Here is a 57,671-nt window from a genome sequence, read left to right as displayed (position 1 = left end):
AATCGTACGACCTGGGATGACATCTAAAAACGTGCCACCACGTAAATCGTGTAAGCCGGTGTTATAGCGATGTCCTTTACGAATCGCAAAGTCATCGATACCCAGTACAAGACCCGTACTCACTTTAGCCTGTTGTGCGCATCGTCTTTGAACGCGAACCGACTCCACTGCCATCCATTGACGTACAACACGGTGAACCGTTGTTGGTGGTGTTTCAGAGAGGCGCGCCGCATGGGCAATCGTCGCTCCTATCGCTTGTTTCGGTAACGTGGCTTCAAATGCCTTTGTATAGCGCTTTTTTGGCGCAACACAGTCGTAATGCCACACAAAATGGGCATGACAATCTTTGCATGTTAAACGGATAGCGGGCAGCAGTAAATACACCCGTTTCCCAAACGCAGGGAGGTGACGTACTTTTCGTTGATAAGCCGTGCCACGACGAATCGTTTGCGTTGATGTACAAACTGGACAAGGCTGTGTGGCATCAATCGGTGTCACTTCAATGAGCACTTGATCTTTTTCTTTTTGAATAGCACATACATTTAACTCTGGTAAATCGAGTAAAACCTTGATAGAATGGGAATGCATCTGTATACCTCGCTCTGTTGTTTGGTCGTACTTTCAACATTAACGGATACAGATGTTTTTTTGTACTCTTTTTTAAGCAAGAACAGATTTTGGCGTAGAGCCAATTTTTTAAAACCTCTTAAAATATTAAGATTTTAAATGTACTATGTCTTTCAGCTAAATAGATAGCCGGCATTTATTTGGTTATATATTTTTGATTAAAGAGGTTATAACATGAATAACAAAAATCCATTAGATTATAATGCGTACTATGAAAAAATCTTAACTATTCATAATGATTTAGGTGCAAAAAAGGCTTTACAATTTTTACAGTTATTTTCTGACCTGATTATTAAATACAACTCTAATATCGATGAGTATCTAGAAAAGGGAGGTAAAAAATAAAATGCAAATTAAAATAAAAAAGGCAATAGTTTATGTTCGTATTAGTACCGAAAAGCAATTATCTAATACATCGATTGAACAACAAATTCTAGCGATAAAAGAGTTCTGCCAAGAAAATGGAATAACAATAGTGACTATTTATATAGAGGAAGGATCAGCAAAAAGCATTGAAGGTCGCCCTGAGTTCATCAAAATGTATAACCAGTTTATTGGAAACGAGGATGTTAATTGCCTAATTGTATATAAGTTGGATCGCGCATTTAGAAACTTTTTGGATTCAATATTTTTTTGGAACAAGCTTGGAGATGTAAACAAACATTTTATATCCATTGCAGATAACATAAATACACAAAATCCAGATTCTAAAACATCGTATTATATTAATGCCTACCTTGCTGAAAAAGAAAGAGATAATATCCTTCTAAGGACTTCAAATGGAATGAAAGCAAAAGCTGAAAAAGGTTATTTTAATGGTGGAGTAGTATTCGGCTATGAGTCTGTTAGTAAAAAGTTAAGAATCGTCCCCTCAGAAGCAGCGGTGGTAGAATATATCTTCAAAAGATATTCATACGATGCTTGGGGATATAAAAAGATAGCTTCAGAATTAAATCTTCAAGGTATTAAAACTAAGCATAATAAAGAATGGACAATTACTGCTGTAAAAACAATTTTGGAAAACAGAATTTACATTGGGGAAATAAAATGGAGTAATGAATACAGAAAGGGCAAACATAAAAGTATTATATCTCAGGAGTTATGGGATAAAGCTCAAGAATTAAGAAAAGAAAAGAGTTATACACCTGAGAAAATTCATCCCGGATCTTACCCTTTGTCTGGATTAATAAAATGCCCTCAGTGCGGCTCTCCTATGGTACAAGGAAACAGTAGTCAAAAATATAAATACTATCAGTGTAACCGGAATAAAAGCAGTGGCAAAAGTGCTTGTTCGTCTAATCTTGTTTCTAAAGAATATGCTGAAGAATATGTATTTAATCAAATTCTATCTGTATTTAATGGAATGGAGCTTTCATCGATACTCTTTCAATTAACTATTACTAATTTAGATAGTGTTTTAGTTTCTTTAGATGATGAAATAAGGGCTTTAAATAAATCACTTAAACTTGCTGATAAAAGAATAACTGACTTATATAACCTTACACACTCAAAAGATCCCAATAAGAAAATTAGCGAAGAAACTTTCATTCTTCTAACTAATGAAATCGAGCTAGAAAAAGTGAATACAAACCAAAAATTGTTGGATTTAGAAGAAAGGGTCGCTGTAAAAAACAGTTTAAACCTTGAAAGAAATATAGATTTTACAATAAATAATTTCACATTATTCTATGACATCATTTCTAATAATGATAAAAAAGCCCTTTTTCATAGTATTATAAAAGAGGTGCATGTAACGCTTGGTACTAGTCCTAAAGGGCGGAAAATAAAGGAAATAATATATAAATTTAACGAAGAAGATATTAAAAATAGTGTAGCTGCTAGTTAGGAGAAAGGCCAACTGTCCTTTCTCCTTTTTTATTTTACGTTGTATGATTAATTCAAAGGAGGTAATCAGATGGAGATAAAGAAAGTAGCTATTTACGCACGCGTTAGTACTGAAGAGCAAGCATCAGAGGGCTATAGTATCAACGCTCAATTACAAACGCTTCGACAATACGCAAATCTTTATAATTGGGAAATCGTCGACGAGTATGTGGATGAAGGGATTTCTGGAAAGAATATCACCGGCCGCCCTGCTATGCAAAGACTTGTAGCAGACGTTGAACAGGAAAAATTTCAGGCGGTACTTGTATGGAAAATCTCACGTTTATCGCGGAATATGTTAGATACTCTTACTTTGTTAGACAAATTTGAAGATTACGGAGTAAAGTTTATCTCTTATTCCGAGAACTTTGATACCAGTAGTCCAATAGGCCGTCTAGTCGTTCAGCTGATGGCTTCTATTGCCGAAATGGAACGAAATACATTGTCTGAGAACGTTAAGCTTGGTATGAAACAACGAGCCTTAGAAGGTTCATGGAATGGCGGTGTTATATTTGGTTATGATTCTATTGAAAAGGAACTCGTAATAAACAAAGAGGAAGCTGAAGTAGTTAAACAGATATTCACTCTTTATACCCAAGGAAAGGGCTTAAAAGCCATTGCAAATCAGCTTAATAAAAATGGGTATCGAACCAAACGTGATCGTCATTTTTCTATAAATGGAGTGGCAACTATTTTAGACAACCCAGTCTATAACGGAAAAATTAGTTGGTTAAAGGTTGAAAACTGGGATAAGAAAAGAAGAAGAGGCAGAAATGATAATCCCATTTTAGTAGAAGGTCAACATGAAGCGATTATCAATGATGAACTTTGGAGCCTTGTTCAATCTCGTAGGAAAAGTAAATCGTTCAAGCAAAGACAATCCAACGAACCGTTTCTATTGAGCAGTATCATACGCTGTCCTGATTGCGGACAAGGGATGGTACCTTCAATTACTACTTACACTTTAAGCGACGGGACCAAAAGAAAGCACAGATATTACTTACGTTTGCAGTGATTTTCACAACAAGGGATCAGCTGCATGTAAAGCCAATTCAGTTAAAGCTTATGATGCTGAAAACGCTCTGTTTCAACGTATAGAGAGCTTTTTATCCAATAAACAAAAGTTTGATGAAACTATTAACTCACTAACTAAAACCTCAATTGAAACCATAAAAATACTAAAAAAAGAACTGGAAGAAACTGATTTGAAGTTAGAGGAAACACTAGCACTTCAGAATAGATATTTAGAAGCTTTTGAACAAAATCTTTTTCCTGTTACGGTTTTGCAAGAACGATTACAGAAAGTGGCTATTGAAAAGAGTGAAATTGAACAAAAGAGGAATAAGTTAATAACGAAAATAAGTAAATCTGATACAAAAGTTATCCCTCCTGAGTTGGTACATCTTCTATTAGAAAAATTTGTAGAAGTTTATAAGTCCTCTACTAGAGATAAACAAAAGCAATTGCTACAGCTGTTGGTTAAACAGATCACTGTTGGACGAACAAATGATCATCTACGTCAAATTGATAAAGTTGAACTTGAATTTGATTTTACGGAAGTTAACCTTTCAAATACGTTTACAGTTATCCACATGCTCTATTTAGAAACAGAAAAAGAAGGCTTATCAACACCTCCTATCCCTGCTTCTAATGGCAAATATTCGCCCTATCTTCAACTTTTTTTGCCTCTATTTGTGGTACGGTTCACCGTAACGTAAATACCTGCAAACCTAAATTTTCGACAAAATTTATAGAACCATTAATCATACCTGATCCTAATTAAAAAGTGAAATATTTACAATGTGGATGGAAAAATATTATACTATAAACTTTTACTTTCCATAGATCCATTGATTTGAATCTTTAATTATCCTTGTTTCAATAACTGGTGCCTGATCAAGAAAAGTCCGTTGATCATAATATATGCTATATCGACTACCATTTAAGGAATTGCTAATATATTGCTGACTATTCAGATAGTTACCGACCATTTTACCATATACATCAATATAGCTTCCCTCAATTAATTTGGTTCCAGTAGGAAAAAGAATTATTGCCTCGTCTCCGATATACTCACCATCATTTTGAGCCGTTGATAATGAAAGTATTGTTTTTCCGCTAATCTCTTGGATGTTATATACTCTTCCAAAAAAGTGGATATTCCCCCCTTTGTAATCATCTGGTGATTTTTTTAAATCTCTGTAGGCTATATCCTTGCATTGGTTAACATACTGATTCCTCTTTATTATCCCAATATTCTTTTGGGCTTCTTTATACAACTCAGAATCTTTACTGACCTTCTTTAATTGATTCATTGCTTTTTGAGCTTGACCATTTTTCATTAATGCAACGCCAGTATTAAAGTGTTCTTCATTTTTATGTCTTTTTTCTTCCTCAGTTTTCTTTTTATTCTCCTCATTAATTTTTTCTTTGACCTGATTCAATAACTTAATTGCATCTTGAGAAGAACTATCAATTTTTAAAGCACTATCTATATCCTGTTTAGCTAATGTAAATTCAGATTTCCCTATATGAGCCTCTGCACTTGTGATCAAATCATTTACTTTTTTTATATCCACTTTTGAATTGTCTGTTACTGCCTCTTTTTGAAGCTTTGTGTCAACCAACTCTACACCCTTAGATTCTGAAGATTTCCCTAAAAAGTAAAATAGAGCTATGAAGCATAAACCAATTACACTAATAGATTTTAGATATACACCTATTCTTCCATTCCATCCTTTCAATACATTAATTATCTCTTGATCAATAATCTTATCAAGCTTTCGTCCATCAACTGTTAGCTCTTTACCACTTAATTCCGCATATACCTTATCCCTTAGACTTTTTAAAAGCTCATGTTTTTGGAAGGTTCCATTCTTTAGGTATCTTATTGTGTTTGGTTGTTTCTTAATAATATTTCTAATCCTTTTTCTAAGTGTACCCTTACTTCTTAATAAAATATAAATAATAATGATAAATGCTATTAAAAATAAAAAACTACTCAATATTTTTTCCTCCTATCTATATTTATGGATTTTTAAATCCATAAAAAACCCAAAAATAAATTTAATACACTATCCAATTTGGACTAAATAGCCATTAAATGAATTTATAAATAAGATATATTACTATTGCTGCTATAACTATTAATCCTACACACCCTGAAGCTGCTTCAGATGAACCTTGTTGGCTTGAGCCTGAAGAAGCAGCTACTTGCCTACTTGAATTTTGATCATAATGGTATGATCTTGGGACAATACTTGCCGTAGACGGGTTCCGTCTAAAATAATCATCACTCAATCCTCTTACACTTGGTGACAATTGATTACGAATAACCAATTCTATTTCACTTTCATCCTTTTTTCGGTATTCTGCTTCTTCCCAATATTCCCTCACTATACAATAATCAATTGCATATTCTCGTGCATCACGTTCAATGTGGCAATTAAAATATTCTCGTGCAGAACTAATCGTTATATTAAAGTATATGTCGGGAATATAGATATACTGAAAAGCATGTCTCATTTCATGTGCCAGCATTGAAATCAAATAAAAATGGTCAATTATCTCAATATGATTTTTGTCAGGATGATAAAACCCTCCAAAACCACCTTTTAGTTCATATTCCCTTGGATATATTGTTATAGTTGGGTAGGCTTTAAGGTTTTGAGCAATAATATCGTAATTTTCATAAAGTGTTTTTTTAGTGAAATGATCTAAATGACCTACAATTTTTATCTTTGATTGACCACTTCCCTTTTTATTTAATCCATTTAAACTGTTATATCTAAAATATTTGTTATCCCTTGATTGTTGGCAATCAATAAAAAGGTTAGTCACATCTATTCCCCTTTCTACACCACACCGATCATTTCTAAATACCTAGTAAACTCATAAATTACAGTAATTCATATAAATAAAAAGTACCAAGATAACTAAATTATACCATTATTCGACATATTATTGATAAAAAAATAACGCATATAGAGAATGTAAATAACGCTAACAGTTCGTTAATTAACCCTCTTTCTTTTACTAAAGTTTAAATAGGAGGGTGGTTGCATGGACTATAAGAAACTTGGTAGTAGAATTCGTGAAGAAAGACTAAAACTTAACTTAACTCAAGAAATACTAGCCGAGGATATAAATGTTTCAGTTTCATATATGGGACAAATAGAGAGGGGAGAACGTAGCCTTTCATTAGACACCTTAGTTAAATTAGCCCATAGGCTAGGCGTAACAATTGACTACCTTCTCCAGGATTCATTAAAAACTAACAAAGAAAATTCAATTAATCAATTTGCAAGCTTGATTGATAATCGTTCTGAAAAACAAATACATATGGCTTTGGACATGATAAAAGTACTATTCTCTCACTTGGACAATATTGACTAGTATCTTTTCTACCAACATACCTTCCAGAATCCACAGTATTACCTACAGGTATCCTTTTTCTTTTAATGAAATAAATCTATCCGAGCACACAACAAGATGGTCTAACACCTCTATTCCTATTATTTTCCCTGCCTCAGCCAGCCTTTTTGTCACCTCTATGTCTTCACGACTTGGCGTGGGATCATTACTAGGATGATTATGTGCAACAATAATTGATGCTGAATTTGATAGTATAGCGGGCTTCAGTACCTCCCGAGGATGGACTATACTAGCATTTAAACTCCCTACATGACAGACATTTATTGCTGTTGGTTGATTTTTGGTATCCAAGCATACGACAAGGAAATATTCTCGATCTGCGTCTATCAGGAATTGAGTTAAAAGCTTATATGCATCATCTGGTGACTTGATATTCCTTTCAGGGTAAAGAAAGCTGTTTTCCTTTATAAGTTTGAGACTCACGATATTTACCCTTTTTGCGGGTTGTTTTAATGCCTTTCCTTCTTTCAATAACTCCAATTGCTCATTTTTTTGCAATGTGTAATTTGCCATTTTAAACGCCCCTTTTTAGATTTATTTGATTAAAGTTTATTTCTAAAGAAATATTAAAAGAGGATGAGTCAATTGCTGACTCATCCTCTTCATTAACTAAATATCGTTTTGTCTTTTGATCAAAATTAAGAATTATAGACTTTACGGTTCGATCTGGGTTCACTTTTATTTTTTCAACTATCAGATTTAACACTAGCTTCCTTTTTTCCACACTGGCTTCCTTTAGAATATTATTAAATTTAGACATTAATTTTTCTATAACCGTATAATCAATCGGATCAGATGTGCTTTTGTTAAGCTGCCTTTGTATATTTTCCTTTTTAAGCAACTCTGTATCAATTTTTTGAGCGGTTTCTTTTAATCTTTCCGCTAAGTCTTGTTTGCTAATAATCCCCTCCTCGTATAATTCAAACAACTTGGATTTCTTTATTTCTAGTGTTCTCAGCTCTTTCTCGATATGGGCTAAATGATCTTCTAATGGCTTTATTATTTCCTTACTCTTCTTATTTATATTAATTACCAGATCCTCCAAAATTGAGTTATCATACAGAACCTCATTAATCTTATTGAAGACAACTTCCTCAATATAATCTTTCCGTATGCTATTAGAGTGGCAGGCTGCAATGCCTTTATTTCGCCAGTCCCCACAAAAGTAATATTTATGGACATTGTATGTTCCATCCTTACGTTTTTTCTTTGTTACGCCCGCAACCATAGATGCCCCACATTCAGGGCATTTTAAAAGACCTGTTAAAGGATAAGAGCCGCTAAAATTCCTTATTGGCTTTTGTGATCTTTCCTTATAAATCTTTTGAACTTTATTCCACAGATTTATATCTATGATTGATTCGTGTTCACCATCTACTATTATTGGATTTGAATTTTTACCTTTCCTTCTTTTTTCATTCCAATTCTGCATGCGGTTGTATCTTATTTTCCCAATATATATGGGGTTTTGTAGGATTTCCTTTATTGTTGCAATCGCAAACATGTTCCCTTTCTTAGTTTTATACCCTAACTGATTAATATGGTTTACCAAGCTTCTTAAGCCTCTTCCACTTGCATAGAGTTCAAATATCATACGCACAATTTCTGCCTCTTCCTCGATAATCTCAAGCTTTGTTTTCTCCTTATCTTGTCCAAATTTTACGGAGCGGTAGCCTAGCACTATACCGCCATTCCATTTGCCCATCTTTGCTCTTTGTTTCATTCCCATTTTAACGTTTTCAACGATTGTTTCCCTTTCAAACTCTCCAACAGAAGCTAATAAATTCATCATCAGTTTCCCAGTAGGAGTTGAGGTATCAAATGCCTCAGAACAGCTTTTGAAATCAACATTAAATTTATCTAGTTTGTCAACAATCTTTAACAAGTCTAGGTGATTCCTAGCAAGACGATTCGTCTTCCAAACCCAGACCTCTTCAAATTCTCCTGTTTCAGCATCTTTTAGTAATCTTTTTAGAGCCTCCCGCTTCTCAATAGATTTTCCGCTAATTCCTCTATCAATATACTTATTTACAACTTGCCTATTTTCTAGCTCACATTTCCTTTGAACCGTATCAATTTGTGCATCTATTGAATAACCTTCTTCAGCCTGTTCTGCTGTTGACACCCTAGCATAAATTACAACCTTTTTCATTTTTATTTTCTCTCCTCATTATCTGATTTAATATAATCCAATAATAGTTCCGATATTATATTAATAAGGTTTTCATACTCATATATCTCCATGCTGTCCATTATTGCTTCAACCTCTCATATATAATATATAAACGATCTTCCCGATTTTACTTTCCCCCGTAGCTACTTGTAGCTTGCTAGTAGTAAGAAATTTAATTACTTGCTACAGCCAAAGCATTAGAATATCAGCACTTTAAAGTGCTTTGTAGCAAATGTAGCAGCTTTTTGCATTTTTCCTTTATCTATCTTCTTTTAAAGCAATTCCTATATATCCTTCTAGCGGAATAGAGCCTTTAAATCTGAATTTCTTTTTTTCAAATGACATGGAATTCAACTGATTAAAAAATTCAGTTTTATTTAAAGCGATTAAGCAGTTACTCACGCAATACTTACTGTAAGCACCATATAAATCCTTTTTATGAACACGAAAATCTTTATTGTGCCGATTAATATCACAACAGGATTCTATAAATGAGAAAGCTGTATTTACATCCTGTATATATTGATTTTTAAATTCCAAAGATTCATCACAGCTTGTAAAAATAAAGTTATTACTGATTAACCTTCTTAGTCCTTTTATAGCCCAAGAAACAATATAGTCTTTTTCTTCAAGCATTTTTTCCTTTAGATTAAGATCCCTTTGGTCCTCTGGGATTGAGTTATTGAACATAACAAAAATTATTCGATCAAAAAAAGCAGATGTACTATCCAGCCGTTTTAACAACGGCATATGATTTCCTGCAAAAATCAGCTTACTTCGGTTCTTAAATACAAAAGGATCTTTTCCTTTTCTTTCAGCAATTAAGTCATCGTTACCAGTTAATGATTTAATGGTATTTAGACCTTTCAATTCCCCTTCATTTAATTCACCAGAGATGTTTAGCTTTGCTTCAAATAAATTTGCCGTCATAAAGCGATCGCCAAGTTTATGAAGAGGTATTGCCGATGTATATTCACTACCAATTATCTCTTTCAGAATATCCAATAAGGTGGATTTCCCAGTATGTGGTTTACCTATAAAAACAAAAAACTTTTTAGCATTAGAATAGTTGCTAAATGCGTAACCACATATTTCTTGAAGTAATTTAATTTTGTTGGTATCTCCCTCTGTGCACTGGTCAATGAATTTTCTAAATACCTTGCCTTTCTTTTCTTTAATATTTGGGTCGTAATTGGCGTTAATAAAACTTTTAAAATTAAATTTCGCTGAGTGATCATATAATTCTTCACTGATTACGCATAAAACCTGATTTTTAAAATTTACGAAATCATCATGTTGGTCAAAGCTGTTACTGTCAATTTGTAATGATCTAGTCCCTTTAATTCGATCAATTACGTCATCTACCTTGTATTTATTGAGCTGCATTTCAATCCGTTCATTCCAACCATCCCTTATTAGGACTTTTAATTCATTGCTTGTAAGCTTTTTAAAATAGCCCATTTTCGACTTATAGATGTAAACATCATCATTGTGTACCCTAAACTGGTGCCTTTCTAAAAGACTTTTATACACTTGATATTCAATATTATTCTTATAAACTTCATCATAGTTACCATGGTTCCCCTTCGGATGATCTTGATCTTTACTTGATCTATTAGTATCCCTATTTTGAATCGCCTGTAATTGTTTTACCTTTTTTGACTCTTTATCTTCCCGAAATATCTCCTTATCCAAGAACGACATATTTTCCTTAAATAAGTCATTAATATTTGGTTTCTTTTTTACCTCTTTAGCGGGAAAGTGTCTAATCTTTATGTCACTTTCTTCCTCGTCCGATGCCATTTCTTTGAAACTAATTAGTGCAGAACCATCTATCCCATCAACATCCAGCAATGAAAAATGACTATCCATCAAATCTGTTATTGATTCATGCCCATAATCCTTCTGATTTTGTTTATTCTTTTTCTTTGCCATCCTCGTCTCCCTCCTTGCTACCAGAATAAACCCGATAAATACACTGGAGTGCGGGTCAATTTTCAAATATGCTAGTGAAACCCTTGATAACATTAAAAAACCGTTACTCCCAGAAATGGAAGTAACGGTTTAATTTTTTATTTATTTTTTCTTATGCTTCTCCACTTTGAGGTGATTTTATTTTGCATTTCAACCAGATTCCCCTCTAGGATAGCCAACATATCATGGTTTGAGAGTGATTCATATTGATTAAAGGTATCTATCGTCTCATATAGATCTGTTTTAAATTGATCCATTGCTTCACTTTTTATCCCTTGAATACTGGCAACTCGGGTATACAGGTTTCCAAACAATTTTGTATTTTTAACTTGTATAGGCTCAAATGCTTCGACTAGCTTATTAAGGTTATAACCCTTGTGATTTTTTAATAATTCGATGACAAATACATTCCTTTTGAGTTTTTTTATTTTATCATCGGCTGGAAATTTTCTAATCTCGTTAATAGCCGCAATGCCTAGGTTATTATCGTTTATAATCAAATGTTGTCTTATGAACTCTTTTATTAGGATTGGATATAGAACAGAAAGTATATTAATTCTGTGCAACAATAGATTGAATTCAAATTTTTTATATGTGAACAAGACTTCTTTTTCGATTAAATTCTTTAATATGTATAGCTTTAGATCAATATTTCCAATAATAGACAGGGAAGAAAGTGTATTAAAATAATAATCCTTCTTCTCTTCATTATCAAAAGCGATTAGATTTTCCTCTATGCATGTGTATAGACTGAAAATAAATAATAAATTTGCTGATTCCTCAAAACGCCCAAGATCGTATGTATAATTTATGTTATTTGCTTTGCCCAACTGGTGTAAAAAAAACAGTGTATTATTTTTAAATTTATCAATGTCTTTTACTACGTTCAATTTATCCGCAGACTTATTAAACGGCTGCTGATGTCGCTTCAATATATCCTTGTAAACATCAAAGTAAGTTCCTTCCTTTGGTATATATTCAAAGTGCTTACTTTTAATTATGCTTATAGTTTGAATGAATTGAATTATTTTTTCCTTTTCTTTAGCTTCGGCTATTGGGTCACTTTTATCATTTAACAAATATCCAAAGCTCTCATAAAAAGACTCAGAAGAAATACAGTACTTTTCGTCTAATATGTCCCCTAGAGTTAAACCATTCACCTTCTCTTCATCGAAACTTTCCAATATATCAAGATCTTCACTTGTAAAGGTGCAACACTCCTTATACACTTCATACAGCGCATAATCCAATATATGTTCTCGAATCACCTTTTCCTCTAATTCCAGTTCCTCACAAAATGAACTGAAATCCTGTCCAAATTCGATTGCTTCGTAATTTTTTTCCTTTACAACCTGATTAATATCTCCTTTAAAGCCTAGTTGGTCAAAAAGATTTTGAAATGCTTCCATTAATAGTTTAGCTCCTTTTTCATTCCGTTAAGACTGATTATATAAAAAAATAATAAGGTTTTGAGTATTTTTTTATTTAACTTAAAATGCACTAATAATGAAAGATAACCACTGATAACGCTACTTAAACAACAATATTATAAAATAACCATTAGGAGGTCACTGTTGTGATAAATTCAGAAAATGACATATTAGATGTGGAAGAAGTCATGGAGATCTTATATATTGGCAGAAATTATGCATATAAACTACTTAATAGCGGAGAGTTAAAAGCTTTTAGAGTGGGGCGGAAATGGAGGATACCAAGAAAATCGTTAGAAGAATTTATAATTAATAGATGCAGCGGATCTCACTTAGAATGAACTAAGTGAGATTTTTTTTGTGTTCCTCTATGTTCCTACCTCTCATGAGGATTGCCTATCGGCATAGGCATCAATATTATAATATATATTTATCATCATGAATTATTCGTAAGAATTATTGATTTATCTACCACTATTCCATTAATTTGTGGAGCTTTTTAATTTAGCTCATTCAAAACCATAAGAAAACTAATTTCCAATTGGATCATTAAGGAGCGTGGGGACCTTTCTCGCGCTTCTGGTGTAGAATGTCGCCAAGATTGTCGCCAAAATACTCTCACCGAATGTTTGTCGGCGGGAGTTTTTTCTTTCTGTGGTTTCCCTATATGGGAGATTGGTTTCAATGATATAATTAGGAAAGAAAAATTATAAAGAGGATGAATAAAATGGCAAAGATAGAACCAAAGATTTTTGATGAGTTAAAAAAGGCGTTATCTTCTTTTGCTGAAAAATACTTTGTTGGGGAAGAATTGAACCGCTCAAAACTCACGGATGATTTAAGGAATTATGATGAAGCACTTCTTAGCAAGTTATTTGAAGTGGAATTTATCAAGCAACATTTTATCAAGGAAGTTGCAGGACAGAAGTTATTTCAAATAGAACAACTTGAGGAAGCAATTCTCTACAATGATTACTGGGATACAAGTTACACCAAGTATGAAAATCGTGTCGGCTTAGCTTCGAAAGGGAAGTTCTTACAGGACAGTCAAGACGTGGTGTTAGATTTTCCATTCAAAGATGGTGTGCTTACTGCTTCCATGACAAAGGAAGATAGAGAAGAAAGCTATGATGATGCCTTCTTAAATGAGACAATTGAAAAAGATGAAATCGACAGATTATGTGATAAGAAAATTTTGACGAATGTAAAACGATTCGGGAAAACTCAAGCAGAACAGCACAGCACAAAGGAAGATTATAGGTTTGTTACTTTTGATAAGAAGAAAGACAATTTGATTATTAAAGGAAATAACCTGTTAGCACTACATACTTTGAAAAATGTTTATTTTGAAAAAGTGAAATTAATCTACCTTGATCCACCATACAATACTGGAAATGATGGGTTTGGTTATAACGATAAATTTAACCATTCTACGTGGCTTACTTTCATGAAAAATAGGCTTGAAATAGCATGGCAACTACTTTCTCCAGAAGGTAGTATCTGGGTTACGTTGGACGATAAAGAGGCACCTTATGCGAGAGTGTTAATGGATGATATTTTCGGCGCAAAAAATTATCGTACTGCTATTACGTGGAGGCACTCAGATAACAGCAATAATAACGCACTAGTTTTTTCTGAAGATTACAATACAATTCTAGTTTATTCAAAGGAAGTTTCATGGAAGCCGAATTTCCTAAACGATATGGAAAAGCGGAAACACTTCAAAAATCCAGATAATGACCCACGAGGACCTTGGTTTGATGGAAATCCTGTAAATAATCCGGGACTAAGGGTTAACTTGCAATTTGATATTACAACTCCAAATGGTAATATCATTAAACACCCTCAAAACGGGTGGCGATGGTCAAAAGAGACAATGGACGAAAAATTCAGTACAGGAGAATTGCGTTTTTCAAATGACCAAACAAGGGTTATCCGGCGAACGTATTTGAATGAGATGAAGGGACTACCACCTTCAAACCTATGGATAAATCTTAATCAAACAGGGCATACTCGTGCAGCCAAATATGAGCAGAAAAAGCTATTCCCAGAACTGCCGACAACCTCACTGTTCTCTACACCGAAGCCTGAACTATTACTGAAATACATTTTGGAATTAACAACCGAAGAAAACGATTTAGTATTGGATTTCTATATGGGTTCCGCTACAACTCAAGCAGTTGCTTTGAAAATGAATCGTCGTTTCATTGGTATTGAGCAGATGGACTACATCAATACTGTATCTGTTCCAAGGTTGCAAAAAGTGATTGATGGGGAACAAGGCGGGATCTCAAAAGACCTTGATTGGCAAGGTGGCGGTTCATTTGTCTATGCTGAACTGTTCCCTAAAAATATGGGCTACCTTCAAGATATTATCCACTCAAACACTACTGAGGAGCTTAAATCAGTTTATGGTCGAATGCTACAAGGAACTGATACCGATGAACCTGCGGATATTTCTTTCCGTGCAGATTTATCTAAAATTGATTGGGCTGAAGGATTTGATGCGAATAAACGTCTATTAGTTAAGTTACTTGATAAGAATGGACTTTATTATAACTACTCGGAAATTGAAGATACGAATGTCCGTGATTTAGTTTCTGATGAAGATTACGCCTTCAATAAAGCGTTCTATGAAGGCGGTGAGTAAAATGGCAAGAGCAAAGAAAACTCCTGTTAATGTTCGCCGATTCCCATTAGTTGAACAGGCAATGAAAGCAGAACAAAACTTATTTAGTCAACATCAAGGGTATGTTATTCCAGAGTATATCAATAAAAACTTACTCCATACGTTACGTTATTATCAAGATGAAGCAATACGTAACTATCACTATACGCAAACCCAAATTAATCCAAGTCCTCAACACGTTCTGTTTAACATGGCGACTGGTTCAGGGAAAACTGATTTGATGGCGGGTCTAATTCTCTACCTTTATCAGGAACATAAGTATCAGAATTTCTTGTTTACGGTAAATACAAATTCCGTCCTGATGAAAACGAAGGATAATTTGGTAAAAGAAAATAGTGAGAAGTATCTTTTTCAAGAAAAAATTGAGATTGACGGACGACGTATCCAGATTCGACAAGTTGAGCGTTTTCCGCGTGTTCGCCAAGATAATATCATTTATATCAAACTTGCATCCGTTCAAAAGGTTTCAGATGATTTGTTTGTCTTGAAAGAAAACACAATGGGGATATCCGATTATGAAAATCATCCTGTCGTTATATTAGCTGATGAAGCCCATCACTATTCCGCAAGTACAAAGTCTGAAAAAGAAGCTGAGAATACTTGGGAATCTTCTATCAATAAGATTCTTAGGGCTAGAAATGATAAGGAACAAAAGAATCTCTTGTTAGAGTTCACGGCAACGGTGGATTTCGATAATGAGGCAATTTACAATAAATATCGTGATAAAGTAGTTTATCGTTATCCATTAAACAAATTTATGTTTGATGGTTATTCAAAGCAGGTTAAGCGTATTGAAACATCCGCAAGTGATGAAGATAAAATGCTGAACGTGGTTTTACTCTCACAATTTCGAAAATATCGTGCCTATGCTGAGGGAGTCACGGGATCGTTCAAGCCAGTGATTATGTTCAAATCACCAAAAGTTGCAATCTCACTTGAAGCAACAAAAGTCTTTAATGACCTCATTGCCAATCTAAACGTAAGTGATTTATTGTCATTCATCCAACGTCAGAAACTATTGGACAGTAATGAAAGCTCTGCGCTGGAATTAGCTTATAACTACTACTTACAAAATGAAGCGGATTTAGCAAAGATTGTTCGTGAGATTAAACAAGACTTTGATCCACGAAATATTTTGAATGCTAATGATACTAGTGGAAATATGCTTGAAAAAGGACAATATGAAGCTTTGAACACGCTTGAAAGCCCAAATAACCTCTATCGAGTGGTCTTTGCTGTGGCGAAACTGACAGAGGGATGGGATGTACTCAATCTGTATGATATTGTTCGTATCGAAAAAGAAGCAGGTACTAACAAGAACGCTACAATGGTTGAAGCTCAACTTATTGGACGTGGTGCAAGGTATTATCCATTTGAAATTGATGGTGAGAAAAGCTATCAGCGGAGATATGACAATGATTCCTCAAATAAGAAATTATTTTTAGAAACTCTCCACTACCATACAATGAATGAACCTCAATACTTGAAACAACTTGTAGGCTCTTTGAAACAAATGGATTTACCAACGGGACAAGATAAGAAAAATCCGCCTATCGAAATTAAAGTTAAACCTTCCTTCAAGAAAACAGATATCTACAAATCAGGGAAAATCTATTATAACGAAGCGGAGGATGTATCGGATGAATGGTTCGATTCTATCGAAAAATATGGCATTAACCATAAGGCAGATATTTCTCGAAGCTTGAACTATGGTAGTCGGGAAGTCTCTTATAAGGCAACTGTCGAAAGTATCGAAACAAAGACAATCGGAGTTGAAAAATTTGATGTTCGTTACATTAAGAAAGCCATTCAACGCCTGGAGTTCTATCAGTTTGATAATTTAAAAAAGTATCTACCGCTTCTAACTTCTATGAAAGAATTTATCTATGGAGAAAAATGGTTAAATGCAGGGAATCTGAAGCTTTTCTTGACTGTCCCGAAAGAATACAAAGCATCAGATATTTCCCCAAATGAGATTTTGAAAGTAACTATCGACTTATTGAAAGAATATGAAGTGAAATTCAAATCTGGTTATATCAAACAACGGGGAACAAACAAATTTATCGGCTATCCGATTAGAGAATATCTGACAAATTACAACAAACGTGTTCCAGAGTATGACACAGCAAATCTCTTGAATGTAGCAACACAAAAAGTTGCTGCTTATGAAATGGATGATGAATTTTACGTTTACGAAAAAGCAATCGTCAATAAGCTAGAGTATGAATTAATTGAGCGGATTAAAGCCCATGTAGACGAGTTAAAACAAAAATATAACAAGGGTGTCTACCTATTCCGAATGGATGAGAATATGCACCGTGAGTCAGCCAAAAGTGAAAAAGTTAAACTGCACCAATATGGCTCACGGATCAACCGTGCAGGTGAAACAGTAGACATGCACTTACAAGGTTTTCAACCTGACTTTATTTTATTCCTTGAGGGTAGTGAGTTTTATTTCCAAATATTCATTGAACCAAAAGGAATGAGCGGTGACAGGTTTGTCAGTGAGTTATGGAAACAAGACTTGCTATTGTATATGACCGACCATCAAGCAGAAATGGAATTTGAAGATGATTCAAAGAATGTCCGAATTAGTGGGCTTAAATTTTATACTAAGGGTGACGGTCAAAAAACTATGGCTCAACTTGCGGAAATTACTCAAGTGCAGGAAGTATCTGTTTCCTCCCCAGCTCAAGAATTATTAGAGTTATCTAGTGGTATGCTTCTAGGCGGAGAATAAGAGATATTGATTGGTCTGTTTCTGTTCGAGAAGTGGATAAGCTATTGTTTAAAAAATTTTTGCTATCTGATGAAGAAACCACTCATATTGAAAGAAGAATTAAGACAAAGTAGTTGTAGAGAAGATTAAGAAGCACGCCATATTGGCGTGCTTCTTATGTGTTTTGTCACCATCATGCACCTTTTTTATATTTTACGGTGGGATGGTTTGCAGTTACTTATGATACGGTTCACCACGATTAATCCGAAACGCACGGTAAATCTGTTCAACTAATACCAAACGCATAAGCTGATGCGGAAACGTCATCTTTGAAAAAGAGAGCGTAGCGTTTGCTCTTTTCATCACTTCATCGCTGAGTCCAAGTGATCCTCCGATAACAAAGGCTACCTTGCTTTTTCCGTATGTAGCAAGTGAGTCTAAATCTTTTGCAAGCTCTTCAGATGAGCGCTGCTTACCATTAATGGCTAAAGCAATGACGTGTACATCTTGACCAATCTTACTTAATATCCGCTCTCCCTCTTTTTGCTTCACCTGAACCATTTCCGAATCACTTAAGTTTTCAGGTGCTTTTTCGTCCGAAAGTTCAATAATCTCAATTTTGGCATACGGAGCTAATCGTTTTAAGTATTCATCAATACCTTGCTTTAAGTATTTCTCTTTTAATTTTCCGATTGATACAATTGAAATATTCAAAATAATCTCCCTTGTAAATTATCCACAGATTTTATCCACATATCCACAAGACATATACACAATCTGTGTTTTTTTAGTTTTCCACTGTGTATAACGCTAGGTTTTCGCAGTATTCACATGTATGGTTGCGTTCATTTTCATCAATTTCTTTAAAAACCGGTGCTAACTCAATCTCATCTACGGCTACATCTAACGCTAATTCTGTATGCTCTAAGCAACAATAAATTTTCAAATTGCAATCTCCTTTCTTTTTTATAAGTATCAGTAAAAAGACCACAGAGAAAGTTCCTCTGTGGATAACTTTTTTGTTTATAATGGCTCTCGTGATAGCTTAACCGTTACTGTTTGCTTTTTACCTTGCCTGTAAAAAGTCACTTCCATGCTGTCACCTATTTCTTTGTCAATATATAAGTGCTTACGTAACCCTACTAAGTCTTTAATATCTTCTCCATCCAAAGCGACGATAACGTCATATTCTTTTAAGCCTGCTTTATCAGCTGGTGAGCCAGCGGCAACATTTAATACGGCCACACCATTCACAACATCTTTTGGGAGCTTTAACGTTTCTTTTAGGTGGTAGCCCGATATTTCACTTAATGATAATGCTTCAACACCTAAATAAGGTCTTCTTACTTCTCCATAATTTTCTAAATCATCCACAACAGGTCTTGCCATATTGATTGGAATGGCCAAACCAATCCCTTCAACTTCCTGCTGAGCAATCTTCATCGAGTTAATTCCAATCAGCCTGCCGTCAATATTAATCAAGGCACCACCGCTATTTCCAGGGTTAATTGCTGCATCTGTTTGAATAACTTCTGCTTGCCAATCCGGACTTCCATCATTATTTAGGTCCTGTGGAATGACACGGTTTACACCTGAGACAACCCCTTGTGTTACAGAACCAGAGAACTGTAGTCCAAGAGGATTCCCAATAGCAATAACGGGCTCTCCGACTTTCAGCTTATCTGAATCCCCATAGCTGGCGATCTTTGTTACATGTTCAGCATCAATTTCAATAACAGCCAAATCCATTAACTCATCGCTTCCTAGTGCGCGCGCGGGTACTCTAGAGCCGTCATATAAGCTGACTTCAATTTGCTGAGCACCTTGAATTACATGATGATTGGTAATGATAAAGGCTTTATTTCCCTGCTTTTTATAGATGACACCAGAACCGGTGCCAGCGTCTTGCCCGCTTTCGTTCCAAAAGCTTTCTCCTTGCTGGATATTTACCACTCCAACAACTGCTTCATTAACTTGATTAACAGCTTTCGTAATATCTGTGTTTACATCGACAGAAACCGTCTTTTGAACGATATCTTCACCATTTTGAATAGAGCCTTGATTTTCTTCTGCTGGAGGGTTTGGAAGTAAATTTAAATTCGATAAAAATGGAAGTGCAGTGACAACCACTATTCCTCCAATAATTGCTCCTATTAATGACGACAGAAACCAGCCCCCACGTCTTCTTGGCTTTTGACGTGAAGGAGATGGTTCCCGATTCTCATCATAATGTTCCATATACATCACCGACCTTTTCATTTATTATGATTATAAGTACCAAAACAGATGAACTATTACTTTTTTAGACACTCCTGCTTCTTTCTAACCATCTAACTGAAGTTATTTTTTGTTTTGTTTATGTAGACTATACATAAATAATCGATGTTGGTCTATTAGGGTCTGTATCATAAAGTTTTATCTGTTCTTTCACATCAATATCTTTTTCAGCTAAAACTTGTGAAACAGACATTCGCGCAATTTCTTTCATATTGTTATCTAGACTTAAATGAGCTAGATAAATTCTCTCTGTTTGATCACCAATAACGTCCGCCATTGCCAGTGCTGCATCCTCATTTGAAACATGTCCTACATCACTTAAAATACGACGCTTAACGCTCCAAGGATACCTTCCCATACGAAGCATCTCAACATCATGATTGCTTTCAAAAACAAAAGCCTGACTATTTTTAATAATGCCTTTCATGCGATCACTGACATAGCCTGTATCCGTAATTAACGTAAGTTTTTTATCTCCTTGATGAAAAACATAAAACATTGGCTCAGCAGCATCATGAGATACACCAAACGATTCAACATCGATACTTCCAAATGTTTTATTTTCACCAATTTCAAAATGAAACTGTTGGTCAGTTGATACTTGTCCAATTAACCCATCCATAGCTCTCCATGTTTTTGCATTTGCATAGATAGGCAATTTATATTTACGAGCTAGTACGCCTAACCCTTTAATATGATCACTATGTTCATGGGTTACCAATATTCCTGATAGGTTGTGAATATCTCGATCGATTTCTTGAAAAAGTGACTCCATTTTCTTACCACTTAAGCCTGCATCGACTAATAGCGATTGGTCTCCATCACTTACAAAAATCGCATTTCCAGTACTACCGCTAGCTAGCACGCTAAAATGCAAACTCATTTTTCTCACTCCAATATACTATTTCAAGCTTTTTTGGATGATTTGTCCTTCAAAAGCATTTACAAAATAGTCAACATCTTCATCTACGACAACGTGCCAAGTAGGCGCAAGAACCTGGGAGCTTGGCAGAGGTAAATCGAAGGTATAATAACCTAACTCTACTTTTGTTACCGTGCTTTTTTCGGTTAATTCTTCTTTCAAATACAGATTTTCAAGGACTTTAATTGGGGCAAGAACCTCTTGTTCATCATCTAAAGGCTCGATATTTTCCATAAACGTCTGCTCGTAAGAAGTAATTTCATTCTTATCATTCAAATGAGCAATGACAATGCCATTTTCGTTATCATAAATAACTTTATTTTTATACTGTTGGTAAAATGTAATCGTATTTTTATCTTCGTTAATTTTCCACAGCGTATATGCATTTCCGGAAAGAACATAGTCTTGTAAGAACTGATTTAACTTTGATGTTTTATTCTTTGCTGGAACAGGAATTGGTTTATCTAACGTACTTTCAATTGTTTTTTCATCAATTAATTTTGCTTTTTGTTTTTTAAGCTTCTTCAAGTCATTCTCACTAAACCTTTTACTGTTTGCATTTAATGAAGATGCTTTTTTTTCACTCTTAGGTAGCTCCGTATACGTTATTCCTTCTGCTGCTAATTGATCTTCAATGCTTGATTCAACAAATAACGAATACTGGTCTTGATCATGCTTTTTCATGAATTGATAAATTAAAAACAGATCTAAAACCAGAAACGTTACGATAAAAATCGATTTCGTTTTATTCCAATCCACCGTTTACGCCTCCTTCATCAGGTAACGTAACTCGGTACCACTTATTATTATAGTAGTAAAACCAAGAAGGAACCAATGTAACCGAGTTTGAATCATACTCTGTTTTATCCGTATCTTGCTGCTGATTATCCCCAATACCTTCCTCAAGCTGATATCCAATTGATATATCATTTAACAGAGAAGGATCAAAATCCTGATGCTTCTCAATCATTTCAATTACTTCTTGAGGAGACTGTAACTGTACTTTCATTTCAGGTAAGGATACTTGAACAAATCGATACAAAGGTCGACGATAATTTAAGACCTCAGCATTGCCCCATCTTTGATAGATTTCTGTCATGCCCTGATTGCTGTATACAGGGTGATTATCATGATAATACCGGTATGTAATCTCTTTTGTTACACGATTCCAACTATCAAAACGGTAATCTGGCTCTGTCCATCCGGCATGATCATTAACAAAGCTAAAGCTACGATTTAATAAATTTGCGTCATCATTTGATTCCGTATTCGAATTCACCAAGTTTACATACTCCATGACGTTTGTCCTGGTATTTACATTAATAACTTTGGTTCCTTCTGTATATAATTCTCTATATGCTAAGCTTTCTGTACGAGCATAACTTGGATTTGTAAACAGCGCATTTTGAAACTTACGAATATCTAAAGGTGCTTCATATGCATACAGTTTATGCATGTGAGAAGTCTGAGCTGGTATGAAGATATAGCGATTCTCATTCTTTTTATAAACCAGACAACGCTCTGCTGATGTTCCTGCATCCGCTAATTTCTGCACATCGTTCTTGACTACATTACTAATTTTCACCGCATACACTTTTTGTTGGCTATAGTTCACCAAATACATATTTACAGATAAATTAGGGGTCTTTTTTATCTTTATGACTACACGATCAAAATCTACCCTTGGCAATTTATCCGTCGTAAAGCTAAACATTTGCTGAAAGGTTTCAACTGGTATTAGGTCTGGATATACAATTTCCACAGAGTTATTATCATGGACATAATTTAAAAAGCCACTAGGCTCAATAGCACTCGAAACGTCTGTAATATCCCCTAACTTCCACGTTCTCATTTCTTGTAACCATGAGTCTATTCGCTTTTCTTCATGTGATAAATAGTGACTACCACTTTGGTGATAGAGTACCTTTGTAGGACGTATATAATCCTCTAGTTCACTCTTTCCACCTACCTCAGCTTCTTGAAGGTTTTGGGTTTCAGTATTTAAATCAGAAGGGGATTGATAGGACCATAAATTCCAAGTGAGGAATAAGCTTAAAACCACCAAAATAACTAGCACAACGGTTTTTATATTTTCATATCTCATTCCCATTCTTCATCATTCTCACTTTCAATTGGAAGTGTGAAGTAAATAGATGTCCCAACCCCTTCTTTACTTTCTGCCCATATTCGACCATCGTGAGCTTCAATAATTTCTTTTGCAATAGCCAAACCTAAACCTGTCCCTCCTAGTTTGCGAGTTCTTGCTTTATCCACACGATAAAAGCGTTCAAAGATTTTGGACAGATTTGATTTTGGTATTCCCATACCTTGGTCTTTAATACTTACCACAATTTCATGCGTGTGTTGTTCAATAGAAAATGTAATTGTTCCACCTTCTGGTGAATACTTAATTGCATTTGAAATAATATTGTCTAATACTTGTGTAATTTTATCTTGATCAACTGCTACATAGATGGCTTCATCTGGAAGCTCTCTAACAAACGTAATTCCTTGTTCAATAGTCATTTCAAAGCGATCAATGATGTAATGATAAAACTTTACAAAGTTAACCGGGTCTCGACTAAAGCGATAGTCTTCGCTATCTAACTTAGATAGTTGTAACAAGTCATTGACTAATCGAATCATACGCTCCGTTTCTGTTTGGGTAACATGTAAAAAACTTGGTGCTATCTCTTTATCCTGCCATGCGCCTTCTGCTAAAGCGTCCAAATAGCTTCGCATTGTTGTCAATGGTGTTCTAAGCTCATGAGAGACGTTTGCTACAAACTCTCGGCGATCCTGATCAATTTTCTCCTGCTCTGTAATGTCGTGCAAGACGATAATGATTCCGTTGATAAAACCCGTTTCCTTTTGAATAGCTGAAACAGTTGCTCGTAAAATAAACGGCTCTGTTTTCGTACTAAAATCAAGAATAAGTGAATCTTGATTAGCCAATAGGCTTTCGAATGTATGTGTTTCATCTAAACCTAAAAGCGTCACAATTGGCTCTGACAATACTGTTTCACGTGAAACGTTTAACATTGACGCAGCTGGGTCATTAATTAAGATTACTCTACCTTTTCGGTCAGTAGCAATAACGCCATCTGTCATATGAGCAAGTACGGAGCTGAGCTTACGTCGCTCTCCTTCAGTAGTAGCTTGTGCCTCTTGAAGCTTTCTTGTCAAATTGTTAAACGTTAAAGCAAGTTGCCCTATCTCGTCATAACCATAGACCTTTGCTTTTCTTGAAAAGTTTCCTTTAGCCATTTCTAATGCCTGCTTACGCATTTCAGACATTGGTCGCGTAATCGTCTGAGCCAGAAAAACACCTAAAAGGGCAGTAATAACTAACGATATAACCGTACCAGAAGCAAAGATACTATTAATTTTCCTCATTTGCTCATAGACCGGTTCCATCGTCGCAATTAAATAAACAGCACCTAGTATCTCTTGTTCTGACTGTAAGCTTTCTCGATTATTTGGATTTGTAGAAGCATTTCCTCCCACATCATCCTGCAGACGAATAGGAACCGTCAATACTCTAATTCTGTCACCGCTTTTACGATATACTTTATTAGAAGATGTTCCTGCTAAAAGGGCATTCGTAACGGCTAAGTCATTTATTTTTTTCCCTACTATTTGTTCAGGGTTTGGGTTTGATGTCCCTATAATACGTCGATTCGGATCGATAACGCGTACCTCTAATATGTCTTTAGAGGAAATTCCCTGCATAGAAGCAAAATCTCTCAATACTACTTCTAAATCTTCTTCTAACGTAGGGGAAGTATCATTACGTGTTTTTTCTAGCTCTTGTTCAATATTATAAGCAAGTAGACCTACACGTTCCGTTAATGAGTTTGTAAAGTTATTAACAAGTTCTTTTTCTAACTGACGTACAAAGTAGACACCAATAATTTGCATTGCAATTAAAATAAGCAATACATAAATTAGCACAAACTTCAAATGAATGGACTGAAAAAAACGGACTTTCTTCATAGTATAGCGTTACTCCTGTTCTGGACTACGCAAATAATAACCTACCCCACGTCTTGTTACAATCCACATTGGATGGCTTGGGTTATCTTCAATTTTCTCACGCAATCTTCGAACCGTAACGTCAACTGTTCGAACATCACCAAAGTAGTCATATCCCCATACTGTCTGTAACAAATGCTCCCGCGTCATGACTTGTCCAATATGTTTCGCCAAGTAATGCAGCAATTCAAACTCACGATGTGTTAATTCAATTGTTTCTCCACGCTTTGAAACAATATAAGCATCTGGATGAATGACAAGTGCACCGATTGTTATCTCATTACTCTCTTCTTCTTCAACACTATTTGAAATCTGTTGATGTCTTCTTAAATTCGCTTTTACTCGCGCCAATAGCTCTCTCGTACTGAAAGGCTTTGTTACATAATCATCTGCACCTAACTCAAGACCAAGCACTTTATCGATTTCAGAGTCTTTAGCTGTCAGCATAATAATTGGCATATCATACTTTTTTCGAACTTCTCGACAGACTTCCATGCCGTCCTTTTGTGGCAGCATAATATCTAACAGAATCATTTCTGGTTGTACTTCTTCAACTTTTTCAAGTGCTTCTACACCATCATAAGCACAAAACACTTCGTAACCTTCTTTTTGCAGATTAAATTTCAAAATATCTGCAATTGGTTTTTCGTCATCTACTACTAAAATACGTTTATCCATGATCATCGTTCTCCTTTTATCATTTCGAACAAAAATAGGAAAGTAAGTATTCATAATGTTTGAATACACTAATTGTATTATACTTCATAACATAGTAATCGTCACAAATTCATCCTCTACTATACAATAACCTCATTAATTTTCAACCATATACAAACAAAAAAGCATGACTTTTAAAAGTCATGCTTTTTATGGCTCGGGACGGAATCGAACCGCCGACACAAGGATTTTCAGTCCTTTGCTCTACCAACTGAGCTACCGAGCCATTATCAAATGGCGGTCCCGACGGGAATCGAACCCGCGATCTCCTGCGTGACAGGCAGGCATGTTAACCGCTACACCACGGGACCCTCAGCTTATAATATGTAATAAAAATGACCCGTACGGGATTCGAACCCGTGTTACCGCCGTGAAAGGGCGGTGTCTTAACCGCTTGACCAACGGGCCATAGTAAGTAACAAAAGTGAGCCATGAAGGACTCGAACCTTCGACCCTCTGATTAAAAGTCAGATGCTCTACCAACTGAGCTAATGGCTCATACTATGAATATCAGCGACATGTAATATAATAACATGATTTAAACACTGAATGCAATAGTTTTTTCAGAAGAATATTTTTAAAAAATGAATTCAATATAAAAAACCAACGTTTAAAAAACTAAACGTTGGTTTTTTTTAAAGTATTAGCTATAAACTCCGCGTAATACGTTTGTTTGTTTGCGATCTGGTCCCACTGAGAAAATAGATAATGGAATACCAGTTAATTGTGAAACACGCTCTAAGTAATGACGTGCGTTCTCAGGTAATTCATCTAAAGATTTCACACCTGTAATATCTTCCGTCCAACCTGGAAGCTCTTCATAAACAGGTTCACATTTAGCTAAAACGTTTAAGCTAGCTGGGAATTCCTCAACAATTTTACCTTCATAGCGATATGCTACACAGATTTTCAATTTTTCAATTCCTGTTAAAACATCGATTGAGTTTAATGATAAATCTGTAATACCACTTACGCGACGTGCGTGACGAACAACTACGCTGTCAAACCAACCAACGCGACGTGGACGACCCGTTGTTGTTCCGTATTCACGACCTACTTCACGAATTTGATCACCAATTTCGTTTGTTAGTTCTGTTGGGAATGGACCGTCACCAACACGAGTTGTGTATGCTTTTGAAACACCTACTACGTGCTTGATTTTTGAAGGCCCTACACCTGAACCGATTGTTACACCACCAGCAACAGGGTTAGAAGATGTTACAAACGGATATGTTCCTTGATCGATATCTAACATAACACCTTGTGCACCTTCAAATAATACGCGACGACCTTCGTCTAGAGCATCATTTAATACAACGGATGTATCAACAACATATTTTGCTATCTGCTGACCATATTCGTAGTATTCATCTAAGATATCTTCTAATTTAAAGCCTTCTACTTCATACATTCTTTCAAGAAGACGATTTTTTTCAGCTAAGTTTTGTGTTAATTTTGCTTCAAACACTTCACGGTCTAATAAATCTGCAATACGGATACCTACACGTGCAGCTTTATCCATATATGCTGGACCAATTCCTTTTTTTGTTGTTCCAATTTTATTATCGCCTTTACGCTCTTCTTCTACCTCATCTAATTTTAAGTGGTAAGGTAAAATAACATGCGCACGGTTACTAATACGTAAGTTATCTGTTGTTACATTACGATCGTGTAAATATTTTAATTCTTGAACAAGTGCTTTTGGATCTACAACCATACCATTTCCAATTACACAAATTTTATCATCGTAAAAAATCCCTGAAGGAATTAAATGTAATTTGTACGTTTCACCATTAAACTTAATCGTATGACCAGCATTGTTTCCACCTTGGTAACGTGCAATTACTTCTGCATTTTCTGATAGAAAGTCTGTAATCTTCCCTTTTCCTTCATCTCCCCATTGTGTTCCTACTACAACAACTGAAGACATATCTTAAGCACCTCCGCTTAGTAAGCAACAGCCTACTACGACATAATTTAACCGTAAATAAGTGTATCAATTTATTATAGTAAAGTCAATGTAAATCCGAACTATTTAATCTAAATCAAAGATAATATACTGCTTTTTACCGAACATATACTAATATAAACAAAAAAACCTCTCGGATTGAGAGGTTTATGCACCTGGTGGTACACCCGAATCATCAAAGCGTCTTTCTAAGTTTACGAACTTATTATATTCCTTCACAAAAGCTAACTGAACCGTTCCAACTGGACCGTTACGCTGCTTAGCAATAATGATTTCAATGATGTTCTGATTTTCAGTATCTTTCTCATAGTAGTCTTCACGATATAAAAAGGCTACAATATCGGCATCTTGTTCGATACTCCCTGATTCACGAATATCGGACATCATTGGCCTTTTATCTTGACGTTGCTCAACCCCACGGGAAAGCTGAGATAATGCAATAACAGGAACCTGAAGTTCACGTGCTAATGCTTTTAACGAGCGAGAGATCTCTGATACTTCTTGTTGACGATTCTCGCCGCTTCGACCGTTCCCTTGAATTAACTGTAGATAATCAATTAAAATCATTCCTAGACCGCCTTCTTGCTTCAGACGTCTACATTTTGAACGGATTTCTCCTACGCGTACACCTGGCGTATCATCTATATAAATACCAGCATTAGATAAAGAACCCATCGCCATGGTTAGCTTTCCCCAATCCTCTGATGTTAAGGATCCTGTTCTTAGCCTTTGTGCATCAATATTACCTTCAGCACAAAGCATCCTCATGACAAGCTGCTCCGCTCCCATCTCCAAACTGAAAATCGCTACATTTTCATCTGTCTTGGTTGCTACGTTTTGTGCGATATTCAATGCAAACGCTGTTTTACCTACTGATGGACGTGCAGCAACAATAATTAGGTCATTTCGCTGGAATCCAGCAGTCATATGATCTAAATCCGTAAATCCTGTTGGAATGCCTGTAATATCACCTTTACGATTGTGAAGAACTTCGATGTTGTCATAAGTTTGCACCAAAACATCTTTAATATTTTGAAACACGCCCGTATTTTTACGCTGTGCTACTTCTAAAATATTTTTTTCCGCTTCATTTAATAAGACTTCGACTTCATCTTCTCTCGCATAACCTTCTGAAGCAATATCAGTAGCCGTTCGAATAAGCCTGCGAAGAATAGATTTTTCCTCTACAATTTTCGCATAATATTCAATGTTAGCAGCTGTTGGTACGGAATTAGCTAAATCACTTAGATACGCCACTCCACCTATTTCTTCTAAGATTTTTTGATTTGCTAAATCTGATGTAACCGTAACTAAGTCAACTGGTTCACCTTGATCTGAAAGTTTTAGCATACACGTAAAAATCTTTTGGTGAGCTGCTCGATAAAAGTCTTCTGGAATTAATAATTCAGACGCTAATGTTAAAGAAGATGGCTCTAGGAAAATTGCCCCTAATACCGCCTGCTCAGCTTCGATATTTTGAGGCGGTAGACGATCAGCAAAAAGATCATTCATAGTTTCTATGCCCCTCTATCGTTTTTTCGATTATCGCAAATGTTGGCGCGAAATTCTTCGCGCCAACGTTTGATTTATTCTTATTTTAACCCTACTATTTATAGACTAATCTCGCTTACCATTAGTTTTGTTCTGTTACATGAACTTTAACTGTAGCCGTTACTTCTGGGTGTAATTTCACAGGTACATTTGTATAGCCAAGCGCACGAATTGCATCGTCTAGCTCAATTTTACGCTTATCAATTTTGATATTATGCTTTTTCTTTAGCTCTTCTGCAATTTGCTTGCTTGTAATAGAACCAAATAAACGGCCGCCTTCACCTGATTTAGCTTTTAATTCTACTGTCAAAGATTCGAGCGTGTTCTTTAGCTCTTTACAATTTTCTAGCTCTTGAGCAGCTTCTTTTTGCTCTTTTTTCTTTTGAGCATCTAATACTTTTACATTACCACCTGTTGCTTCAACAGCATATCCATTTTTCAATAAGAAGTTATGTGCATAACCATCGGCTACGTTTTTAACCTCTCCTTTTTTACCTTTTCCTTTTACATCTTTTAAGAAAATTACTTTCATGATTTTTTCCCTCCATCCAAGTATTCATCAATTGCTTGTTTTAGTAGCTCTTCTGCTTGATCTAACGTCATGTTTTCTAACTGAGTAGCTGCATTCGTTAAATGACCGCCGCCTTGCAAGCTTTCCATAATTACCTGAACGTTGATATCACCTAGCGAGCGAGCACTGATTCCAACAAGCTGATCTCTTCTTTTTGAAATAACAAATGAAGCGACAACTCCGCTAATCGATAATAACGTATCAGCAGCTTGTGCAATCAACACTTGATCATACGTTTCAGCTTCATCTGCTCTTGAGATAGCAATCCCTGCTTTATAAATTTCCGCATGCTCGATAAAACGAGCTCTTTGCACATATTGATTAATGTCTTCTTTAAGGAATTTTTGAACAAGGACTGTGTCAGCCCCTTGAGACCTTAAAAAGGACGCAGCATCAAACGTTCGAGAACCGGTTCTAAGCGTAAAACTTTTCGTATCTACAATAATCCCTGCCAATAAAGCAGTTGCTTCTAGCATATCGATTTTAAAACGCTTAGGCTGATATTCTAACAGCTCTGTCACTAGCTCTGCAGTAGAGGAAGCATATGGTTCCATATATACGAGTAAGGGATCTTCAATAAAGTCCTCACCTCGTCTGTGGTGATCAATGACAACAACGTTTTCAACCCGATTTAATAATCGTTCTTCAATTACAAGCGAAGGCTTATGAGTATCGACGACGACAAGTAGCGTATCGTCACTCACCAGATTAAGCGCCTCATCAGGGGTAATGAATCGTTCCCAAAGATCCGGATTTTTCTTAATCTCTTCTAGAAGCCTCTTTACACCAGTGTCAATATGTTGAGGATCTAAAACGATAAATCCATCTTTTTGATTTACTTGTGCTACTTTTAAAATACCAATCGCAGCGCCTATCGCATCCATATCTGGATATTTATGACCCATAATAATAACCTGACCACTTTCCGTGATAAGCTCTTTTAAGGCATGAGAAATGACGCGTGCACGTACTCTCGTACGCTTTTCCATTGGATTTGTTTTACCACCATAAAACTTAACTTTACCATTTGGTTGCTTAATCGCTACCTGATCCCCACCACGTCCTAATGCTAAATCAAGGCTGGATTGGGCTAATGCACCTAATTCAGGTAATGGAGAGGTTCCGGTGCCGATTCCCACGCTTAGTGTAAGCGGTATATTATGTTTGGATGTTTCTTCACGCACTTGATCTAAAATTGAAAACTTACTGCGTTCAAGATGAAGTAACGTTTGCTCATTCATGATTGCAATAAACTTCTCAGAAGATGTACGCTTGATAAAGATACCATATTCTTGAGCCCAATGATTAAGCAGAGAAGTAACTTGGCTATTCAAGTTACTTTTCACTTGGTCATCCATTCCTTGTGTAAGCTCATCATAGTTATCTAAGAAAATAATACCAATGCTGGTTCTCTCATCAGCATACAATTTTTCGATTTCAATCTGCTCTGTAACATCGAAAAAGTAAAGTAGACGTTCTTCTCTTTTGATAATTACTTTAAATTTTCTTTCATGCAAAGTGACTACTTCTGTCTCAACTTCTTGTTTAATTAACGGAACAACACTTTCGGCTACATCATATAAAGAACGTCCTACTAATGAATCCTCACCGAAACAAGAAGCTAAGAAAGGGTTAGTCCATTGAATTTGATATTCATCATTAAACAACATAATCCCAATAGGCATCTCCATCAATGCCTCTTCTCCCACCTTTTTTACTCGGTGAGAAATCATTGAGATATATTTTTCAAGCTCGTCTACTAACATTCGCTCCATTTTAATAAATAGCAGCAAGGTGATAAGTAAAAGAACAAATCCCCCTACCCCAATCATCCAGTTATGATATGTCACTACTCCTACTAAAATAAGAGCAATACTGTACAGTAAATAAAATGGATAACGAATGATATTTTTCTTTGTAAAGACAGGCATCTGTTTCAGCTCCTAATCTTTAAGTTCCACATTAACTTTTATTTATCGACATTCCCGATACGCTTGCGTAAATTAAATCCTAAATCAATTATACCTAAGATACGTACAAATTGAAGGAGAATCGGCAGAATAAATGCCAAAATTGTTACAACCACTGGAATTGCTTTCGAATAACCTTTTTGATATGAAAAGTAAAAGATAAAAGAAAATCCTTGTAACATGACTAACATTTGCAAGGCCATCGCTAAATTTAAGATGGCGATAAACATAAATGACCCCTCTTCAAAATTAAATGAAGGAAATGATAAAATTAATACAATTAAATAGTACCAAATTACACTTTTAGGTAATTGCAGTTCACGAAATGGTGGAAATGATTCAATATCATGCTTCAAACGCTTTAATACAGATGCAGCGATTAACTGAGAAAAGAAGGCACAAACAACCCCCAACATGACAATAAACAGCGGAAGTAAATATTTAAAAGTTGTAATGGTTTGTTCCAACTGTTGAACCTGTTCATCTGTAACGGTTTGTCCTAAACTTTTCATCATATCAACGCTTTGATCAATTGACTGATTCAACGCATTGTTCATTTCACTAATTAAGTTAACATTCATAAGCAAACTTGATAGCACAAACATTAGCAAAAATGCAAGGCTAAAAGCAATGGTTCCACCTAACAACACGCTGTATCGCGCTTTTTTCCGTTGATACAAGTAGCCAATTACAATACCGCTTATACCAAAAACCATTGTTGCTGGTAATGTTACAACTGTCCCAAATAATAATGTTAACAATAAAGATACAACAAAAAACAGAATAGATCTTTTTACACCATGTCTAACTGTATAAACAATAAACGGTACAGCAAGAGCAAGAGTTAAAAACCCACCAATAACCGGTATGTATAGGAGAAACAGCAACAGAGCTACAAAAAGGGCTAAAAGTGCTGCTCCTTCGGTAATATAACGAATCCCTTTCACAACTTCACCTCGTATTGTATAAACTATTACTTATTGTATCGATTCAATACAAGAGAAGCAACTATTTCACCAGTTTATCTATTTAGATGTAAAAAGAGACAGCAAGGAAGTCCTCACTGTCTCTTTTTATATTCATTATTCACCTGAAACATATGGTAATAATGCCATTTGACGAGCGCGTTTGATAGCGATCGTTAATTTACGTTGGTACTTAGCGCTTGTTCCAGTTACACGACGAGGTAAAATTTTACCACGCTCTGAAACGAATTTTTTAAGCATATCTACATCTTTGTAGTCGATGTGAGTGATGCCGTTTGCTGTGAAGAAACAAACTTTACGACGTCTGTTACGTCCACCTTTACGTCCACCTGCCATTGAAATACGCCTCCTTCCCTTTTAAACTCTATCCGATTGTATACTTCGCACTTATCACTTTTTAGAATGGTAAGTCATCATCAGAGATGTCGATTGTTTCACCATTATTTGCAAATGGATCATTATCAACGCGAGTATAACCTTGATTACCTGAGTTACGGTTCTGATTATCTCCAAATGGAGAGCCTTGTCCAGATCCACCAGTGTTAGCAAAGTTATTGCGTTGCATATCCCCGCCACCACTTTTTGGTTCTAAGAATTGCACACTTTCTGCCACAACCTCTGTTACATAAACTCGACGACCGTCTTGTCCTTCATAACTACGAGATTGCAAACGTCCATCAACACCAGCTAAACTACCTTTTTTCAAAAAGTTTGCTACATTTTCAGCAGGACGACGCCATACGACACAGTTAATAAAGTCCGCCTCACGTTCACCCTGTTGATTTGTAAATGCGCGGTTTACTGCTAGCGTGAATGTTGCAACTGCAGCTCCATTGGGGGTATAACGTAATTCAGGATCTTTCGTCAAGCGTCCTACGAGAATTACGCGATTCATCATCAGAACCACTCCTTAAGGAAAAAACTATTTATTTAAACGAAAAATTAAGCTTCTTGTTTAACAACGATATGACGGATAATGTCTTCGTTGATCTTAGCAAGACGATCAAACTCAGAAACTGCTTCTGAAGTCGCTGCCACGTCAAGAATCATGTAGTAACCATCGCGGAAATCGTTGATTTCATAAGCTAAACGACGTTTACCCCATTCTTTAACGTTTGCAACTTCTGCACCATTGTCAGTTAAAACACCGTTAAAGCGTTCAACTAATGCTTTTTTTGCTTCGTCATCAATGTTTGGACGGATGATGTACATTACTTCATACTTTCTCATCACTGTCACCTCCTTTTGGTCTAACGGCCCTAAACGGGCAAGGAGCAATAATTATATTACTCACAATTTAAAATTATATCATGTGAACTTTCGAAACGCAATGATATTAAAAGAGTTTCATTCAAAAGAAAAAAAGCACGGCCTAGAGCCGTACTTTTTTATACGTTAAATCTAAAGTGCATAACATCGCCATCTTTAACGATGTATTCTTTTCCTTCAAGACGAACTTTTCCCGCTTCACGTGCAGCTCCCATTGTTCCAGCTGCTAGTAAATCCTCATAAGATACCGTTTCAGCACGGATGAACCCACGCTCAAAGTCTGTATGAATGATACCAGCACATTCAGGTGCCTTCATGCCTGTTTTGAATGTCCATGCGCGTACTTCTTGCTCACCAGCTGTGAAGTATGTTGCAAGGCCTAATAAATCATAAGTGGCACGAATTAATTGGTCTAAACCTGATTGCTCAATTCCAAGCTCTTCAAGGAACATTTCCTTTTCTTCACCTTCAAGCTCAACAATTTCAGATTCAATACGAGCACAAACTACAATTACTTCTGCGCCTTCTTCTTTCGCGTATTCACGTACTTTCGCTACATATTGATTTGATGATGCATCCGCTACCTCATCTTCTGATACGTTCGCTACATACAGAATTGGTTTAATTGTTAAAAGGTGTAGCTGCTTAGCAAGCTTTAATTGTTCATCAGTAAATGAAACAGAGCGAGCAGGTTGTCCAGCTTCAAAAGCTTCTTTTAACTTTTCTAAGATTTCATACTCATACATCGCTTCTTTATCTTTTTGCTTTGCCATCTTTTGAACGCGACCAATTCGCTTGTCCACCGTTTCTAAATCAGCTAGAATTAACTCTAAATTAATTGTCTCAATATCTGAAATAGGATCTACTTTCCCTGAAACGTGAGTAATATTCTCGTCTTCAAAACAACGTACTACGTGACAAATCGCATCTACTTCACGAATGTGAGATAAAAATTTATTTCCTAACCCTTCGCCTTTACTCGCACCTTTTACAATTCCAGCAATATCTGTAAATTCAAATGCTGTTGGAACTGTCTTTTTAGGTTTTACAAGCTCAGTAAGTTTATCTAAACGCTCGTCAGGAACTTCTACAATCCCAACGTTCGGATCAATTGTACAGAAAGGGTAGTTAGCAGATTCTGCTCCCGCTTGTGTAATTGCATTAAATAAAGTTGATTTTCCAACGTTCGGAAGACCAACAATTCCAGCTGTTAAAGCCATATGATTATTCACTCCTCTTTTATATAACCGAAAACCAGTTAACCTTTCACAATTATAGTAATTCAGATTTGAAAACACAAGCTTTATTGACTGGAAAAGCGTGTCCTAATCCTTCATTTATATGAACTACTTTTTCAGTTATTCTTCATGCTTTACTAAAATCTTTTTCATTTTTCTAGCAAAATCCTTACGAGGAATCATGACACTATGACCACAACCTTCGCATTTAATTCGAACATCCATTCCCATTCGAATTATTTTCCATCTATTTTCTCCACAAGGGTGGGGCTTTTTCATTTCTACAATGTCATTTAAACCAAATTCTTTTTGATTCAATTACTGTGACCTCCTTGATTTTCTCGATGATTTAATACACTTTTTTGATCTTCACCACGATTATACATAATCATCTTCGCAAAAGGAACTTCAATACCATATTCGTTTAATCTCATTCTTACTTCTTTACGAATCATACGTGAAATGTGAAAATGTCTCATCGGCTTCACTTCACTTGTAATACGCATAACAACTTCATTTGCTTGCATTGTTTGAACTCCTAGTAATTCTGGTGTTTTTACCATATCTTCATATTTCCCAGGTAATTCTTCTAATAACTCCAGAATAATTTTTTCTGCTTTTTGAATATCTTCCTCATATGAGATACTAACATCCACAAATGCGATACTATTATGCAGCGAAAAGTTTGTCACTTCTATAATACTTCCATTAGGCAAGATATTAATTTCTCCTGTCCAACTTTTAATTTTAGTTGTCCGCAAACCAATTTCTTCGACGGTGCCTTCAAATGTACCGATTCGTACATAATCTCCTACAGAGAACTGATCTTCAAATATAATAAAGAAGCCTGTAATAACATCCTTTACTAGATTTTGAGCACCAAATCCTACTGCTAAACCAACGATTCCAGCTCCTGCTAATAGTCCTTTTACCTCAATTGTCATCGTTTCTAAAATCATGACAAGCGCAATAAAGTACACCGCATACGTAAATACATTTTGAATTAAACGTACTAGCGTTGCTTCTCTTCGTTCTGAAATACGCAGTGGGCTCTTTGTCCGAACCTCTATCATTTTGTTTAAAAACATTTTCCCAAATCGAATTAACAGCATTGAAACAATAATAATGAGTACTACTTTAATAAAACCTATACCTATGTTAGCCCACGTTTCTTCTTTAAAGAACGTTTGAAAAGCTGTTTTAAAAAAAGCTTGAATTGATTCCATGTTGCAAGCTCCCATTCTCATGATTGTCATAATATTTTAGTTTATTTTAGCAAGTTTTATTTAATTTTTGTAGATATTTCGTATCGGATAAATTAGTAAAGCCGCTAATAAGAATAGATTAACCATACCATATAACGGGTATAAAACAGCAATTAACTTAGAAAAACCTAACTTTGTAAATGGAATCATAATGATGACAAATATAATTGCCATTTTCCATAACGCAGTATTTTCACTCCTACGAAACCTAGTTGTTAAACCTAGTATCCCCGATACCGCTGTTGTATAGATAGCAACTAATAATAATACACTCATAATGATTAGCATAAAAAACGGGAAACTTTTCATTATAGCAAATAACGGAATTTCGTAATCTGGTAACAAATCTGAAACCTGTAAAAGTGATTCATTATAAACAAAGGATAAACCACCAATTAACAAACCACTTCCAATGGAAGCGATATGAATCTCTACTTTTGTTTTAATCTCATTTCCAATGGTTGTGAGAACTGCAACGAGAGGGAGGATATTTAAAGCCGTAAAAGTAAATCCTGAAGACCAATTGTGCTGATGATGCCAGTCAATGTCCAAAACATGCTGACTTTTTAAAATAAAGAACAGAAGGATGCTAATTAAACCGATAACGAGTACAGGCATAATGTAAGAATTAATCGAAAGCATTCCTTGAATACCTTTAATAAACACAAGAATAATTAACAAGCTAAAGGTCATAATTCCCAACCAATAAGGAAGCTGAAATGTTTCTAACGTAGCACCTCCACCTGCAATCATAATAACTGTTGTTGAAAATAAGTAAAAAATGATTAAGCTATCATAAAGAAACGCCCACCTTTTTCCAAACACTTCAATAAGTAATGGATAAAATTGATTAGTTTTCAATTGAAAACTAATACTCATAATCACGTTGCAGCAAATAATGAAGATAACAGTAAACAAAAGCAGAGCCAGTCCACTTTCTTCGCCAAAAAATTGCCAAAGTTCTCTTCCAGATGCATAGCCCGCTCCAATAATTGTACCTAAAATAAGAAACATCCATTTAAAGCCCTGCTTCAACATAAATTCCTCCTTTAAGCGAAATGTATGTATAGAATGTTAAGAATCTTCGTATACTGTTACTATTATGTATAAGGAGTGGAACCTATGAATCTAAAATCCTCCTTCTTTGAGAAAACATCACGTTCAATTCGCATTTTCCATGATGAAGAATTTGCTGCTCAACAATTAAGCAAACAGCTAGGACTGTTACTTCCAACTGATCCTGCTAGACCGGTCGTGATTGTTTGTATCGGAACAGACCGCTCAACTGGAGATTCATTAGGACCATTAGTAGGTACGAAATTAAAAGAAAAAAGCCTTTCTCATTTTCATATATACGGCACATTAAAAGACCCCATTCATGCTATAAATTTAAAAGATACTTTAAAAATCATTCAGAAAGAATTTGATAATCCTTTTATCATAGGCATTGATGCTTGTTTAGGAAGGATGAAGAGCGTAGGATCTGTTTCATTAGGAATAGGGCCGGTAAAGCCTGGGGCAGGCGTCAATAAAGAGTTACCTCCTGTAGGTGATATTCATATGACTGGGATTGTAAATGTTAGCGGTTTTATGGAGTTTTTTGTACTACAAAATACAAGGCTTTATTTAGTAATGAGCATTGCGGAATTAATTGCTACTAGTATTCAATATGCTTACCAAACCAGTAGAGGACCATCTGTTTCCTTGTCATCTCATAGCTATCGATTAGAATATGAAAAATAAAAAGGTTGTCCTAATAATTAGGACAACCTTTTTATTTTTGATCAATTGAAATATGTTCTAATAACTCTAATAGACGATTTAAATCATCTTGAGTAAAGAATTCAATTTCAATCTTTCCCTTTTTTTTGTTTCTCGTAATATTTACGGGAGTACCTAGCTTTTCTCTCAACTTTGTTTCATTTTCTTTAATAAAAATATCTTTTGTTTTTTTAGCTTTTTCTTTATCTGTTTCACGTGAAACAGATTGGTTGAGCTGTGATACATAAACTTCTAATTGTCGAACATTTAAATGCTCTTTTTTTATTTTTTCAATTACTTTTGGAAGTAATGATTTGTTTTTTAATCCGGCTAATGTACGGCCGTGTCCCATTGAAATTTCGTTACTTGAAATAAGCATTTGTACTTCTTCTGGAAGCTGTAACAAGCGTAAATAATTCGCAATATGCGGTCGACTTTTTCCTAAGCGAGCTGCTAATTGCTCTTGTGTCATATCAAGTTTTTCAATAAGAAGGTGATAGGCCATTGCTTCTTCAATTGGAGTTAAGTCCTCACGCTGTAGATTCTCAAGCAGTGCTAGCTCCATCATTTGCTTTTCCGAAAAATCTTTTACAATAACAGGAACGGTTGTTAAATTCGCTTCTTTTGCTGCTCTAAATCTACGTTCTCCAGCTAGAATCTCATATCCCTTAATACTTCTTCTAGCAACAATCGGTTGTAGAATGCCATGGTGTAAAATGGACTGCCTTAACTCCTCGATTGCTTCTTGCTGGAACGTTTTACGCGGTTGATAAGGGTTTGGCCTTAGTTCGTTGATATCGATATCCTGAATCGAATCAGTAGCTTGTGTATCTAACCCTGAAAATAAGGCATTAATCCCTTTACCTAATCCTTTCGCCATTATATATCACTTCCTTCGCAAGTTCCATGTATACCGCAGCCCCTCTAGACTTTGCATCATATAAAATAACTGGTGCACCATGGCTAGGTGCTTCACTAAGACGAACATTTCTTGGAATAATCGTTTGGTAAACACGTTCTTGGAAATACTTTTTTACCTCAGCAGTAACTTGGAGTCCTAAATTTGTGCGTGCATCTAACATTGTTAATAGGACACCTTCAATTCGAAGGTGATGATTTAAATGTTTTTGTACTAATCTTACTGTGTTGAGTAGCTGACTTAGACCTTCTAACGCATAATATTCACACTGAACAGGAATCAATACTGAGTCTGCTGCTGTTAAGGCGTTTAATGTCAATAAACCTAAAGAAGGGGGGCAATCAATAATAATATAATCATATTGATCTTTCACTGTTTCTAATGCCCTTTTTAAGCGTACTTCCCTGGAAATAGTTGAAACAAGCTCAATTTCTGCACCTGCTAATTGAATTGTTGCAGGGATAATTGATAAGTTTTCAACAGCTGTTGGACAAATGACCTGCTTTGTATCCATATCTTCTACAACAACATTATAGACACAAGCATCTACATCTGCTTTTTCAATTCCTACACCGCTTGTTGCGTTTCCTTGCGGATCACCATCTACTAACAGTACTTTTTGACCATGATGCGCTAAACATGCACCTAGATTGACAGCAGTAGTCGTTTTTCCAACTCCACCTTTTTGATTAGCAACCGCCACTATTTTCCCCAAGTTGTCACCTGCTTTCATTTCCTATCCAATTATTGTTCTTACTTTCATTTAGTGCTTAGACTAATTATAAAAAAGCCTCATCGTAAACGGATGAGGATTATTTTAATCTTTATTTCTTTGGAATTTTAATCGTAAACTGATAGTACTCCTCAAATTCCTCTTCTTCTGTATTCAACTTAATTCCACTATCATTAACCATTGTTAAAGACTGACGAATTGTGTTCATAGCAATACGAGTATCTTTACTAAATGCTTTTCGTTTTGCCCGTGGCTTTTTCACCTGTGTTTCCAATAATTTAGCTACACGTTCTTCCGTTTGTTTAACATTAAGCTTACCCTCTATAATGTCATTCAAAAGCTGAAGTTGCTTTTCTTCATTTTTAAGAGGAATAAGTGCTCGTGCATGTCTTTCTGTAATTAGTTTTTGTTTAATAGCGTCTTGTACAAGAGAAGGAAGTTTTAATAATCGAAGTTTATTCGCAATCGTTGATTGGCCTTTGCCTAGTCGCTGAGCAAGCGCTTCTTGCGTAAGATTATGTAACTCTAATAATTTCGCATAGGCTAATGCCTCTTCAATCGCTGTTAACTCTTCTCTTTGTAAATTTTCAATTAATGCTACTGACGCTGTCTCAGTATCATTAAAATCTTTTATAATAGCAGGAACTCTTTCCCAACCAAGTGACTGAACTGCTCGCCAGCGACGCTCACCAGCAATTAACTCATACTCATTATCACCGACTGGTCGAACAACAATTGGTTGTATAATACCATGTGTATGAATAGTAAGTGCCAGCTCTTCTATTTTAGATTGATTAAAAACCGTACGTGGCTGATAGCGATTGGGAGTAATACTTGAAACCAAAATTTGCTTTACTTCATCTTTTAAAACTTTTTCGACATTTTCAATTTGAGGTTTTTCTGAGGCTACCGAGATAGCTTCATCTTTTTCTTTTAAATTAAAAAAACGTGAAAAAGCAGATTTCATAATCCTACACCACCTTCAGGAAAATCCCGCCTTAAAACTAATTCGATATTTGTCGTTAATATCCTTCTTTGCTCTAGGAAAATGTTAATGTAAAGAATGTTTCTTAAGAAACATTCTTTACATTAGAGTGCCTTTTATCCCACTTATTCGAGTGGTGATTTAATAGGCATTCCTGGTTTTCTTGGATATTTCTTTGGCGTTTTTGTTACTTTGTCTACTAAAACAATATAACGCTCACTTTGTTCAAATGGCAACTGGAAATGTTCAATTTTTTGCACTTTTCCACCTAACACTTTAAAAGATTTTTCACCATTTTTTAATTCATCGGGTGCAGAAGATCCCTTCATTGCAATGAATCGACCGTTTTCCTTTACAAGAGGTAGGCACAATTCATTTAAAACTGAAATACGCGCTACAGCTCTAGCTGTTACTAAGTCAAAAGATTCACGAATTCCTGCTTTTTTTCCAAACTCCTCTGCTCGATCATGATAAAGTGACACATTTTCAAGACCTAGCTCTTCCGTTAAATGTGTTAAAAATGTAATTCGTTTTTTTAACGAGTCCACAATTGTAACGTGAAGATGAGGGAAGCAGATTTTTAATGGAATACTTGGAAAACCAGCACCCGCTCCTACATCACAAACACTCTCAATAGAATGAAAATCTTGAAAGAAAGCTGCTGATACAGAATCATAGAAATGCTTTTCATACACTTCACCATGTTCTGTAATAGCTGTTAAGTTCATTTTTTCATTCCACTCAACGAGAATTTTATAGTAACGTTCAAATTGATCCAGCTGAGAGGAAGAAAGAGCAATTCCTTTCTCCTCTAGCAACTGTTGAAACTGTGAAATATTCATCGCGTTACCCTTTCTTTTACAAATAGATTAGTCGTTTGAAACTTTTGCAATTTTACCTTGTTCGATATAAACCAGAAGAATTGAAATATCTGCTGGGTTAACTCCGGAAATACGTGATGCTTGGGCTACTGTTAGAGGCCGTACTTCTTTTAATTTCTGACGCGCTTCGTTAGCTAAACCATGAATAGCATCATAATCAATTAAATCCGGAATTTTTTTGTTTTCTAATTTCTTCAAACGTTCGACTTGCTGCAATGATTTTTGGATATAACCTTCATACTTCGTTTGAATTTCAACCTGCTCAGCTACTTCTGGATGAATTTCCGTTTCTGCAGGGACAAGTTGGCTAATATGATCATATGTCATCTCTGGTCTTCTTAGCAGCTCAAGGGCACGAATACCGTCTTTTAATTCACTACCACCTGCGCTTCTAATTACGCTTTGTACGTGTTCATTCGGCTTAATGATTGCAGCATGCAGACGATTTTTTTCAGCTTCAATCTCTGCCTTTTTAGCTTGGAACGAAGCATAGCGCTCTTCGCTAATTAGACCGATTTTATATCCAACATCCGTTAAGCGTAAATCTGCATTATCATGGCGGAGAAGTAAACGATATTCTGCGCGTGATGTTAATAAACGATAAGGTTCATTTGTACCCTTTGTTACTAAATCATCGATTAAAACCCCAATGTAAGCATCTGCTCGACCTAAAATTAGCTCTTCCTTACCTAAAGCGCGACAACCAGCATTAATACCAGCAAGCAGACCCTGACCCGCCGCTTCTTCATAACCAGATGTTCCATTAATTTGACCTGCTGTATAAAGGTTTTTCACTTGTTTTGTTTCTAATGTTGGCCATAGTTGTGTTGGTACAATAGCATCGTACTCAATCGCATAACCAGCACGCATTAACTGAGCTTTTTCTAACCCAGGAATTGTTTCAAGCATCTTACGTTGAACATGTTCTGGTAAGCTTGTTGATAAACCTTGTACATAAACTTCTTGAGTGTGGCGGCCTTCAGGCTCTAAGAAAATTTGATGGCGTGGTTTATCATTAAAGCGAACAACCTTATCTTCAATTGAAGGACAATAACGTGGACCTGTCCCTTTAATCATTCCAGAATACATCGGTGATAAGTGAAGGTTATCGTCAATAATTTGATGAGTTGTTTCACTTGTATATGTTAACCAACAAGGTAGTTGATCCATAATAAATTGTGTTGTTTCATATGAAAAAGCGCGTGGCACATCATCACCAGGCTGAATCTCCGTTTTACTGTAATCAATCGTCTGGCTGTTAACACGCGGAGGAGTACCTGTTTTAAAGCGTACCATCTCTAAACCAATCTCTTCTAAGTGTTCCGATAACTTAATAGCCGGCTGTTGATTATTAGGACCACTTGAATACTTCAGTTCCCCTAAAATAATTTCTCCACGAAGGAACGTACCCGTTGTAATAACAACTGTTTTTGCTTTATATTCCGCTCCTGTTTGTGTCACTACTCCTGTACAAACACCATCTTCAACGATTAATTTTTCAACCATCCCTTGAACAAGTGTTAGATTCTTTTCATTTTCAAGTGTTTTTTTCATTTCATGTTGATAAGCGAATTTATCTGCTTGTGCTCGTAAAGCTCGTACAGCGGGACCTTTACCTGTATTCAACATTCTCATTTGAATGTGCGTTTTATCAATATTTCGTCCCATTTCTCCACCAAGTGCATCAATCTCTCTTACTACAATTCCTTTTGCCGGACCACCTACAGATGGATTACACGGCATGAATGCAACCATATCTAAATTAATTGTTAAAGCTAATGTTTTTGCGCCCATTCTTGCAGATGCTAGTGCAGCTTCACACCCGGCATGGCCAGCTCCAACAACAATCACATCATATTGTCCACCTTCATAATGCATAAGAATAACCTCCTTTTAACAATTTTTTATTTTCCAAGACAAAATTGAGAAAATAACTGATCAATTAAACTTTCATGTACAGCATCACCAATAATTTCTCCAAGGAGCTCCCACGTTCTTGTTAAATCAATTTGAACAATATCAATTGGAATTCCGCTTTCAATACCTTCAATTGCTTCATTGATTGCGTTTTGAGCTTGTGCTAATAATGCAATATGTCTTGTGTTTGATAAATACGTTAAATCTTGTGATTCAATTGTTCCCATAAAGAACAAAGAAGAAATAGCTTCTTCTAGCTCTGAAATCCCTTGTTCTTGCAACAAGGAAGTTGTGACAACTGAACGACTTCCAGCAAGATTTTTTACTTCTTCCATATCTAACTTTTGTTCTAAGTCCGTCTTATTAACAATGACAATGTAGTCCATTCCTTTAACTGCTTCAAACAGCTTACGATCTTCAGCTGTTAATTCCTCATTGTAATTGAGAACAAGTAAGATTAAATCCGCTTCTTTTAAATATTGTCTTGAACGCTCTACTCCAATTCGCTCAACAATATCTTCTGTTTCACGAATTCCAGCTGTATCTACCAGTCGTAGAGGTACACCACGAACATTGACATATTCCTCAATTACATCGCGGGTAGTTCCAGGAATGTCCGTTACAATTGCCTTAGTGTCTTGAACTAAGCTATTCAATAGCGAAGATTTTCCAACGTTTGGACGACCTACAATCACTGTTGCTAAGCCTTCACGCAAAATTTTACCTTGCTGAGATGTTTGTAGAAGATTATCAATCTCATTTCGAACTCGAGTAGCTTTTTCAATTAATACATGATGTGTCATTTCTTCCACATCATCATATTCAGGATAATCAATATTTACTTCCACATGAGCAAGCGTTTCAAGGATTTCTTGACGTAAACGGCGGATTAAATTAGAAAGTCGACCTTCCATCTGTCCAATCGCTACATTCATCGCTTTATCTGTTTTAGCACGAATTAAATCCATAACAGCTTCCGCCTGTGATAAATCAATACGACCATTTAAAAAAGCACGTTTGGTAAACTCTCCTGGTTCTGCCAGGCGTGCACCATTTGCCAAAACAAGCTGTAACACACGATTAACTGAAACAATTCCACCATGGCAGTTAATCTCAATAATGTCTTCTCTCGTAAACGTTTTAGGGCCTTTCATAATAGAAAGCATCACCTCTTCAATCGTTTGTCCATTTTTAGGATCAACGATATGACCATAATGAATGGTATGAGAAGGTACTTCATTTAAGCTTTTATTTGAAACACTCTTAAAAATACGATCTGCAATACTTACGGCTTCTTCTCCACTTAATCTTACAATCGCAATTGCTCCTTCTCCCATTGGAGTAGAAATTGCAGCAATAGTATCAAAATCTAACATTTGAGTTTCACCTCATCCCTTTGGACTAGTTATACTATTATTAAAACGATTTTTTACTATCGTTCACATTTTTATAAAAACAAAAACATGCCTTATTAAAATTAAGGCAATCAACTAACTAGGATACCACAATTCAATCAATAAAAAAATGAATAGTAGTTATGCACAATCTCAAAATAAACAGTACGTATTATTTTAACTTATCCACATGTGAATAACAATTGCTATCTTTCGTTTTTGTTTTTTAAACATAAAAAAAGTACTAATCACTTGTGATTAGTACTTTTAAAGACTGAATGTGCAGGACGCATGAGTACACATCGCTTTGGTTCTTCTCCAACAGATAAAGTCTCTACTTTTTTATTCTTAGCAAGTGCTTGATGAATAACTTTTCGCTCATGTGCAGGCATAGTTTCCAACTGCACTGATCGATTTGTACGTAGTACTTGATGGGCCATTTTTTCTGCTAACTGAACCAGCGTTTCTTCTCTTCTCTCACGGTAATTCTCTGCATTCAAAGTAATTTTAAAATAATGTTTGCTATAACGGTTTGCTACCAGTTGTGTTAAAAGCTGGAGCGCGTTAATCGTTTGTCCACGCTTACCGATTAATAGACCAATTGAAGAGCTTGAAATATGAATTTCACATTGTCTTGAGGTTTTTTTCACTTCAATTGCTGTTTCAATTCCCATTTGCGCTGTCACATCGTTAATATATGCTACAGCTTCTTCAACAGGATCTATTATTTTCTTTACATGAACAACAAAAGGCTTCCCTTTAAAAATTCCTAAAAAACCTTTCTTACCTTGTTCAATAATGGTAATCTCTGCTTTTTCTTTTGAAATATTTAATTTTGAAAGAGCTTGATTGACCGCTTCCTCAACAGTTGGAGCTGTTACCGTTATATCTTTCATTTTTTAGCTCCTTGAGAGGCAGGAGAACTTGCTTTTAAGTCTGGTCCTTTGATGAAGTACGTCTGTACAATCATAAAGATATTTCCCACAACCCAGTATAATGATAGAGCTGCCGGAAAGTTAATTGCAAAGACTACAATCATGATTGGCATTAACCATAGAAGCATTGCCATTTGAGGATTCTGATTTGCATTTCCTGCCATCATCATTTTCTGCTGAATAAATGTTGTAATACCCGCAATGATTGGTAATGCAAAATACGGATCACGTGACCCTAAATCAAACCATAAAAAGCTGTTATTTGCAATCTCTTCCGTTCTAGTAATAGCATGGAAGATACCAATTAAAATAGGCATCTGAATTAAGATTGGAAAACAACCTGCTAAAGGGTTTACATTGTACTTTTGGAAAAGCTGCATCGTCTCTTGCTGTAACTTTTGCTGAGTTTTTGCATCTTTTGAGCTATACTTTTCCTTTAACTTTTGCATTTCAGGTTGCAAAACCTGCATTGCTTTTGTATTTTTCATTTGTTTAACCATTAAAGGTAAAATTAATAATCGAATTAGAATAGTAACAATAACGATGGAAAAACCGTAGCTACCAAGTAAATTCGCAAAGTATACAATTACCATAGAAAGCGGATAAACGACATACTCATTCCAAAAACCTTTGCTATCAGCAGTAATCGGCTGATTAATTTCCGTACATCCAGCCAAAACCGTCAAAAGAAAGGCAAGTGTAATTCCTAGTAAAACTTTCTTTCTCACCTTTGCTCCTCCTTTAATAAGTTCCAACTCCCAAAACTGAGAGTTTGTCAAACACCATTATATAAGGATATAGTAGAAAAACAACATTTATTGTGAGTTCTTTTCCTCAGTTCGTGAACTATTGAGCCTATGCTGATAAAGCTTTGCTCTTTTAAATACATGCTGTAAACTTTTTTTAACTTCTTCATATTCCATCTCTGCTGCTGGCTTTCTAGCTATCACAATATAGTCTTTATCTTGTTTGAGATATGGTGCAATTTCAAACATGACCTGACGAGCTAGTCGCTTCACTCGATTTCGAGTAACAGCGTTTCCAATTTTTTTACCGACGGAAAAACCCACACGGAAATGCTGAAGTTCTGGTTGATCTAGTACATATATAACAAATTGACGGTTCGCAAATGAATGTCCTTTTTGAAAAACCTTTTGAAACTCTTCATTTTTCTTGATCCGGTATTTTTTTTTCATTTTAACACTCCTACCCTTTTTCAGGCACGTTTCCACCATGAATTCCATAAAGGATTAGAGGCAAACTTGTCCATTAAGTGAAAAAAAGACCACTGACGTCTCAGTGGTCTATTATGCTGATAATACTTTTCTTCCTTTACGACGACGACGAGCTAAAACTTTACGTCCGTTTGCTGAGCTCATACGAGAGCGGAAACCGTGTACCTTACTACGCTTACGTCTGTTTGGTTGGTAAGTTCTTTTCATCTATAAACACCTCCTCGAGGAATAACTGAAAAAGACAGTCCTAACAATTATAATGAAAATAAGTAGAAATTGCAATGTTATTTATAAAATAATAAATGCTTTTTCTAAATCCTTCTCAACATTCTTCTTAAAATCTTCTCCATTGTAATATTGTTGCCGTCTACTTGTCCATAGAAAATCGATACTTTCCTTCTTCTTTTTTATAGACAGATCTCTATCTCTACTTAAACTACCGATCAACTCAATCTCTTCCTCATTTTTAACCCCTTAAACAAAACTACGACATTTTTCTAAGATTTTATTCATAAAAAGTCGTTTTTTGTACTGTGGATAAGTTTTTTCGACAAATTTAACAATCCACTTTGCTTATCTACAAGTGGTACACATCATCTTGTGTTGTGGAAAACTTTACTCCACAAGGTGTAGTGATTGTGGATAAGTTTCGAAAATCCGTTGCAACAACCGTTATTCTTTGATATTATATTTTTGTTTTCACTCTTAATTACTTTTCCACATATCATTGTTATCCACATATTGTGGAAAAGTTGTGGACATGTTTTCCACTCTTGTTATGAACTGTTATCCACAACATGTGGAATATGTCGAATAGTTGCTTTTCTTCTATAATATATATTTACCCACATAATAGCAATTGAATAAATATAAACTTTTTATGCATAAACGTTTTTGTCACTTGTACAAAACTTGTACAAGTCGTTATTTTAATGGAAAAGGAGGCTGACTTCTTTGGAAAATATTCATGATTTATGGAACGGAGCATTAGCTGAAATTGAAAAGAAGTTGAGTAAACCAAGTTTTGAAACATGGTTAAAATCAACAAAAGCTCACGCTCTACAAGGTGATACACTTATTATCACAGCGCCGAATGACTTTGCCAGAGATTGGCTAGAGTCTAGGTATTCTAACTTAATTGCTGAAACATTGTACGATTTGACCGGGGAAGAACTAGATGTAAAATTTATTATCCCTTTAAATCAATCTGAAGAAGAGTTTGATTTAACTCCTCCTAAAAAGAATGTAAGCAAAGAAGATGGACATGAATTCCCACAAAGTATGCTTAATTCCAAATACACGTTTGATACTTTTGTTATTGGTTCTGGTAACCGCTTTGCTCATGCTGCTTCCTTAGCAGTTGCAGAAGCACCAGCCAAAGCTTACAATCCACTTTTTATTTATGGGGGAGTAGGGCTTGGAAAAACCCACCTCATGCACGCAATAGGTCACTATGTGCTTGATCATAATCCAGATGCAAAAGTTGTATACCTATCTTCTGAGAAATTCACCAATGAATTTATTAACTCAATTCGTGACAACAAAGCGGTGGAGTTTCGTAATAAGTATAGAAATGTCGACGTTTTACTTATAGATGATATTCAATTTTTAGCTGGTAAAGAACAAACTCAAGAAGAATTTTTCCATACGTTTAATACGTTACATGAAGAAAGTAAACAAATTGTTATTTCAAGCGATAGACCACCAAAAGAGATACCAACTTTAGAAGATCGTCTTCGCTCTAGGTTTGAATGGGGTTTGATTACAGACATTACGCCACCAGATCTTGAAACGAGGATTGCTATTTTACGTAAAAAAGCAAAAGCTGATGGGTTAGTAATTCCTAATGAAGTAATGCTTTATATTGCTAATCAAATCGACTCAAACATCCGTGAATTAGAGGGTGCTTTAATCCGTGTAGTAGCATACTCCTCATTAATTAATAAGGATATCAATGCAGACTTGGCTGCTGAAGCTTTAAAAGATATTATTCCGAGTTCAAAGCCAAAAATTATTACCATTCAAGATATCCAACAAATAGTCGGACAGCAGTTTAATGTAAAGCTTGAAGACTTCAAAGCCAAGAAACGAACAAAATCTGTAGCATTTCCAAGACAGATTGCAATGTATCTATCTCGTGAGCTCACAGACTTCTCATTACCAAAGATTGGCGAAGAATTTGGGGGAAGAGACCACACCACGGTTATCCATGCTCATGAAAAGATTTCAAAGTTGGTTCAAACTGATTCACAGCTCCAAAAACATATTAAAGAAATCAGTGACTCTTTAAAGATCTAATTTTTTCTCTTGTTTTTTGTGTATAAGTGAGATAGGATTGTACACAGTCTGTCCACAGGTGGATAGGCTGTGTACTGGCGTTTTAAGGGGTTATCCACATTTCCACACGCCCTATTACTACTACTACTTTTTTTATAATAAATAAATAAGCTGTTTAAACCGACTTTTAAAATAAAAAGGAGGAAGGATTTCATGAAATTTAAAATTCAAAAAGACTACCTAGTTCAAAGTGTTCAAGATGTAATGAAGGCTGTTTCATCTCGGACAACGATCCCTATTTTGACAGGAATTAAAATTGTTACAACAGAAGAAGGAGTGACTCTTACTGGAAGCGATTCTGATATCTCCATTGAATCATTTATCCCAAAAGAAGAAGATGGAAAAGAAATTGTAGAAATAGAGAAGACAGGAAGTGTTGTTTTACCTGCTCGTTTCTTCAGTGAAATCGTAAAGAAATTGCCAAAAGAAGTTGTAGAGCTAGATGTTCAAAATTTGTTTTTAACAATTATTCGTTCTGGAAAAGCAGAGTTTAATTTAAATGGTTTAGATGCTGAAGAGTATCCACATCTACCACAAATCGAAGAAAATAACGTATTTAGAATTCCTACAGATTTACTTAAAAACATGATTCGACAAACTGTCTTTGCTGTGTCCACCTCAGAAACACGCCCTATCTTGACAGGTGTAAACTGGAAAGTGGAAGGCAAAGTACTAACGTGTATTGCAACAGATAGCCACCGTTTAGCCTTGCGTAAAGCAAATATTCAATCTGAACATGATGTTTCTTACAATGTTGTTATTCCAGGAAAAAGTTTAAATGAATTTAGTAAAATTCTAGATGATTCCAATGAACTGGTTGATATTGTTATGACTGAAAATCAAGTTTTATTTAAAACGAAACATCTTCTGTTCTTCTCACGTCTACTAGATGGGAATTACCCAGATACTTCTCGTCTTATCCCAGCTGACAGTAAGACAGACGTTGTTTTAAACGTTAAAGAGTTTCTTCAGTCTATTGATCGTGCTTCGCTTTTAGCGAGAGAAGGACGTAATAACGTAGTAAAACTATCAACTTTACCAGACGGGATTATTGAAATCTCATCAAATTCTCCAGAAATCGGTAAAGTTATTGAAGAAGTTCAAAGTGAATCAATTGTGGGAGAAGATTTAAAGATTTCGTTTAGTGCAAAGTATATGCTTGATGCATTAAAAGCCCTTGAAGGTACAGATATTAAAATTAACTTTACCGGAGCAATGCGTCCATTTGTTATTCGAACATTAGAGAATGACTCAATGCTACAGCTAATTCTGCCGGTTAGAACATATTGATGTTGAAAGCTACTAGGTTGTTTCTAGTAGCTTTCTTTTCTCAAGGACAATTATTTAGTAGAATAATAATAGATAAAATAATTAGGGAAGTGAGCGGAATATGATGACAACAGAAATTCAGATTTCAACGGAACATATTACATTAGGTCAGTTTTTAAAACTAGCTGATGTTATTCAGACTGGTGGAATGGTGAAATGGTTTTTAAGTGAGCATGAAGTTTATGTGAACGGTGAGTTAGAGGAACGCCGTGGTCGAAAGCTATATCCAGGCGATGAAGTAATAATCCCAGATATGGGTGAGTTTATCATTATATCTTAAGAGTTGGTGAATGGTTTGTACATTAAAGAACTTGCGTTAACAAACTATCGTAATTATGAAAAAACAACGGTTGCTTTTGAAAACAAAGTAAATGTCATTCTAGGAGAAAATGCGCAAGGGAAAACAAACATTATGGAATCAATCTTTGTTTTATCAATGGCAAAGTCACATCGTACCTCCAACGATAAAGAATTGATCAAATGGGAAAGTGAATTTGCAAAGATTTCTGGTGTTGTAGAAAAAGAGCGCGGTCCTGTGACGTTGGATTTAATCATTTCAACAAAAGGTAAAAAAGCAAAATATAATTACATTGAGCAACAAAAGTTAAGTCAATACATTGGTGCTATGAATACGGTTATGTTTGCTCCTGAGGATTTGAACCTGGTGAAGGGTAGTCCCCAAGTGCGGAGAAGGTTTATTGATATGGAGATTGGACAAGTTTCCCCTGTATACATGCATGACTTAAGCAAATATCAAAAAGTTTTACAGCACAGGAATCAATATTTAAAACAACTTCAAACACGAAAGCAATCTGACCTATCTTTGCTTGATATCTTAACTGCTCAGCTTACAGAAGTAGCAGCTTGTATTTTAAAAAAGCGATTTGAATTTTTGCAGCTTTTGCAAAAATGGGCAGAACCCATTCATTTTGGCATTAGCAGAGGGCTTGAAAATCTGCGTATCGAGTATAAAAATTCGATTGATGTATCAGAAGATGCAGATTTGTCGAAAATGATAGAAGCATATCATGAAAAATTTGATAAAATAAAGAGTAGAGAAATTGATAGAGGCGTTACCTTAATTGGTCCTCACCGAGATGACCTGCTATTTTACGTCAATGAAAAAGATGTTCAAACCTTTGGGTCCCAAGGGCAACAGCGTACAACGGCTTTGTCTTTAAAATTGGCGGAGATTGAGCTAATTAATCAAGAGATTGGCGAGTATCCCATTTTATTACTAGACGATGTTTTATCTGAGCTTGATGATTTCCGTCAGTCTCACTTGTTAAACACGATACAGGGAAAGGTTCAAACATTTGTGACAACCACCAGTATTGAAGGAATTCATCATGAAACTTTAGACAAAGCCGCTACGTTTGAGGTAGAGGCTGGGGTCATACAAAAAATTAAATAGTTTTTTCATACTGATAGCTTTTCAACGTTAATTTTAACAAAGTATGATATCATTATAGTTTTAAGTCTAATGTTTTAAAGCTTACCCTCAAAAATACGAAAGATGAGTTTTGCTTGTCTGAAGCTCCTAAGTGGTTTCCATTCAATTATTTAAGATACGTTAAAAAGAATACAATTATAAACAGTTCGCTGTTAATGAAAAGTGTAGGTGATACATTTGGCAATGGAACAAAAAGAAAAGCAATCATATGATGCTGACCAAATACAAGTGTTAGAAGGATTAGAAGCAGTACGAAAACGTCCGGGAATGTATATCGGCTCTACGAGTGCTAAGGGTTTACACCACCTCGTATGGGAAATTGTTGATAATAGTATCGATGAAGCGTTAGCTGGTTATTGTGATGAAATCAATGTCATAATTGAGAAAGATAATAGCATCACAGTTAAAGATAATGGGCGTGGAATTCCTGTTGGTATGCATGAAAAAATGGGACGACCTGCTGTTGAAGTTATCTTAACCGTTCTTCACGCTGGCGGTAAATTTGGCGGTGGCGGATATAAAGTTTCAGGTGGTCTACACGGTGTAGGAGCATCTGTTGTAAATGCGCTTTCCACTTACCTAGAAGTAAATGTACACCGAGACGGGAAAGTACATTATCAAAAATTTGAACGAGGTGTTCCCGTAGCAGATTTAGAAGTAACTGGTGAAACTGATAAAACTGGTACAGTTATCCACTTTCAGCCAGACGGTGAAATTTTTAACGAAACGTTAGAGTATGATTTTGATACATTGGCAAACCGATTACGTGAATTGGCTTTCTTAAATCGTGGAATTAAAATTACGATTGAAGATAAACGTGAAGAAAACAAAGTGCGTGAATACCATTATGAAGGTGGTATTAAATCATATGTTGAACATTTAAATCGTTCAAAAGAAGTTGTACATGAAGAGCCAATCTATATTGAGGGAAATCGCGACAGTATTTCAGTTGAGATTGCTATTCAATACAATGATAGCTATACAAGCAATCTGTATTCTTTTGCAAATAACATTCATACCTATGAAGGTGGTACACATGAAGCCGGCTTTAAAACAGCTTTAACACGTGCTATTAATGATTATGCACGTAAGAACAATGTGTTTAAAGATAGCGATACAAACCTTACAGGTGAAGATGTACGTGAGGGAATTACTGCAATCATTTCAATTAAACATCCAGACCCTCAATTTGAAGGTCAAACAAAAACAAAATTAGGGAATAGTGAAGCAAGAACTATTACTGATTCTGTATTTGCAGAGCACTTTGAAACTTACCTACTAGAAAATCCAGTGGTAGCTAAGAAAATTGTTGAAAAAGGTGTTATGGCAGCACGTGCTCGAATGGCAGCTAAAAAAGCAAGAGAATTAACAAGAAGAAAAAGCGCATTGGAGATCTCAAATCTACCTGGTAAATTAGCAGATTGCTCTTCAAAGGATCCTTCCATCAGTGAATTGTACATTGTAGAGGGTGATTCTGCAGGTGGTTCTGCTAAACAAGGGCGTAGTCGTCATTTCCAAGCTATCCTACCTTTGCGTGGTAAAATTATTAACGTTGAAAAGGCAAGACTAGATAAAATTTTATCTAATAACGAGATTCGTACAATTATCACGGCATTAGGTACAGGTATTGGAGAAGATTTTGATATTTCTAAGGCACGTTATCACAAACTTGTAATTATGACAGATGCCGATGTCGATGGAGCTCATATTCGTACGCTGTTATTAACATTCTTCTATCGCTACATGAGACAAATTATTGAGTCCGGTTATGTTTACATTGCACAGCCGCCATTATATAAGATCTCACAAGGGAAACGCGTAGAATATGCGTATAACGATAAACAGCTAGAAGAGCTCCTGCCAACGTTCTCAGAAGGATCTAAACCTAACCTACAGCGTTATAAAGGTCTAGGGGAGATGAATCCAGAGCAGCTGTGGGAAACAACAATGGATCCAGATACGCGTACGCTTCTACAAGTTAACTTACAGGATGCGATTGAAGCAGATGAAACATTTGAAATTTTAATGGGGGACAAGGTTGAACCACGCCGTAACTTCATTGAAGAAAATGCAAAATACGTTAAGAATTTAGATATCTAAACAAGATATTTTTTAGAATTAAAAAGAATGTTAAATGGCAGGGTAGAGGGATTTCTATCCTGCGTTTACATATGTGAACTACTATACTGAACTTCGTGAAGGAGGTTCTTATCGATGTCAGATAAACCAAACTCTCAAATTAAAGAAGTAAACATTAGCCAAGAAATGCGTTCTTCGTTTTTAGATTATGCAATGAGCGTTATTGTTTCACGTGCGCTTCCAGATGTACGTGACGGCTTAAAACCTGTTCATCGTCGTATTCTATATGCGATGAATGACTTAGGTATGACTTCGGATAAACCATTTAAAAAATCAGCTCGTATCGTAGGGGAAGTTATAGGTAAGTACCATCCTCATGGTGACTCAGCTGTCTATGAAACAATGGTGCGTATGGCTCAAGACTTCAGCTATCGCAATATGCTTGTAGATGGTCATGGTAACTTTGGTTCTATCGATGGTGATTCAGCAGCAGCGATGCGTTATACAGAAGCAAGAATGTCCAAAATCTCTATGGAGTTATTAAGAGATATCAACAAAGATACGATTGATTATCAAGATAACTATGATGGATCTGAGCGAGAGCCGGTTGTACTACCAGCTAGGTTTCCTAACTTACTTGTAAACGGCTCAGCGGGTATTGCGGTAGGTATGGCAACAAATATTCCACCCCATCAACTCGGAGAAGTTATTGATGGTGTACTAGCTGTTAGTAAAAATCAAGATATTACAATTCCAGAATTAATGGAAATCATACCGGGCCCAGACTTTCCAACCGCAGGTCAAATCTTAGGTATTAGTGGAATTCGTAGAGCGTATGAAACAGGAAAAGGCTCTATTATTATTCGTGCAAAAGTAGAAATTGAAGAACAATCAAATGGAAAACAAACGATTATCGTTAATGAGCTTCCATATCAAGTAAATAAAGCGAAGTTGATTGAAAAGATTGCAGAACTTGCTAGAGATAAAAAGATTGAAGGTATTACAGATTTACGCGATGAATCAGATCGCTCTGGTATGCGTATTGTAATCGAAGTTCGAAGAGATGCAAATGCCAATGTCTTACTAAATAACTTATATAAACAAACATCTTTACAAACAAGCTTTGGTATTAATATGCTTGCTTTAGTGGAAGGGCAGCCGAAGGTTTTAAACTTAAAACAGTGTCTACAGTATTACTTAGACCATCAAGTTGTTGTTATTCGCAGACGTACTGAATTTGAGTTAAGAAAAGCAGAAGCACGTGCTCATATTTTAGAAGGCTTAAAGATTGCTTTAGATAATCTCGATGCGGTTATTGCATTAATTAGAGCTTCTCAGACAACCGATATCGCTAGAGAAGGATTAATGACACAATTCTCACTAAGTGAAAAGCAGGCACAGGCTATTTTAGATATGCGTTTGCAAAAGCTTACTGGGTTAGAGCGTGAGAAAATTGAAGCTGAGTATCAATCTTTACTAGCTTTAATTGCTGAATTAAAAGCGATTCTAGCAGATAATGAAAAAGTTTTGGAAATTATTCGTGAGGAATTAATAGAAGTTAAAGATCGCTTTAATGATGGGCGTCGTACAGAAATTATAGCGGGTGGTTCTGAAGTTATTGAAGATGAAGATCTTATTCCGCGACAAGATATTGTTATTAGCTTAACACATAACGGATATATTAAACGATTACCTGTATCTACTTATAAGAGTCAGAAGCGTGGGGGGCGTGGTATTCAAGGAATGAATACCAATGAAGATGATTTTGTTGAACATCTTTTAACAACTTCTACACACGATACAATTTTATTCTTTACGAATAAAGGGAAAGTATACAAAACAAAAGGATATGAAATTCCTGAGTACGGAAGAACTGCTAAAGGGATCCCTATTATTAACTTATTAGAAGTAGATAAAGGTGAATGGGTCAATGCTATTATTCGAGTTGATGAGTTCGTTGATGACTGGTATTTATTCTTTACAACAAAACAAGGTATTTCAAAACGTACCCCATTATCTTCTTTTGAAAACATCCGTAATAGTGGCTTAATTGCATTAAGTTTACGAGAAGAGGATGAGTTAATCTCTGTAAAACTAACAGATGGTAAACGTGATATGGTTATTGGTACTAAAAATGGTATGTTGATTCGCTTTAATGAGAATGATGTCCGTTCAATGGGGAGAACAGCAACTGGTGTAAAAGGAATTACTCTTGATTCAGAAGATGAAGTAATTGGGATGGAGATTCTTGAAGAAGAATCAGATATCTTAATTATTACAAAGAATGGATATGGTAAGAGAACACCAGCTAATGAATACCGCATACAGACTCGAGGCGGTAAAGGTCTAAGGACATGTAATATTACAGATAAAAATGGTGATGTAGTCGCATTGAAGTGTGTAACATCTGGAGAGGAGATTATGGTAATTACAGTCAGCGGTGTATTAATTCGTCTGTCTGTCTCTGGAATTTCTCAAATGGGAAGGAACACTCAAGGCGTTAAAGTGATTCGTTTAGGAGATAGTGAGTTTGTTTCTACTGTAGCAAAAGTTCAAACATCTGAAGAAGATGAGGAGCTTGACGAAGAAGTCGACTCAGAACTAGACGTTACCAGTGAAGAATCACCTGAAAATGAGTAAATAGGCAAAAGGTTTTGACAGGAATGTCAAAACCTTTTTTTTATAGAAAAGCTTGTATTATCAAAAAGAATCTGGTAGTATATAAAAAGTCAGCAACGAGCTCTTAAATTAAAGTGTTAAAAAGTTGTTGACAACAAGCTCAAAACTTGTTATATTATAGAGGTCGCTTTTGAGCGACATAAAAAAAGAGTTCTTTGAAAACTGAACAAAGCGACAAACGTCAACGTTAATTTTTTAAACTTTTATGAGCAAGTCAAACATTTCTTCGGAGAGTTTGATCCTGGCTCAGGATGAACGCTGGCGGCGTGCCTAATACATGCAAGTCGAGCGAACTGATTAGAAGCTTGCTTCTATGACGTTAGCGGCGGACGGG

The 57,671-nt window shown here is 35.6% G+C and carries 52 protein-coding genes, 4 tRNA genes and 1 rRNA gene (1 of these 57 running past the window's edge); 16 read left to right on the top strand and 41 right to left on the bottom strand.

Annotated elements, in window-relative coordinates; translation table 11 throughout:
* Window positions 1-588, bottom strand: partial view of an ISL3 family transposase gene (locus A2U94_RS05455; RefSeq protein WP_062954439.1) — the 5' end (the start) only. The gene continues 660 nt to the left of window position 1, outside the view; only the first 588 of its 1,248 coding nucleotides appear in the window; it begins with the start codon at window positions 586-588; its stop codon lies beyond the left edge, outside the window.
* Between the two features lie 213 nt (window positions 589-801).
* On the opposite strand from A2U94_RS05455, the gene A2U94_RS21045 reads away from it, so the two are divergent.
* The 4 genes from A2U94_RS21045 (at window position 802) to A2U94_RS21770 (ending at window position 4,229) form a co-directional block, all read left to right on the top strand.
* Complete coding sequence (locus tag A2U94_RS21045) at window positions 802-972, top strand: hypothetical protein (RefSeq protein ID WP_156482221.1); 171 nt, start codon at window positions 802-804, stop codon at window positions 970-972.
* A gap of 1 nt (window position 973) precedes the next feature.
* Complete coding sequence (locus A2U94_RS05450) at window positions 974-2,473, top strand: recombinase family protein (protein WP_025907909.1); 1,500 nt, start codon at window positions 974-976, stop codon at window positions 2,471-2,473.
* A 69-nt stretch (window positions 2,474-2,542) separates the two neighbouring features.
* Complete coding sequence (locus A2U94_RS21775; RefSeq protein ID WP_231882736.1) at window positions 2,543-3,526, top strand: recombinase family protein; 984 nt, start codon at window positions 2,543-2,545, stop codon at window positions 3,524-3,526.
* 190 nt (window positions 3,527-3,716) lie between these two features.
* Complete coding sequence (locus tag A2U94_RS21770; protein WP_231882735.1) at window positions 3,717-4,229, top strand: hypothetical protein; 513 nt, start codon at window positions 3,717-3,719, stop codon at window positions 4,227-4,229.
* Between the two features lie 114 nt (window positions 4,230-4,343).
* Here A2U94_RS21770 and A2U94_RS05440 read toward each other — a convergent pair whose 3' ends face one another.
* Entirely contained in the window at window positions 4,344-5,516 is a 1,173-nt protein-coding gene (locus A2U94_RS05440; protein WP_025907908.1) for a hypothetical protein, read from the bottom strand.
* A gap of 94 nt (window positions 5,517-5,610) precedes the next feature.
* On the bottom strand, window positions 5,611-6,351 hold the full coding sequence (locus tag A2U94_RS05435) for a hypothetical protein (RefSeq protein WP_025907907.1): 741 nt from the start codon (window positions 6,349-6,351) through the stop codon (window positions 5,611-5,613).
* A 222-nt stretch (window positions 6,352-6,573) separates the two neighbouring features.
* On the opposite strand from A2U94_RS05435, the gene A2U94_RS05430 reads away from it, so the two are divergent.
* Window positions 6,574-6,906, top strand: coding sequence for a helix-turn-helix domain-containing protein (locus A2U94_RS05430; RefSeq protein WP_025907906.1), 333 nt, complete (start codon window positions 6,574-6,576; stop codon window positions 6,904-6,906).
* Between the two features lie 42 nt (window positions 6,907-6,948).
* Here A2U94_RS05430 and A2U94_RS05425 read toward each other — a convergent pair whose 3' ends face one another.
* The 4 genes from A2U94_RS05425 to A2U94_RS05410 all read right to left on the bottom strand — a co-directional run bounded on the left by A2U94_RS05425 (window position 6,949) and on the right by A2U94_RS05410 (window position 12,501).
* On the bottom strand, window positions 6,949-7,458 hold the full coding sequence (locus tag A2U94_RS05425; protein WP_062954437.1) for a JAB domain-containing protein: 510 nt from the start codon (window positions 7,456-7,458) through the stop codon (window positions 6,949-6,951).
* Between the two features lies 1 nt (window position 7,459).
* Window positions 7,460-9,097, bottom strand: coding sequence for a recombinase family protein (locus A2U94_RS05420; RefSeq protein ID WP_025907904.1), 1,638 nt, complete (start codon window positions 9,095-9,097; stop codon window positions 7,460-7,462).
* Between the two features lie 279 nt (window positions 9,098-9,376).
* Window positions 9,377-11,053 (bottom strand): DNA primase family protein, encoded by a 1,677-nt coding sequence (locus A2U94_RS05415; RefSeq protein ID WP_062954436.1) that lies wholly within the window; start codon window positions 11,051-11,053, stop codon window positions 9,377-9,379.
* Window positions 11,054-11,190: 137 nt separating this feature from the next.
* Window positions 11,191-12,501, bottom strand: coding sequence for a hypothetical protein (locus A2U94_RS05410; RefSeq protein WP_062954435.1), 1,311 nt, complete (start codon window positions 12,499-12,501; stop codon window positions 11,191-11,193).
* 167 nt (window positions 12,502-12,668) lie between these two features.
* On the opposite strand from A2U94_RS05410, the gene A2U94_RS05405 reads away from it, so the two are divergent.
* The 3 genes from A2U94_RS05405 (at window position 12,669) to A2U94_RS05395 (ending at window position 17,951) form a co-directional block, all read left to right on the top strand.
* Complete coding sequence (locus A2U94_RS05405) at window positions 12,669-12,863, top strand: helix-turn-helix domain-containing protein (protein ID WP_025907901.1); 195 nt, start codon at window positions 12,669-12,671, stop codon at window positions 12,861-12,863.
* A gap of 386 nt (window positions 12,864-13,249) precedes the next feature.
* Window positions 13,250-15,172: a DNA methyltransferase gene (locus tag A2U94_RS05400; protein WP_035319959.1), complete on the top strand. Its 1,923-nt coding sequence runs from the start codon at window positions 13,250-13,252 to the stop codon at window positions 15,170-15,172.
* Between the two features lies 1 nt (window position 15,173).
* A complete protein-coding gene (locus A2U94_RS05395) occupies window positions 15,174-17,951 on the top strand; it encodes a DEAD/DEAH box helicase family protein (protein WP_062954434.1) in 2,778 nt (925 codons plus the stop codon).
* 213 nt (window positions 17,952-18,164) lie between these two features.
* Here the strand turns inward: A2U94_RS05395 and rlmH are convergent, their stop codons facing one another.
* The 24 genes from rlmH to A2U94_RS05280 form a co-directional block, all read right to left on the bottom strand.
* Entirely contained in the window at window positions 18,165-18,644 is a 480-nt protein-coding gene (gene rlmH, locus A2U94_RS05390; RefSeq protein ID WP_025907898.1) for a 23S rRNA (pseudouridine(1915)-N(3))-methyltransferase RlmH, read from the bottom strand.
* A gap of 73 nt (window positions 18,645-18,717) precedes the next feature.
* Complete coding sequence (locus A2U94_RS20410) at window positions 18,718-18,876, bottom strand: CxxH/CxxC protein (protein ID WP_064484031.1); 159 nt, start codon at window positions 18,874-18,876, stop codon at window positions 18,718-18,720.
* Between the two features lie 77 nt (window positions 18,877-18,953).
* Complete coding sequence (locus A2U94_RS05385) at window positions 18,954-20,168, bottom strand: S1C family serine protease (protein WP_025907897.1); 1,215 nt, start codon at window positions 20,166-20,168, stop codon at window positions 18,954-18,956.
* 127 nt (window positions 20,169-20,295) lie between these two features.
* Window positions 20,296-21,090 (bottom strand): exodeoxyribonuclease YycJ, encoded by a 795-nt coding sequence (yycJ, locus tag A2U94_RS05380; protein WP_025907896.1) that lies wholly within the window; start codon window positions 21,088-21,090, stop codon window positions 20,296-20,298.
* A gap of 18 nt (window positions 21,091-21,108) precedes the next feature.
* Entirely contained in the window at window positions 21,109-21,888 is a 780-nt protein-coding gene (locus A2U94_RS05375; protein ID WP_025907895.1) for a two-component system regulatory protein YycI, read from the bottom strand.
* Window positions 21,875-23,239 carry a YycH family regulatory protein gene (locus A2U94_RS05370; RefSeq protein ID WP_025907894.1) on the bottom strand — a complete coding sequence of 455 codons (1,365 nt, stop codon included), beginning with the start codon at window positions 23,237-23,239 and terminating at the stop codon, window positions 21,875-21,877. The genes A2U94_RS05375 and A2U94_RS05370 overlap by 14 nt, the downstream gene beginning before the upstream one ends.
* Window positions 23,230-25,125 carry a cell wall metabolism sensor histidine kinase WalK gene (walK, locus tag A2U94_RS05365; RefSeq protein WP_025907893.1) on the bottom strand — a complete coding sequence of 632 codons (1,896 nt, stop codon included), beginning with the start codon at window positions 25,123-25,125 and terminating at the stop codon, window positions 23,230-23,232. Before walK ends, A2U94_RS05370 begins: the two co-directional genes overlap by 10 nt.
* A 9-nt stretch (window positions 25,126-25,134) precedes the next feature.
* On the bottom strand, window positions 25,135-25,842 hold the full coding sequence (yycF, locus tag A2U94_RS05360) for a response regulator YycF (RefSeq protein ID WP_025907892.1): 708 nt from the start codon (window positions 25,840-25,842) through the stop codon (window positions 25,135-25,137).
* 192 nt (window positions 25,843-26,034) lie between these two features.
* Window positions 26,035-26,107: transfer RNA gene (locus A2U94_RS05355), tRNA-Phe, on the bottom strand.
* 9 nt (window positions 26,108-26,116) lie between these two features.
* Window positions 26,117-26,192, bottom strand: a tRNA-Asp gene (locus tag A2U94_RS05350).
* Between the two features lie 25 nt (window positions 26,193-26,217).
* A tRNA-Glu gene (locus A2U94_RS05345) sits at window positions 26,218-26,289 on the bottom strand.
* A 17-nt stretch (window positions 26,290-26,306) separates the two neighbouring features.
* Window positions 26,307-26,379: transfer RNA gene (locus tag A2U94_RS05340), tRNA-Lys, on the bottom strand.
* 145 nt (window positions 26,380-26,524) lie between these two features.
* The gene (locus A2U94_RS05335) at window positions 26,525-27,811 is read right to left on the bottom strand and encodes an adenylosuccinate synthase (protein WP_025907891.1); all 1,287 of its coding nucleotides are present in this window, start codon (window positions 27,809-27,811) and stop codon (window positions 26,525-26,527) included.
* Between the two features lie 186 nt (window positions 27,812-27,997).
* Window positions 27,998-29,362 carry a replicative DNA helicase gene (gene dnaB / locus A2U94_RS05330; protein ID WP_025907890.1) on the bottom strand — a complete coding sequence of 455 codons (1,365 nt, stop codon included), beginning with the start codon at window positions 29,360-29,362 and terminating at the stop codon, window positions 27,998-28,000.
* Window positions 29,363-29,483: 121 nt separating this feature from the next.
* Complete coding sequence (gene rplI, locus A2U94_RS05325) at window positions 29,484-29,933, bottom strand: 50S ribosomal protein L9 (protein WP_025907889.1); 450 nt, start codon at window positions 29,931-29,933, stop codon at window positions 29,484-29,486.
* Window positions 29,930-31,903 (bottom strand): DHH family phosphoesterase, encoded by a 1,974-nt coding sequence (locus tag A2U94_RS05320; RefSeq protein ID WP_025907888.1) that lies wholly within the window; start codon window positions 31,901-31,903, stop codon window positions 29,930-29,932. The genes rplI and A2U94_RS05320 overlap by 4 nt, the downstream gene beginning before the upstream one ends.
* A 38-nt stretch (window positions 31,904-31,941) precedes the next feature.
* Window positions 31,942-32,889, bottom strand: a complete 948-nt coding sequence (locus tag A2U94_RS05315; protein WP_025907887.1) for a YybS family protein — start codon at window positions 32,887-32,889, stop codon at window positions 31,942-31,944.
* A gap of 135 nt (window positions 32,890-33,024) precedes the next feature.
* Window positions 33,025-33,264: a 30S ribosomal protein S18 gene (gene rpsR / locus A2U94_RS05310; RefSeq protein ID WP_013059913.1), complete on the bottom strand. Its 240-nt coding sequence runs from the start codon at window positions 33,262-33,264 to the stop codon at window positions 33,025-33,027.
* Between the two features lie 61 nt (window positions 33,265-33,325).
* Complete coding sequence (gene ssb, locus A2U94_RS05305; RefSeq protein ID WP_025907886.1) at window positions 33,326-33,826, bottom strand: single-stranded DNA-binding protein; 501 nt, start codon at window positions 33,824-33,826, stop codon at window positions 33,326-33,328.
* A gap of 44 nt (window positions 33,827-33,870) precedes the next feature.
* Entirely contained in the window at window positions 33,871-34,158 is a 288-nt protein-coding gene (gene rpsF / locus A2U94_RS05300) for a 30S ribosomal protein S6 (protein ID WP_025907885.1), read from the bottom strand.
* 158 nt (window positions 34,159-34,316) lie between these two features.
* On the bottom strand, window positions 34,317-35,417 hold the full coding sequence (gene ychF, locus A2U94_RS05295; protein ID WP_025907884.1) for a redox-regulated ATPase YchF: 1,101 nt from the start codon (window positions 35,415-35,417) through the stop codon (window positions 34,317-34,319).
* Between the two features lie 138 nt (window positions 35,418-35,555).
* Window positions 35,556-35,753: a DUF951 domain-containing protein gene (locus tag A2U94_RS05290; RefSeq protein WP_025907883.1), complete on the bottom strand. Its 198-nt coding sequence runs from the start codon at window positions 35,751-35,753 to the stop codon at window positions 35,556-35,558.
* On the bottom strand, window positions 35,750-36,661 hold the full coding sequence (locus A2U94_RS05285; protein ID WP_025907882.1) for a mechanosensitive ion channel family protein: 912 nt from the start codon (window positions 36,659-36,661) through the stop codon (window positions 35,750-35,752). The genes A2U94_RS05290 and A2U94_RS05285 overlap by 4 nt, the downstream gene beginning before the upstream one ends.
* A 60-nt stretch (window positions 36,662-36,721) precedes the next feature.
* Window positions 36,722-37,738, bottom strand: a complete 1,017-nt coding sequence (locus A2U94_RS05280) for a YkvI family membrane protein (RefSeq protein WP_025907881.1) — start codon at window positions 37,736-37,738, stop codon at window positions 36,722-36,724.
* A gap of 84 nt (window positions 37,739-37,822) precedes the next feature.
* Here A2U94_RS05280 and yyaC point away from each other — a divergent pair, with 84 nt between their 5' ends.
* Window positions 37,823-38,443 (top strand): spore protease YyaC, encoded by a 621-nt coding sequence (gene yyaC, locus A2U94_RS05275; RefSeq protein ID WP_025907880.1) that lies wholly within the window; start codon window positions 37,823-37,825, stop codon window positions 38,441-38,443.
* Between the two features lie 31 nt (window positions 38,444-38,474).
* Here yyaC and A2U94_RS05270 read toward each other — a convergent pair whose 3' ends face one another.
* The 10 genes from A2U94_RS05270 to rpmH form a co-directional block, all read right to left on the bottom strand.
* Window positions 38,475-39,341 (bottom strand): ParB/RepB/Spo0J family partition protein, encoded by an 867-nt coding sequence (locus A2U94_RS05270; RefSeq protein WP_025907879.1) that lies wholly within the window; start codon window positions 39,339-39,341, stop codon window positions 38,475-38,477.
* The gene (locus A2U94_RS05265; protein WP_025907878.1) at window positions 39,322-40,095 is read right to left on the bottom strand and encodes a ParA family protein; all 774 of its coding nucleotides are present in this window, start codon (window positions 40,093-40,095) and stop codon (window positions 39,322-39,324) included. Before A2U94_RS05265 ends, A2U94_RS05270 begins: the two co-directional genes overlap by 20 nt.
* Before the next feature lie 109 nt (window positions 40,096-40,204).
* The gene (gene noc / locus A2U94_RS05260) at window positions 40,205-41,080 is read right to left on the bottom strand and encodes a nucleoid occlusion protein (RefSeq protein ID WP_025907877.1); all 876 of its coding nucleotides are present in this window, start codon (window positions 41,078-41,080) and stop codon (window positions 40,205-40,207) included.
* A gap of 143 nt (window positions 41,081-41,223) precedes the next feature.
* Window positions 41,224-41,940, bottom strand: a complete 717-nt coding sequence (rsmG, locus tag A2U94_RS05255; RefSeq protein WP_025907876.1) for a 16S rRNA (guanine(527)-N(7))-methyltransferase RsmG — start codon at window positions 41,938-41,940, stop codon at window positions 41,224-41,226.
* A 27-nt stretch (window positions 41,941-41,967) separates the two neighbouring features.
* The gene (gene mnmG, locus A2U94_RS05250) at window positions 41,968-43,857 is read right to left on the bottom strand and encodes a tRNA uridine-5-carboxymethylaminomethyl(34) synthesis enzyme MnmG (RefSeq protein ID WP_025907875.1); all 1,890 of its coding nucleotides are present in this window, start codon (window positions 43,855-43,857) and stop codon (window positions 41,968-41,970) included.
* Window positions 43,858-43,883: 26 nt separating this feature from the next.
* The gene (gene mnmE, locus A2U94_RS05245; RefSeq protein WP_025907874.1) at window positions 43,884-45,272 is read right to left on the bottom strand and encodes a tRNA uridine-5-carboxymethylaminomethyl(34) synthesis GTPase MnmE; all 1,389 of its coding nucleotides are present in this window, start codon (window positions 45,270-45,272) and stop codon (window positions 43,884-43,886) included.
* A 266-nt stretch (window positions 45,273-45,538) separates the two neighbouring features.
* Window positions 45,539-46,186 carry an RNA-binding cell elongation regulator Jag/EloR gene (gene jag, locus A2U94_RS05240; protein WP_025907873.1) on the bottom strand — a complete coding sequence of 216 codons (648 nt, stop codon included), beginning with the start codon at window positions 46,184-46,186 and terminating at the stop codon, window positions 45,539-45,541.
* A complete protein-coding gene (gene spoIIIJ / locus A2U94_RS05235; protein ID WP_025907872.1) occupies window positions 46,183-46,953 on the bottom strand; it encodes a YidC family membrane integrase SpoIIIJ in 771 nt (256 codons plus the stop codon). The genes jag and spoIIIJ overlap by 4 nt, the downstream gene beginning before the upstream one ends.
* An 87-nt stretch (window positions 46,954-47,040) precedes the next feature.
* Window positions 47,041-47,421, bottom strand: coding sequence for a ribonuclease P protein component (gene rnpA / locus A2U94_RS05230; protein WP_025907871.1), 381 nt, complete (start codon window positions 47,419-47,421; stop codon window positions 47,041-47,043).
* Between the two features lie 111 nt (window positions 47,422-47,532).
* Window positions 47,533-47,667, bottom strand: a complete 135-nt coding sequence (gene rpmH, locus A2U94_RS05225; RefSeq protein WP_025907870.1) for a 50S ribosomal protein L34 — start codon at window positions 47,665-47,667, stop codon at window positions 47,533-47,535.
* Window positions 47,668-48,414: 747 nt separating this feature from the next.
* On the opposite strand from rpmH, the gene dnaA reads away from it, so the two are divergent.
* From dnaA to A2U94_RS05190, 7 genes are all read left to right on the top strand, one after another.
* A complete protein-coding gene (gene dnaA, locus A2U94_RS05220) occupies window positions 48,415-49,758 on the top strand; it encodes a chromosomal replication initiator protein DnaA (RefSeq protein ID WP_025907869.1) in 1,344 nt (447 codons plus the stop codon).
* Window positions 49,759-49,950: 192 nt separating this feature from the next.
* Complete coding sequence (gene dnaN / locus A2U94_RS05215; RefSeq protein ID WP_025907868.1) at window positions 49,951-51,087, top strand: DNA polymerase III subunit beta; 1,137 nt, start codon at window positions 49,951-49,953, stop codon at window positions 51,085-51,087.
* A 103-nt stretch (window positions 51,088-51,190) separates the two neighbouring features.
* Window positions 51,191-51,406: a S4 domain-containing protein YaaA gene (gene yaaA / locus A2U94_RS05210; RefSeq protein WP_025907867.1), complete on the top strand. Its 216-nt coding sequence runs from the start codon at window positions 51,191-51,193 to the stop codon at window positions 51,404-51,406.
* A 15-nt stretch (window positions 51,407-51,421) separates the two neighbouring features.
* A complete protein-coding gene (gene recF / locus A2U94_RS05205; protein WP_025907866.1) occupies window positions 51,422-52,540 on the top strand; it encodes a DNA replication/repair protein RecF in 1,119 nt (372 codons plus the stop codon).
* 222 nt (window positions 52,541-52,762) lie between these two features.
* The gene (gene gyrB / locus A2U94_RS05200; RefSeq protein ID WP_025907865.1) at window positions 52,763-54,679 is read left to right on the top strand and encodes a DNA topoisomerase (ATP-hydrolyzing) subunit B; all 1,917 of its coding nucleotides are present in this window, start codon (window positions 52,763-52,765) and stop codon (window positions 54,677-54,679) included.
* Between the two features lie 114 nt (window positions 54,680-54,793).
* A complete protein-coding gene (gene gyrA, locus A2U94_RS05195; RefSeq protein WP_025907864.1) occupies window positions 54,794-57,298 on the top strand; it encodes a DNA gyrase subunit A in 2,505 nt (834 codons plus the stop codon).
* Between the two features lie 262 nt (window positions 57,299-57,560).
* Window positions 57,561-57,671: ribosomal RNA gene (locus A2U94_RS05190) — 16S ribosomal RNA — on the top strand; the annotation flags it as partial.

The organism is Bacillus sp. VT 712, assembly GCF_001614195.1.
In the GTDB taxonomy this organism is placed as follows: Bacteria; Bacillota; Bacilli; order Bacillales; family Bacillaceae_H; genus Priestia; species Priestia flexa.
Note: the sequence above shows the minus strand (reverse complement) of the source record. Positions and strands in the feature narration are given on the sequence as shown.

What these genes read in the sequence shown, in the direction of transcription:
- rplI (WP_025907889.1), bottom strand. Translation starts at nt 29,933, where the DNA reads ATGAAAGTAATTTTCTTAAAAGATGTAAAAGGAAAAGGTAAAAAAGGA.
- A2U94_RS05370 (WP_025907894.1), bottom strand. Translation starts at nt 23,239, where the DNA reads ATGGGAATGAGATATGAAAATATAAAAACCGTTGTGCTAGTTATTTTG.
- A2U94_RS05320 (WP_025907888.1), bottom strand. Translation starts at nt 31,903, where the DNA reads ATGCCTGTCTTTACAAAGAAAAATATCATTCGTTATCCATTTTATTTA.
- A2U94_RS05430 (WP_025907906.1), top strand. Translation starts at nt 6,574, where the DNA reads ATGGACTATAAGAAACTTGGTAGTAGAATTCGTGAAGAAAGACTAAAA.
- noc (WP_025907877.1), bottom strand. Translation starts at nt 41,080, where the DNA reads ATGAAATCTGCTTTTTCACGTTTTTTTAATTTAAAAGAAAAAGATGAA.
- rpsF (WP_025907885.1), bottom strand. Translation starts at nt 34,158, where the DNA reads ATGAGAAAGTATGAAGTAATGTACATCATCCGTCCAAACATTGATGAC.
- yyaC (WP_025907880.1), top strand. Translation starts at nt 37,823, where the DNA reads ATGAATCTAAAATCCTCCTTCTTTGAGAAAACATCACGTTCAATTCGC.
- yycJ (WP_025907896.1), bottom strand. Translation starts at nt 21,090, where the DNA reads ATGAGTTTGCATTTTAGCGTGCTAGCTAGCGGTAGTACTGGAAATGCG.
- A2U94_RS21045 (WP_156482221.1), top strand. Translation starts at nt 802, where the DNA reads ATGAATAACAAAAATCCATTAGATTATAATGCGTACTATGAAAAAATC.
- A2U94_RS05450 (WP_025907909.1), top strand. Translation starts at nt 974, where the DNA reads ATGCAAATTAAAATAAAAAAGGCAATAGTTTATGTTCGTATTAGTACC.
- A2U94_RS05395 (WP_062954434.1), top strand. Translation starts at nt 15,174, where the DNA reads ATGGCAAGAGCAAAGAAAACTCCTGTTAATGTTCGCCGATTCCCATTA.
- dnaN (WP_025907868.1), top strand. Translation starts at nt 49,951, where the DNA reads ATGAAATTTAAAATTCAAAAAGACTACCTAGTTCAAAGTGTTCAAGAT.
- rsmG (WP_025907876.1), bottom strand. Translation starts at nt 41,940, where the DNA reads ATGAATATTTCACAGTTTCAACAGTTGCTAGAGGAGAAAGGAATTGCT.
- rnpA (WP_025907871.1), bottom strand. Translation starts at nt 47,421, where the DNA reads ATGAAAAAAAAATACCGGATCAAGAAAAATGAAGAGTTTCAAAAGGTT.
- ssb (WP_025907886.1), bottom strand. Translation starts at nt 33,826, where the DNA reads ATGATGAATCGCGTAATTCTCGTAGGACGCTTGACGAAAGATCCTGAA.
- mnmE (WP_025907874.1), bottom strand. Translation starts at nt 45,272, where the DNA reads ATGTTAGATTTTGATACTATTGCTGCAATTTCTACTCCAATGGGAGAA.
- rpmH (WP_025907870.1), bottom strand. Translation starts at nt 47,667, where the DNA reads ATGAAAAGAACTTACCAACCAAACAGACGTAAGCGTAGTAAGGTACAC.
- A2U94_RS21775 (WP_231882736.1), top strand. Translation starts at nt 2,543, where the DNA reads ATGGAGATAAAGAAAGTAGCTATTTACGCACGCGTTAGTACTGAAGAG.
- A2U94_RS05280 (WP_025907881.1), bottom strand. Translation starts at nt 37,738, where the DNA reads ATGTTGAAGCAGGGCTTTAAATGGATGTTTCTTATTTTAGGTACAATT.
- gyrA (WP_025907864.1), top strand. Translation starts at nt 54,794, where the DNA reads ATGTCAGATAAACCAAACTCTCAAATTAAAGAAGTAAACATTAGCCAA.
- gyrB (WP_025907865.1), top strand. Translation starts at nt 52,763, where the DNA reads ATGGAACAAAAAGAAAAGCAATCATATGATGCTGACCAAATACAAGTG.
- A2U94_RS05270 (WP_025907879.1), bottom strand. Translation starts at nt 39,341, where the DNA reads ATGGCGAAAGGATTAGGTAAAGGGATTAATGCCTTATTTTCAGGGTTA.
- yaaA (WP_025907867.1), top strand. Translation starts at nt 51,191, where the DNA reads ATGACAACAGAAATTCAGATTTCAACGGAACATATTACATTAGGTCAG.
- A2U94_RS05410 (WP_062954435.1), bottom strand. Translation starts at nt 12,501, where the DNA reads ATGGAAGCATTTCAAAATCTTTTTGACCAACTAGGCTTTAAAGGAGAT.
- jag (WP_025907873.1), bottom strand. Translation starts at nt 46,186, where the DNA reads ATGAAAGATATAACGGTAACAGCTCCAACTGTTGAGGAAGCGGTCAAT.
- A2U94_RS05400 (WP_035319959.1), top strand. Translation starts at nt 13,250, where the DNA reads ATGGCAAAGATAGAACCAAAGATTTTTGATGAGTTAAAAAAGGCGTTA.
- A2U94_RS05335 (WP_025907891.1), bottom strand. Translation starts at nt 27,811, where the DNA reads ATGTCTTCAGTTGTTGTAGTAGGAACACAATGGGGAGATGAAGGAAAA.
- A2U94_RS05425 (WP_062954437.1), bottom strand. Translation starts at nt 7,458, where the DNA reads ATGGCAAATTACACATTGCAAAAAAATGAGCAATTGGAGTTATTGAAA.
- rpsR (WP_013059913.1), bottom strand. Translation starts at nt 33,264, where the DNA reads ATGGCAGGTGGACGTAAAGGTGGACGTAACAGACGTCGTAAAGTTTGT.
- walK (WP_025907893.1), bottom strand. Translation starts at nt 25,125, where the DNA reads ATGAAGAAAGTCCGTTTTTTTCAGTCCATTCATTTGAAGTTTGTGCTA.
- A2U94_RS05420 (WP_025907904.1), bottom strand. Translation starts at nt 9,097, where the DNA reads ATGAAAAAGGTTGTAATTTATGCTAGGGTGTCAACAGCAGAACAGGCT.
- A2U94_RS05385 (WP_025907897.1), bottom strand. Translation starts at nt 20,168, where the DNA reads ATGGAACATTATGATGAGAATCGGGAACCATCTCCTTCACGTCAAAAG.
- A2U94_RS05285 (WP_025907882.1), bottom strand. Translation starts at nt 36,661, where the DNA reads ATGGAATCAATTCAAGCTTTTTTTAAAACAGCTTTTCAAACGTTCTTT.
- yycF (WP_025907892.1), bottom strand. Translation starts at nt 25,842, where the DNA reads ATGGATAAACGTATTTTAGTAGTAGATGACGAAAAACCAATTGCAGAT.
- mnmG (WP_025907875.1), bottom strand. Translation starts at nt 43,857, where the DNA reads ATGCATTATGAAGGTGGACAATATGATGTGATTGTTGTTGGAGCTGGC.
- dnaB (WP_025907890.1), bottom strand. Translation starts at nt 29,362, where the DNA reads ATGAATGATCTTTTTGCTGATCGTCTACCGCCTCAAAATATCGAAGCT.
- ychF (WP_025907884.1), bottom strand. Translation starts at nt 35,417, where the DNA reads ATGGCTTTAACAGCTGGAATTGTTGGTCTTCCGAACGTTGGAAAATCA.
- A2U94_RS05415 (WP_062954436.1), bottom strand. Translation starts at nt 11,053, where the DNA reads ATGGCAAAGAAAAAGAATAAACAAAATCAGAAGGATTATGGGCATGAA.